The sequence below is a fragment of the Pseudoalteromonas sp. P1-13-1a genome (assembly GCF_001401875.1).
Classification (GTDB): Bacteria; Pseudomonadota; Gammaproteobacteria; order Enterobacterales; family Alteromonadaceae; genus Pseudoalteromonas.
Map to the genome: position 1 here is coordinate 1 of NZ_LKDV01000022.1, position 57671 is coordinate 57671.

Below are 57671 nucleotides of genomic sequence, written 5' to 3' on the forward strand. Positions count from 1 at the left end.
GCTAGGATTTATGGTGGTATCCAATTAAATTCATCAACTACATTTACAGCAGAAGCAAGTGACGTTTTACTAGCTCAAACAGATACTGAAGCTACAAGCCGCGCTGTAGGTGTGGATACTGTTGATATTTCTACTCAAGGTGCTTCTCAAGATGCACTAGCTATTATTGATAATGCAATTGCAAATATAGATGCTCAACGCGCCGACTTAGGTGCGATTCAAAACCGTTTTGGTCATACAATTAGCAATTTAGCTAATATTTCTGAAAACGTATCTGCATCACGTAGCCGTATTCAAGATACAGACTTTGCAACTGAAACAGCAGAGATGACTAAAAACCAAATCTTGCAACAAGCAGGTACGTCAATTTTATCGCAAGCGAATCAGTTACCACAAACAGCACTTAGCCTATTAGGTTAATAAGTTAAACGTTATAGCTTAATGAATAGCTAGCTAGTACATAAAGTCAGTATTAGTTTTAAAACAAGGAGGTGGCTTTAGCTACCTCCTTTTGTGGTTTAAGGGTATAAATTAAGCTATTGTTAGTCTGATAATTATACAAGTTCGGCAGCTCTAGGAGGCGTTATGAACACCATTACTTCAAACGCAGAAGTTACGATAGCATCAACATCTTTAACTGGTGAAGATAAACAAGTAGGGCAGAGTGGATCAACATTGACTCAGCGCGCTGTTGATGACGTAAATAAAATGGATGAACAAGGCACACAAAACCAGTTAAATAAACAATATACACAGCAAAGCTCTGAGGGCAATAGTCCGAAAAACCAACAGCTTGAACGTGAGCAGCTTGAAAAAGTGGCGCAGCAATTGCAAGAGTTCATGGGGGAAATGAACCGTACTCTGCAATTTCAAGTTGATGAAGACTCTGGGCGTGATGTAATTAAGATACTTGATAAAACAAGTGGTGATGTAATTAAGCAATACCCTTCGGAAGAAGTATTAAGCTTAGTGTCAAAGCTTTCTGAGTCTGCAGGTATTTTAATCGACCAAACGGTTTAATCGCCGTAGTGTTGATATATTATTAGTTAAGTTTTTTGGGTTTAAAGAGGTGAAGTATGTCTATTTCGTTTAATGGTTTAGGCTCGGGTTTAGCAGTATCAGACATTGTGGATGCATTGGTTAATGCTGAGCAAGCACCAGCTGAAGCTCGTTTAAATAATACCGAAAGTAATTTAACTACAGATATATCAGCTGCGGGTGCATTAAAGTCTGCTTTAGAGCAGGTACAGACTGCGATGCAAGCGTTAGGCGATAGCGATAACTATCAAAAGCGTAGCACATCTGGTAGCGATAGCTTTATATCTATCAGTGCGGATGAAGATGCGCAGCCTGGTAGCTACAACGTAAAAGTAGATGCATTAGCGCAAGCTCATAAATTATCATCTCCTGCATTTGCGGCCGATGAAGCCATAGGCGCCGGATTAATTACAATTGGCTCTGGTGAAAACAGTTTTTCTACTGTTCTGTCTGCAACTAATACTCTAGAAGATTTACGTGACCAAATTAATAACGGCCCTTTTACTGGGAATGACAGTAACGACTCGGTTGTAGCAACTATAGTAACCAGTGATGATGGTCAGCATTTAGTACTTACTAGTAAAGAAACTGGTGAAGACAATGCAATTACTATTACCGTACAAGATGACGATGGTAATAACACTGACACTGGTGGGCTCTCACGGTTAGCTTACGATGTATCTGACGCAGACCCACTAAACCATACTACAAACCTAACAGAAGTAAACGCTGCACAAAATGCACAAATAACGATTGATGGCACATTAACGGTATCAAGCAATACAAATGAATTTAGCAATGTAATTGATGGCGTGGATATTACCGTAAAAAAATTACATGATGCCGACGATGATGTTAGCGATATATCAGTCACTGAAAATAATAATAATATACAAGCAGGTTTAAATAGCTTTATCACTAGTTACAACGAACTGTTAGAGCTTAGTAATAATTTAGGTGCATCAGGTGAAAGTGGCGCTGGTGTAATGGCAGGGGATTCACTCCTTCGTGGTGTTATGTCAAAACTACGTAGTGAAATAACTGAGTCGGTTGATTTAGGTGATGGTAATTCACTGTCGCTTTCGCAGCTAGGTGTAGAAACAGACCGTTACGGTGTTTTATCACTCAATACTGAAACACTAAACGAGCAAATAGATTCAGACGTAGATTTAGTACAGCAGTTTTTTGTAGGCACTGATGAAGACGAGGGCGGCTTTGCCCAATCGTTTGATGACTTAATGAGCTTTTATACAGATTCCGATGGTATTATTCAAAACCGTATCGACAGTAAAACAAATCAATTAGAAGATATTGATGAACAGCGCGAAAGCCTGACAAGTAAAATGGAATCGTTATCTGACAGGCTATACGCTCAATACAACGCCATGGATTTATTGGTAGCGAGCTTAAACTCGACAAGTAGTTACGTGCAAGCGCAGCTTGAAAATATGCCTGGTGTGGTGAGTAATAATTCTTAATTTTCCATATTAATTATGAACATAAAAAAACCGTTTAAAAACGGTTTTTTTATGTCTAAATATTGCCTTTAAGATGCCTAGTAAGTTTTAAAACTGCTAGAAGTAGCTATACCGATTTATAAGCCGAGATTGCTTTACCTGTTTTTTTTTGCTTAATTATGGCTTTAGATGATTCATTTTTTACAGCATTTGCCTGCTTGCTAATGTTGTTGATATTGGTTTGCACAGCCACAAGTTGCTCGGCGGTAGGCGGGTTATCGCTTTCGCACCAGCGCTTAAGCTCACTATTTAAAGTATCCATAATAGGGGGAGCTTCATCAGCGTTATTGCTTTGCACTAATAATTCGATTTTGCTGAGCAATTGATTAATATGCTCAGCTTTACTTTTTTCCTCTAAAGCCATTAGCTTATACCGCAGGATTACGCTGATCGACAGGAATGCTATCCCACCCTTCTTTAATTTCTTTAATAATGCCAGCTACTTCAGAAATAATCTCAATATCATTGTCAACATTTGCTTGCACAAGGCGTCTTTGGCAGTAGTCATAAAGTGCTAATAAATTATTTGAAATACTCGGATCTTGTTCCACTTCTAAATTAAGCGCGTCTTGTAATGCACCTAAGAGTAAAATACAGGCAGAGATGTTTTCGCCTTTTTTTTCTATTTCTTTGCGCTCAATAAACCCTTTAGTAGCGGCCAAGCGGCCAATTATGTTACTAAAAATAAGGTTAATTTGCTCATAGGGCGCCATTTCTGCGATGTTGCTGGCGCGCACTTGAGAATATTTTTTTAATGAAACATGAGCCATGGAAAATCCTAAATAAATATGTAAAATCGTCTGTACGTAACAAAAGCAATATTAATGCCAAGCATATTGCATTTATTTAGTTATCGGCATTGTTGCTTTCAACTTAAGTTAATTATAGTTTATATTTTTGACCTACGTAGATTCATACACTAAGAAAAAACAAGACATGGCATTAGCTTTAAGTATTAAACAACAAAACAATACTTAAGTTTTAATTATTAAGTATTATTGTTTTATAGCGATGTCTATTTTTTGGCGTTTATGTCAAAAAACCGCCGCTATTACTTGCATCCATACAGATCTCGCTTACAATTTAGCTAATAAAATGAATTAGTGAAATTATGGCTCGCTAACTATGATCTTGATTTTAGATAATAATAATAACCGTGCAATAGGATTACATGCATCACTTACCTTTATTGGGGAAGCTGTGCAGTTGCTTGATGAAAATGACTTTGAAGAAGTATGTAGTAAGTATCAACAGCAAGAATGCATTGTTATTTTAGGCGCATTACAAAGCTTAGATCATGAAGGCTTAATTAAACGCTACCCAACCCTGCCTTTTTTACTCATTGGTGAAACACTCAAGCCATTATTAAGCATTGCTAATGTAGTGGGACTAATTTGTGAGCCGTTTAATCACGAAGTAACCACACAGTTATTACACGACTGCCAACAGTACCAACGTATGCTTCCTGGAAGTCACAAGCATCATAAGCCACATAAAACATTTGATGGTTTAGTAGGGGAAACTGACGCGGTTAAAAACGTACGCTTTTTGATAGAGCAAGTGGCTAAAACCGATGCAAACGTGCTTATTTTAGGCGAGTCGGGTACGGGTAAAGAGGTGGTTGCGCGTAATGTACATTTATTATCTAAACGCAATACGGGGCCATTTGTACCAGTAAACTGTGGTGCCATTCCAGGAGAGCTTCTTGAAAGTGAGTTATTCGGCCATGAAAAAGGGGCGTTTACCGGCGCTATTTCTGCACGTAAAGGGCGGTTTGAATTAGCGCAAGGCGGTACGCTGTTTTTAGATGAAATTGGCGACATGCCACTGCAAATGCAAGTTAAGCTACTTCGCGTATTACAAGAGCGTAGCTACGAGCGTGTAGGTGGCACAAAAGCGATTCAAGCAGATGTACGTGTTATTGCCGCTACCCACCGCAACCTTGAGGAAATGATTGAAAAGGGCAGCTTTAGGGAAGATTTATATTACCGTTTAAACGTGTTTCCTATTGAAAACCCGTCACTTAATGAGCGTGCTGACGACATACCTTTATTACTTAAAGAGCTAATGCGCCGTGTTAATGAGCAAAGTGGTACGTCGGCTAAATTTACAGAGCGCGCAGTTGAGAGTCTCAAAGAACATGCTTGGCCTGGTAATATCCGTGAGCTTGCTAATTTAGTGGAGCGCATGGTGATTATGTTCCCTGAAAAAGTAGTGGATGTACCCGATTTACCTAATAAATACCGCTACATCGAGGTAGATGCCTACGAGCCTGAATACCCTGAAGAGCTACTTGAAAAAGATGCCTTTAACGATATTTTTAGCTCAGGTTTTAGCGATTATGATAATGAACCAGAGCCTGAATTTAGCCAACAGGGATCTGGCGTATTACCCGAAGAGGGCATTGAACTTAAAGAGTATTTAGCCGAGCTTGAAATAAGCTTAATTACCCAAGCGTTAGAGCGTTTTGATTACGTTGTTGCGCGCGCTGCAGAAATACTAGGTGTAAGGCGTACAACACTTGTCGAAAAAATGAAAAAGTACAATCTGTCACGAGATTAGTAGTATGCAAATGCTGATAGGTTTTTCGTTATTTATTACTCATTTTTGAGGAATTAATTTACGGGCTTTGCCCGTCACGCAAGCAAGCTTGGCGTCTATAAGATAAACGCAAACTTAAACTTTGACGGTAGACGCTGAGCTTGCTCGCGTAAAAAGCGCAGCTTTTAATTACTTAGACCCAAAAAAACGAGGTTAAATGAGAAACCACAGTTAGCTTACACGTTACTGCTCTAAAGCGAAGCGTCTCTTATCCTCTTTGTGAACAGATCACTTTTATGGTAATAAATCACTTATTAACCAAAAGCCTTTATAATTTCTTCTTTTCTAAAACAATCATTACTATGATCGTTTACCATGCCACAGGCCTGCATATGTGCGTACACCGTTGTAGGCCCTAAAAACTTGAAGCCTCGTTTTTTTAAATCTTTTGCAAATGCTTTTGATTCTTCGCTCATTGCAGGAGCGTCTTCATCACTATTTACATTATTAATAATTGGTTTATTGCCCACAAATCGCCATTGATAATGACTAAAGCTACCAAACTCTTTTTGAATTTCGATAAACCGTTGAGCATTATTAATCGTGGCAGCTATTTTTAATCGGTTACGTACTATGTTCTTATCTTGCATTAACCGCTCTATATCACCGGCTGTAAAGTTAGCCACTTTTTGCACATCAAAGTTGGCAAATGCTTTTTTATACCCTGCACGCTTTTTTAAAATAGTGTACCAACTGAGTCCCGCTTGTGCTGATTCTAGCGTAATAAATTCAAATAATAGTGTGTCGTCATAAAGGGGCACCCCCCATTCTTCATCATGGTATTTCACATAGTCTGGTTTTGTGGTGTCGAGCCACGCACAACGGCATTTATTTTGCTCACTCATTATTATTCCTTTTTTTGTGCGTCATTTTTTTGTTACGCGTTATTGTAAGCTAACCAAATGAAAAATATATAAAATAATTTTGGTATAAATTATGCATCAAGCCCTATATCTACATCATTAAGAGATTTGATTATGGCCCTTGCGAGTGTACTTAAACCACAGTTTATTACTGCAAATCAGTATAACCCATGTTTACTTCAAGAAGAGTACATTGGTGAATTAAGTGATTTAAGACAACAAGCAAGTTGGCTGTCGCACTTAGTTGATACCATGCCAGCAGGTGTTGTTGTACTTGATGGCAAAGGGCTTATTGCAAAAGCCAATCAAATCGCAATTGATATGCTAGGCGAACCGCTAGAAGGGGAGAAGTGGTTTAACATTATTCAACGCTCTTTTCGCCCTCACCAAGATGATGGACATGAAGTGTCGCTCAAAGATGGTCGTCTTATAAAACTTGATATTACAGCACTTGCGCCAGAGCCAGGGCAGTTAATATTAATGACAGATTTAACCGAAACGCGCCGTTTACAAAAGCGCGTTGCCCACATGCAGCGCTTAAGTGCGCTTGGTAAAATGGTGGCATCGCTTGCGCACCAAGTGCGTACACCGCTTTCTGCAGCTATGTTATACGCGGCCAATTTGGGCTCTAAAAAGCTACTTGAAACATCACGCGATAACTTTCAAACCAAGCTTATGTCACGTTTAAAAGATTTAGAAACCCAAGTTAACGATATGCTGCTTTTTGCTAAAAGTGGTGAGCAGCAAGTGGTTGAGCAAGTGTCTATGCAGCAGCTTTTAAACGAAGTAAAACTAGGTGCTGATGCAATGGTGGCCTTAAATAACAGTGAACTTGCTGTTGAGTTACCAGAGCCAGATATAGAAATCACCGGTAATAAAACTGCGCTGGCCAGCGCTATTCAAAACCTTATTCACAATAGTATTCAAATTATTGGCAGCCAAGCACAGGTGACATTAAAAGCGCAGCGCGATAGTAGCGAACCTGACACCGTACGTATTAGCGTATGCGATAACGGCCCTGGGGTAGAGCTGAGCCAAATAGAGAAAATTTTTGAACCGTTTTATACCACTAAAAGCCAAGGTACAGGGCTTGGGCTTGCTGTTGTAAGTTCTGTGGCAAATGCGCATCAAGGACGTGTTGAAGTGGTTAATAATGCCAATGGTGGTGCATGTTTTAGTTTATTGCTGCCCATATGCACGGCCTCAACGCAGGAGAAAACAGCATGAGCAATACAATACTGGTAGTTGAAGATGATGCAGGCTTAAGAGAAGCACTCATAGACACGTTAGAAATGTCAGGTATTGCCTGCGTTGCAGCGCAAAGTGCTGAGCAAGCCATGATCCAATTAAAGAAATCTGAGTTTTCATTGGTTGTAAGTGATGTGCAAATGGGCGCGATGAGCGGCCTAGATTTGCTCAGGAGCATTAAGCTTAACTACCCAGAACTCCCCGTATTAATGATGACAGCTTACGCAACGATTGATGATGCCGTAGAGGCAATGCGCTTAGGTGCAATTGATTATATGGCTAAACCATTTGCCCCTGAGGTGCTTTTAAATATGGTTAGCCGCTATTTACCCGAAAAACCAAAAGACACTGATGGCCCAATTGTAGCCGACCCCAGCAGTATTCAACTATTAGAACTTGCAAGTAAAGTGGCTCGCTCAGATGCAAGTGTAATGGTGCTTGGCCCTAGTGGCTCAGGTAAAGAGGTATTAGCGCGATATATTCACGATAAATCAAACCGATGCGATGCGCCTTTTGTGGCAATTAATTGCGCGGCTATTCCCGAAAATATGCTTGAGGCCACCTTGTTTGGCTATGAAAAAGGCGCCTTTACTGGTGCAATACAAGCGTGCCCAGGTAAATTTGAGCAAGCCCAAGGTGGTACTATATTGCTTGATGAAATAACAGAAATGGACTTAGGGCTGCAAGCTAAACTATTAAGAGTATTACAAGAGCGTGAAGTTGAGCGTTTAGGTGCGCGCAAAACAATTTCACTCGATGTGAGAGTGCTCGCAACCAGTAACCGCGATCTTAAAGAAGCTGTTGCAGATAATAAGTTTAGAGAAGACTTATATTATCGCTTAAATGTATTCCCATTAATGTGGCGACCACTTAGTGAGCGCCCAGGCGATATAATTGTATTGGCTAAGCATTTAATAGAGCGCCATTTAGTTAAAAATAAAGAGCCGTTAGCAACGCTTGATAGCGATGCCGAGCAAAAACTATTGAGCCATACCTGGCCAGGTAATGTGCGCGAACTTGATAATGTAATTCAACGTGCGCTTATTTTGCGAACGGGCAGTGTAATTGGCGAGCAGGCTATTTTTATTGAAAATTTAATGCAAGCGTCGAGCACCACTGCGCCTACTCAGGTTATAGCGCCTGAGCAAGAGAGTACTCCCAGTGACGCATATTATGATGACAAAATAACGCCTGCAGAGGCGAGTAGCTCACTGCCGAGCGTAGATACTGGCAGCTATAAAGATGAGCTAAAAGATAAAGAGCATAAAATAATTTTAGAAACCCTCGCCCGTTGCCAAGGCAAACGTAAAGATGTTGCACAAACACTTGGCATCAGCCCGCGTACTTTACGTTATAAACTCGCACAAATGCGCGATTTAGGTATTTCACTACCCGCATAAACTAACTCTCCCTTCTGTACATAACCCTAAACTAACCACGCTTAGTTTAGGGTTGTCAAATCTCTGACTCTTAAAAATAATAGTTAACTGTATGTTATTAAAGGTTTATTTTTATGGCACGCTTTGTGCTTTAATCCCTTTATGAACGTTAACTGCATTTGCCAGAGAAAATTATGAAAATTCAAAACAGCGCGTTATTCCAAGAAATGCAATCAATGGCCTTAGAAGCAGGCCATACAAATCAAATTAATAAGCTACCCACGCAAGCTCAGCCAACGTCATCGGCTCAATTTGGTGACTTACTAAGCGATGCATTAAATACGGTTAATGGCCTACAACAAGATGCGAAACAAAAAGTCGTGGCTGTTGAAATGGGTGACAGAAGTGTATCGCTTGCTGAGGCAATGATTGCTTCGCAAAAATCATCAGTGGCATTTGAGGCTACAGTACAAGTAAGAAATAAACTTGTTGAGTCATACCAAGAAATTATGAACATGCCTGTTTAAGTAGGTAGTGGAGAATTATTGTGGCGCAATCTAATCAATCAACAGATCTTGCTCTTGCTGGCGGCGGTATTGACCAAAGTGAAGACAACGAGCAACAAGAACAAAAGTCGGGCTACTTAAGCGCCTTAAATGGGGTTGATGTGCTTCGCCAAGTTACCCTAATTATTGCGCTGGCTATTTGTTTAGCTATTGCCATATTTGTGATTATTTGGGCGCGCCAACCCGATATGCGTCCGCTTGGCAAAATGCCTACAGAAGAGCTGATCCAAACACTTGATTTTTTAGATGCACAAAAAATTGACTACGAGCTAGACGGCAACGTTATTTCGGTTGATGAAAGCGAGTATCAAAACATTAAATTATTGATGGCGCGTGAAGGCTTAGAGCAAGGTCCTACCTCAGGCACCGATATCATAATGCAAGATATGGGTTTTGGTGTGAGCCAACGGCTCGAGCGTGAGCGCTTAAAACATGGCCGCGAGCAACAACTTGCCCGCACTATAGAAGAACTAAACAACGTTACTCGCGCTAAAGTTTTATTAGCCATCCCAAAAGAAAACGTATTCGCACGCAGAGAGAAAAAGCCATCAGCCACAGTGGTATTGACTCTTAAACGTGGCCGTACGCTTGATGGTGAAGAGATTGATTCAGTCGTTGATATGATTGCCTCTGCAGTACAAGGTCTCGAGCCAGCACGTGTGACAGTAACAGATCAAAACGGCCGTCTACTTAATTCTGGCTCACAAGACTCATTAGCAGCACGCTCTCGTAAAGAGTACGACATTGAAAGAAAGCGTGAGCAAGAGTATTTAGAAAAAATAGACAGTATTCTTATTCCTGTAGTCGGCTTGGGTAACTACACGGCGCAAGTTGATTTAAACATGGACTTTAGCTCAGTAGAGGAAACACAAAAGCGCTACAACCCAGACTTACCAGCAGTCAGAAGCGAAACCACATTTGAAGAAAACAACATAGGTGGCTTAGCGGTAGGTATTCCTGGGGCACTTACTAATCAACCACCTATGAATTCAACTATCCCAGAAGTGGCAGGCCAGGGCAATGCTGGTACGGCAACCAATCCAAGCCGAGTGCATAAAGAGGCTACGCGTAATTTTGAGCTAGACACCACCATTTCGCATAAGCGTCAACAAACAGGGGTTATTCGCAGAATTAGCGTATCGGTAGCTGTTGATTATGTGCCCAAAGTAGGTGAAAACGGCGAAACAACCATGGCACCGCGCTCAGTAGAAGCTTTGTCAAATATACGTCGCCTATTACAAGGTGGGGTGGGTTTTGATATGCAACGTGGCGATGCATTAGAAGTGGTAACCGTACCATTTGTGCGTGAAGCAGTTGATTTAGACTTAGAAGTACCGCTGTGGGAACAAGATTGGTTTATGAAAATCATCCGCCTTGTGCTTGGCGCCTTAGTTATTATTGTATTAATTATGGCGGTTGTTAAGCCTATGCTTAAGCGCTTGATCTACCCAGATGATACGCTTGAAGAGTACGACGAAGATGCATTAAGCTCAGGGGTTGATATTGGCGATAGCACGCTAGATATGCTAAATAAAGACTTTGATTCTGCTGCTGTTGGTTTCTCAAGTGATGGTACACTGCAGCTGCCAGACTTACATGGCGACGAAGATTTGCTTAAAGCGGTAAGAGCACTTGTAGCGAACGAACCGGAACTCTCATCACAAGTAGTGAAAGCGTGGTTAACAGAAGATGACTGATCAAGAACAAAAACAACTCCCGCCAGCATTTGATGTTGACAAGTTAGATGGCGTAGATAAAGCCGCGATTCTTTTATTGAGCTTATCTGAAGAAGACGCAGCGCAAATCCTAAAGCACTTAGAGCCTAAGCAAGTGCAAAAGGTAGGTATGGCTATGGCTGCGTTAGATGACTTATCGCAATCTAAAATTAGCGCAGTTCATAATTTATTTATAGAGCAAATACAAAGCTTTAGTACTATTGGTTTCCAGTCAGAAGACTTTATTAAAAAGGCGCTCACCGCCGCATTAGGTGAAGATAAAGCAGCTAGTTTAATAGACCAAATTGTAATGGGCTCGGGCGCTAAAGGCTTAGATTCACTAAAATGGATGGACTCAAAGCAGGTTGCTAATATTATTCGTAATGAACACCCGCAAATTCAAACCATTGTTTTATCGTATTTAGAGCCAGAGCAATCGGCAGAAATCCTAGCGCAATTTCCTGAAAAAGTGCGCCTAGATTTAACCATGCGTATTGCAAACCTTGAAGAAGTGCAACCAGCAGCCTTACAAGAACTTAACGAGATTATGGAAAAACAATTTGCCGGCCAAGCAGGTGCACAAGCCGCTAAAATGGGTGGCTTAAAAGCTGCGGCAGATATCATGAACTACCTAGATACAAATGTTGAAGGGCAGTTGATGGATTCTATTCGTGAACACGATGAAGAAATGTCTCAGCAAATTCAAGATCTTATGTTTGTATTCGAAAACCTTATGGATGTGGATGACCGCGGTATTCAAGCCATACTACGTGAAGTACAGCAAGACGTACTCATGAAAGCCATTAAAGGCACTGACGAAGCGCTTAAAGATAAAATTTTGGGCAACATGTCTAAACGTGCTGCCGAAATGCTTGCCGATGACTTAGAAGCCATGGCACCAGTTAGAATAAGTGAAGTAGAAGCGGCCCAAAAAGAAGTGCTTTCAACAGCAAGGCGTTTATCTGACTCGGGTGAGATTCAATTAGGCGGCGGTGGCGGCGAGGAGTTCCTGTAAGCTATGTCTAAATTAAAAGGGCGCCCTTTGCATGCAGATGAAGCTGATGAGCTTTTAAAAAACTGGCCAATACCTGATGTTGCGCCTGATGAACGCAGTTTTGGCAATCGTTCGACGGCTTTTGGCACACCACTTTCTGATTTGTATAAAAAAGAAGTCGAAGAAGAAGCCATAGAGAACGAGCAGCCGCAAGAGCCTGAGCTGCCTTCGCTAACTATGGCGGAGCTTGAACGCATTAGGCAAGATGCTTATGAGGAAGGCTTAAAGCAAGGGCACGAACAAGGCTATATAGATGGTTTTGAAAAAGGCGTTGGTGAAGGTAAAGAAGCAGGTTACAAAGAAGGGGTAGAGCTTGGTAAAACACAAGGCCAAGAAGATGTTAAGCCCTTAATAGAAGAGCAGTTAACCAGCTTGCGTAGTATTATCGATAACCTCAGCGCTCCGCTTGATAAAGTGGACGAACTGGCAGAAAAGCACTTAGTGCAATTAGCGGTTATGTTGGCTGAAGCTATAACCTATCAAGAAATAAAAACATCGCCCGATGTTATATTACATACACTTAAAAAAAGCATAGATGCACTCAATACTGAACAAGAAAAAGTTCGCGTGCATTTAAATCCGGACGATTTAGAGCTGGTAAAGCAAAGCTACGGTGAACAAACCATAGCAGAGAATAATTGGCAGCTCATTGCAGAGCCAACCCTTGAGCGCGGCGGTTGCGAAGTTAAAACGCCACAATCATCTTTAGATATGACCCTAAAAACCCGTGTCAAAGAAACGTTGGATAGCTTTTTGCATAATAGCGGTATCTAACCTTTTTTGTGGCGTGTTATGGCAGCTCAACGTGCACCTCTAAGCGAACGCTTAAATCAATACCAACAACATATTGCAGCGTTTAAACCTGCTGTAGCGGGTATTTTAACCCGAGTAGTCGGTTTAACCCTTGAGGCGAAAGGGCTACGTGCGCCTGTAGGCAGCCAATGCAAAATAGAAACTATGTCGGGCTTTGTGGATGCCGAGGTGGTAGGCTTTAGTGAGCAAACTCTATATTTAATGCCTAATGACCACATTTCCGGTGTGTTACCTGGTGCACGTGTTATTCCACAAGTAAATGATACAGGTTTACCCGTTGGTATGAGCTTACTGGGCCGTGTAGTGGATGGCTTAGGCCGCCCGCTTGACGGCCTGGGAAAAATTAACGCAGAGCACTATTTAAAGTTTGCACAAAACCCTATAAACCCCCTCGCGAGAAGACCAATTAGCCAACCTATGGATGTAGGTGTACGGGCAATAAACTCAGTGATTACTGTAGGGCAAGGCCAGCGTATGGGATTATTTGCAGGCTCTGGTGTAGGTAAGTCAGTACTCTTAGGTATGATGACCCGTGGCAGTGAAGCCGATGTTATTGTGGTTGGCCTAGTGGGAGAGCGTGGCCGTGAGGTAAAGGAGTTTATTGAAGAAATATTAGGAATAGAAGGGCGCAAACGCTCTGTTGTGGTAGCCGCTCCTGCTGATGCATCGCCTCTTATGCGCTTAAAAGGTTGTGAAAGTGCAGTCACCATTGCTGAGTATTTTCGTGATCAAGGCTTAAATGTATTGTTACTGCTTGATTCTGTAACCCGGTACGCCATGGCGCAACGTGAAATAGCGCTTGCGGTTGGCGAGCCCCCTGCTACAAAAGGCTATCCGCCTTCTGTATTTGCCAAATTACCGGCGCTGGTGGAACGAGCGGGAAATGGCGGCGAAGGGCAAGGGTCTATCACTGCGTTTTTTACTGTGCTCAGTGAAGGCGATGATATGCAAGACCCTATAGCCGATGCAGCACGTGCTATTTTAGATGGGCATATTGTACTTTCGCGTGACTTAGCCGATAGCGGTCACTATCCTGCAATAGACATCGAAAAATCAATTTCTCGTGTTATGCCGCAAGTGGTATCTGAGCCGCACATGCAGCAGGCCCGCGTATTAAAACAAGTGTATTCAATGTATCAGCAAAATAAAGATATGATCACCTTAGGTGCGTATCAAAAAGGGGCTGATCAAATGCTTGACCAAGCTATTAATATGATGCCGCGCGTTAATGCATTTTTACAGCAAGGCATGCGTGATGTAATAAGCTATGACGATGGTTTACACGGCCTAGCTCAATTACTAGGACAAGCATAATGGCAAAAAATAAGCTCGATTTACTGCTTAAGCTCGAAAACGACAAAGAAGAAAACCTGCGCATGAGCTACTTACAAGCCAATCAAAATTTACAAGCTAACCAACAAAAGCTGCAAGGGTTAAACAACTTTAGATTAGAATACTCTCAGCAATTAAATGTGAAAGGAAAGTCAGGTTTATCAAGCGCGGGCTTTGGCCAGTACCATGCCTTTATAGCAAAAATTGAAGAAGCAATTCGCCAGCAAGCCAGTACGGTAAATACTGCTAAGCAAGTTGTATCACAGCGTAAAGCTTTGTGGTTAAAGCAGCAGGTAAAAGCAAAAGCCGTGGCAAAACTAATTGAAAAACAAAACCTAAAAGCGGCGGCGTTAATGGCAAAAAGTGAGCAAAAAATGCTGGACGAGTTTTCTGCTAATCAATTTTTTCAGCGCCGTAGAAGTTTATAACTCTGGCGCGTTTATTGCTTTATTGGTAGGTGGTAATTAATTTTGGCAAAGTGCGGTGGCAACTTGCCGCAGTGCTGTGTAGGTGAATTATGGCAATAAACGATATTTCAATGTTGGCAACAGCTGAAAAAGACTCTTTTTTAGCGTTTAAAGACAATAACTTACCTGCAGGTAACGAATCTGGTGATGCTTTTTTAAGCCAGCTACAAGATGCAGACAAACCCTTTGTGTTGCCTGCTAATTCTGAGGCTCCTAACCAAACAGGTGCTTTATTGCCATCTGATGATAAGCAGCTAGCCAATGGCAAAAAACCGACAGATTCATCGAGTGATGACACACAAGATACGCTATTATCTGGCGACAGCGTTTTAGCACAAATAAACTCCTCGCAAGTGATTGACGTAAGTGTAAAAAAACACGGCAGTAGCGATAGTGACTTTAGCGAATTAAGTGCACAAAAGAGTGATAAAAGTGTTAGCTTTTTAGCTTCGCAATTAGGTGAAACTAATGAAACCGACGCCATAACGACTAAAGCCGATGATACTCTTTTAACTGATAATAATAGCAACGGCAAAAAAGGCGCGTTTACAAACGCTGAGCTTGAACCTAAAGCGACTAAGCAAAGCGCTGTAGAAAATTTAGCCCCTTCGTTAAAAAATGAGAGCCTAGCAAGTAGTGCTGCTAAAAACCCAGTAGCAGAAGCAGTGCAAACACAAATCAATAAAACTAATAGCAACGCGGCTATTGTAAATAGTGACGGTGAAGGTGCTGAAAATACAAAAGCGCCAGGCACTGCGTCAAATGCTGAAGGTGCGCTGCCTATAAGCGATGCAGACATAGAGCAATTAGCCAAAGAACTGACTCGTACATCTACGCAGTCAGAGCTATCAACGACATCTAAAGTACTGAACTCATTAAGCGAAGCGCAACGTGCACAGTTAAACGAGCAAGTTAAAAACTCATTTACTGAAACCACGCCAAGTGAAGGTGATGATCGCGCAAGCGCCATTAAACAATTACTTACAGAGTTTGTCGTACAAAACGAAAAACAGACAAGCACGCGCAGTGAGCTAATTCAATCTCAGTTAAAAAGCTTAAATAGCGATGAAAAGCAGGCACTACTTAGTCAATTAAAAAGCTATGTGAGTAACGAGCAACCGACAGGTGATACGCTCAAAAAAGTAAATGAAACAATAAGTAACTTACAAACTATGCTTGATACGCAGCTTAGTGAGAGCAAAGCGCAAAGTGTCTCAAGCTCTGCAAATGCGGCTTTAAATGCACAGCAAGCTAGTAATGCTGCAATAAATGCGAGTACACCGCAAAATAAAGCCATGATTAATGCTGACCCCCCTTCTAGTATTGAACAAGACGCTGTAACTCCAGAAGAGTTAAACACCTTAGAAGCCGAGCTGGAAAGCTTACTTAAAGAGGCTAAAACAAGTACTGGTTTGCCCCGTGTAGCCCAGGTGTTTACGCTGATAACCGATGCAATGAATAACACGCAGGCACAAATAAATGCTCAGTACGACAGCGCTCGTTATGAGCAGTCTATTTTAGAGAGCCAAGCTATACAGTCGCAGCAATTACAAAGTAGTAACGCGCAAATTAAGCAGGTGAATATAGATGCAAGTATGATGCAGGCTATTAATATTGTTAAAAGTGATGCAGCTAAAATGCTTCAAGAGCGTGTATCTTCAATGCTAAGTATTAGCAATAAAGAAGCTGAAATTCGCTTAGATCCACCAGAAATGGGTAGTATGCAAATTCGTATCAGAAGTGATGCTGAGCAAGCACAAATAAATTTTGTGGTGCAAAATCAGCAAGCTAAAGAAGCACTCGAACAATCAATGCCGCGTTTACGTGAAATGTTAGCCGAGCAGGGCATTGATTTAGGCGAAAGCTCTATTTCTTATGGGCAATCAGGTAATGAGCAAAGCGATGAAGGCGAGGAGCGCTCGCAAGGTCAATCGGCTAATAAAAATACACAGCACGATAAAAATGATGAGCAAGATGGGGGTAACCCACAAAGTTCTCGACAACAAACTTCATCATCAATAGATTACTATGCATAAGTACTGCTATTATAATAACTAAAACAAGCAAGTACCTTTGCTAAAAAAGGAATCACAATGGCCGAAGAAACAAGTTTAGAAATAGAAGAAACCGGTAAAAGCAAAAAAAAGCTGATCATAATCATAGTGGCAGTGCTGCTTGTTGTTGGCGGTGGTGCTGGCTATTTTTTTATGGCGGGCGATGATGCACCCGTTGAAACATTAGATGAAGAGACAACCACCGCGGCGCAAAGCGACTCGGCCGCTCCTTCAGGCTCTTCAGCTGAAATGGGCAGTGCTTTGTATGTTGCTATGCCAAGACCCTTCGTATTTAATGTACCTGGGTCAAGCAGAGATAGAATTGTACAAATTAAAGTGCAGTTACTTGTGCGTGGCGATGTAAATGAAGAAACCGCTAAAAAGCACATCCCTTTAATTGAAGGCACCTTATTAAGCGTGTTTTCAACCACCACCGCTGATGAGCTCAGCACAAGTGCTGGTAAAGAAACACTGCGCTTTACAGCGCTTGAAAAAGTGCAAGCCGCACTGAATGATGTTGAAGGCACGAAAGTAATTGAGCGGGTATTATTTACCGGCTTTGTGATGCAATAAGGGGCTAGCGTGAGCGATTTATTATCCCAAGACGAAATTGATGCACTCTTACACGGCGTTGATGAAGTCGAAGAGGAAGATATACACGAAGGTGAAGACAGCGAAGGTAGTACACTACAGTACGACTTTTCTTCGCAAGATCGGATCGTGCGTGGTCGCATGCCGACCCTGGAAATTGTTAACGAGCGGTTTGCTCGTCATATGCGAATAAGCTTATTTAACATGATGCGCCGCACCGCAGAGGTGTCGATTAATGGCGTACAAATGATTAAATTTGGCGAATATATCCATACCTTATTTGTGCCAACAAGTTTAAATATGGTGCGTTTTAGACCGCTAAAAGGCACTGGCCTCATTACCATGGAAGCACGACTTGTGTTTATTTTGGTAGATAACTTTTTTGGTGGTGATGGACGTTACCATGCAAAGATTGAAGGCCGCGAATTTACCCCTACCGAACGCCGAATTGTGCAAATGCTACTAAAAATTATCTTTGAAGATTACAAAGAAGCATGGGCGCCAGTTATGGACGTATCGTTTGAATACCTCGATTCTGAAGTAAACCCAGCAATGGCTAATATTGTGAGCCCTACTGAGGTTGTGGTTATTAGCTCTTTCCATATTGAATTAGATGGCGGTGGTGGCGATTTTCACATTGCACTACCGTACTCAATGCTTGAGCCAATTAGAGAGCTGCTTGATGCGGGTGTGCAATCGGATACAGAAGATACCGACTTGCGTTGGAGCAAAGCGTTACGCGATGAAATTATGGATGTTGAAGTTGATTTATCAACACAGCTTCTTGAGGTTGACTTGTCGCTCAAGCAGATAATGGAACTTAAAGCGGGCGATATTATTCCGGTAGAAATGCCAGAGCATATTACGGTATTTGTTGAAGAGTTACCTACATTTAGAGCTAAAATGGGTCGCTCTCGCGATAACGTTGCGCTGCAAATTAGTGAAAAAATTAAACGTCCTGATTCAGTTAAATCTGAGCTGCATGTATTTACCAAAGGCGGCAAGAAAATTGATTCAGATGCAGAATTAGCAGAACTAGAAGATGATCTACACCTTTCTGACGGTGTAGACTTAGACTGGTAATTGATTAAAAGGTTAAAAGTATGAGCGATGATCAAGACACAATGGACGAATGGGCAGCAGCCCTAGCTGAAGCCGAAGGCGGTGATGATGGCGCAGAGGCGCAAGTTGCCGAGCTTGATGAGTTAAGTGATGATAAACATGAACTTAGCGGCGACGAAAAACGCAAACTCGATACAATTTTAGATATTCCTGTAACAATTTCTATGGAAGTAGGGCGTTCTAAAATAAATATCCGTAATTTATTGCAGCTAAACCAAGGCTCTGTTGTTGAGCTAGACCGCGTAGCCGGTGAACCATTAGACGTACTGGTAAATGGTACGCTCATTGCCCATGGCGAAGTGGTTGTAGTAAATGATAAATTTGGTATTCGTTTAACGGACGTTATAAGCCAGGTAGAGCGGATCAAAAAATTACGATGAGTACACTTGTAGCTCTAACCAGCTCAGTATTTACCAAAGCAGACGCCGTAACGCCTACGGCCGATATTTTGTCTATGGTGCTGTCGTTGATAATGGTGCTAGTACTGGTTGTGGTGCTGGCATTTTTTGTTAAAAAGCTTAATCCAAACTTAGCCAATAGCGACGAGTTTAAAGTAGTGCGAAGTTTACCACTTGGCTCGCGAGAGCGGTTAATGGTGGTTGAAATAGATAATGCACAGCATTTATTAGGGGTGACCCCACACAGCATTAACTACTTACATAAACTTGAAACGCCGTTAAGTGAAAAAGAGTTGCCAGAACTTGCTAAGCGATTTAGCAAACTACTTAACCCGCAAACGAATCAAAGTAAAAAGAATTAACCCTATGATAAAGTGGCTGCTGATTATTTTAGCTATGTTATTTGTACCTGCTGCAAGCAGTGCACAGGGCATAGACGCACTAACTATTACAACCAATGCCGACGGGACGCAAGATTACTCTGTAACCTTGCAAGTACTGGCAATTATGACGGCGCTGAGCTTTATTCCTGCCGCCATAATTATGATGACCTCGTTTACCCGTATTATTGTTGTACTGGCCATTTTACGCCAAGCCATTGGTTTACAATCAACACCTTCAAACCAAGTTTTATTAGGGATGTCGCTATTTTTAAGTATTTTTATTATGGCGCCTATTTATCAGCAAGTTAATGAGCGCGCCATAGAACCCTACTTAAATGAGCAAGTTACTTCGGTACAAGCATTAGAGCTTGCAAAAGAGCCAATGAAAGCCTTTATGCTCTCGCAGGTGCGATTAAAAGACTTAGAAACGTTTGCCAAAATAGCAGGTTATGAGCAGCTTGACTCGCCAGAGGCTACGCCGCTAATTGTGTTAATACCTGCGTTTGTGACCAGTGAACTGCAAACTGCGTTTATTATTGGTTTTATGTTTTTTATCCCTTTTTTAATAGTCGATTTGGTGGTTGCCTCAGTACTAATGGCCATGGGTATGATGATGCTATCGCCCATGATTGTGTCTTTGCCTTTTAAAATAATGTTATTTGTACTGGTTGACGGCTGGAGCCTTGTAATGGGCACACTTGCTAAAAGCTTTGGTTTAGGGACATAAACCATGTTTTACATTCGCACTTTTAAACACTAGGGGTACAACATGGAACCGGAAATTTTTGTTGATATTCTCAGTGATGCACTGTTTTTAGTAATTAAGCTGGTGTCTGCTATTGTGGTACCAGGTTTGCTAGTAGGGTTAGTGGTGGCGGTGTTTCAGGCGGCAACCTCCATTAACGAACAAACCTTAAGCTTTTTACCGCGTTTATTAATTACCATAGGGGCACTTATTGTTGGCGGACACTGGCTAACCCAAGAGCTAATGGACTTTTTTAACCGCCTAGTATTACTCATTCCTGAAATTGCAGGCTAACTGTGGAATTTCCTTTTTCTGTTGTTATTCAATGGTTAAGTGATTTCTTACTGCCTCTAGTTCGCATCAGCTCAATGATCATGATTATGGCGGGCTTAGGCGCACAAAACGTACCTACACGCATTAAGATGGGGTTAGCGGTAGTGGTTACGTTTTTAGTTGTGCCTGCGCTGCCCCCTGCAACATTTACTAACTTATTTTCTTTTGAAATGGTGCTGGTGGTCATTCAGCAAATGTTGATAGGTGTTGCGATAGGGTTTGCCTCTACACTTATGCTAAATACTTTTGTGCTTGCTGGACAAATACTAGCAATGCAAACCGGTTTGGGCTTTGCTTCCGTTATTGACCCCTCAAATGGTGCAAGTGTGCCCGCAGTTGGCCAGTTTTATTTAATTTTAGCGACCTTGTTATTTTTTGTTTTTAATGGTCATTTAATGATGATTCAAATGGTTGTACATAGCTTTGAAGTACTGCCAATAAACGGCGATTGGTGGGCTGTTGATCATTACTGGGACATAGTAACTTGGGGCAGCTGGATGTTTACCACAGCACTAGTATTGGCTTTAGCGCCTCTTACTGCCATGCTCATCATTAATATTTCATTCGGTATTATGACGCGTGCAGCACCACAGTTAAATATTTTCTCAATAGGTTTCCCGTTCACATTAGTTGCCGGTTTGATGATTATTTGGGCTACCTTGGGCAATTTTGTTACCCAGTTTGAATTTCAATGGTTAAAAATGATTGAGCTTATGTGCAGCCTAGTTGGCTGTACGGTGTAGGAGGGGCGATGGCTGAAGATTCAGGACAAGAAAAAACAGAAGAACCCACCTCCAAAAAGCTCGAAGACGCTAAAAAGAAAGGGCAAATAGCGCGTTCAAAAGAGCTAGGTACTATGTTTGTACTTATTTTTTCTGCCATTTCGTTATTGTTGTATGGCCCAGAGATAGGCAAAGGTTTGTACAATATAATGGGGAGAATGCTGTCTTTAAATCGCACTGAAGCTTACGACACCACTAAAATGTTTGCGGTGTGGAGTGAGGTGGCCAGTGCGCTGCTGTTTCCTATGGCGATGTTTGTTTTAATTATTGTTATTGCGGCCTTTATTGGTAATACCTTACTCGGCGGCTTTAATTTTAGCTGGGAAGCTGCAGCACCTAAGCCTAGTAAAATGTCGCCAATGAAAGGCTTTAAACGCATGTTTGGCCCTCAAGCCGCGATAGAGCTGGTAAAATCCATATTAAAGTTTTCGCTGGTGGCTATTTTTGCGGTGTTTTTAATTCAAACTTTTTTTGATGAGATTTTACATTTAAGTATTGAAAGTGCACCGAGCAATATAATTCATGCTCTTGAAATACTCTCATGGATGTTTTTAGGCTTGTCGTGCACTTTGGTGATTATTGCCGCAATAGATGCCCCTTATCAAAGTTATAACCACAACAAACAACTTAAAATGACCATGCAGGAGATCAAAGACGAGTACAAAAACTCAGAAGGTGATCCGCAAATTAAAGCGCGCATTAGACAAACACAAAGGCAAATGTCGCAGCGAAGAATGATGCAAGATGTCCCCGATGCCGACGTAATTGTAACCAACCCTACCCACTATTCTGTAGCGTTAAAATACGATACTGAGCGTGCAGGTGCGCCAATTGTACTTGCCAAAGGGATAGATGAAATGGCTATGCAGATTCGTAAAATAGCCAAAGGTAACGAAGTACCGATTGTAGAATCCCCAATGCTTACGCGGGCACTTTACCATACCGCTGAAGTGGGCCAGCAAATACCTGATCAATTATTTACGGCGGTAGCACAGGTTTTAGCTTATGTATTTCAGCTTAAACGCTTTAAAAAAGGACGTGGTAAACGACCTATTCCGCTTAAGTCTAAACTGCCTATACCCGATGACTTCAAATATGATTAGAGTGTGTTGAGCTAACTACACTTTAAGGGGGCGCCTTGGTAAACACCAACACGCCACTGCAAATTCAAACCAAAATGCCAATACGCTCTTGTCTCTAACCAGCTTTAAAATTTACATCAATAATCAATGAATCTATTGATGGCTCTATACTTGGAATAGTTATTGCAATTTCAGGCCAGTGTCAATTTATTGAATTGTAGAGTTATGGATTTTAAAGCGGTATTACAACAACTTAACAAAGACAAAAAAGAGTATGCCAAAGGCGTAGGCACACCGCTATTAGTACTTGCAGCGCTGGGTATGGTTATTTTACCGTTGCCACCATTTCTTCTTGATATCTTATTTTCATTTAATATTGCCCTTGCTTTGGTTGTTTTACTGGTGACAGTTTACACCATGAAACCGCTCGAATTTGGCATGTTTCCCGCGGTATTGTTAATCGCTACTATAATGCGTTTAGCCCTCAACGTTGCCAGTACGCGAGTTGTGCTTCTTGAGGGGCATAACGGGGGGGATGCCGCTGGTAAAGTAATTGAAGCATTTGGCTCAGTGGTAATTGGCGGGAACTACGCGGTTGGTTTAGTGGTGTTTTTAATCCTTATCATCATAAACTTTGTTGTAATAACCAAAGGTGCTGGGCGTATCTCGGAAGTATCAGCTCGTTTCACGCTAGATGCTATGCCGGGTAAACAAATGGCGATAGATGCCGACTTAAACGCTGGCTTTATTAGTGCAGAGCAAGCACGTGAGCGCCGTAGCGAAGTAACCCGAGAAGCTGACTTTTATGGCTCTATGGATGGGGCGAGCAAGTTTGTAAAAGGCGATGCCATTGCCGGTATCGTGATATTAATTATTAATATTGTTGGCGGTTTATTTGTGGGCATGATACAGCATGACTTGAGCTTTAGCCGCGCAATGGAGGTGTATACTTTACTTACCATAGGTGACGGCCTTGTTGCGCAGCTTCCTTCATTACTGCTCTCTATTGGTACTGCTATTGTTGTTACCCGCCAAAATGAATCGCATAACATGGGTGAACAATTTAAAACCCAGTTAGGTAACGAAAAATCTTTATTTATTGCCTCAGGCATTTTGATCATTATGGGTTTAGTCCCGGGTATGCCTCACATTGCCTTTTTAAGTTTAGGGGCATTACTTGGCTACTTAGCTTACTTTACGCAACAACAAAAACTAAAAGCCGCCGCGTTAGCAGAGCAAGAAGCACAAAGTGGTGCTGCACCCGGTACTGGTGTAGCGAATAAACAAGAACAAAAAGAGCTTGGCTGGGACGATGTACAACAAATAGATGTAATAGGTTTAGAAGTTGGTTACAGACTTATTCCACTGGTTGATCAATCTCAAGGTGGTGAGCTGCTTAACCGCATTAAAGGAGTGCGTAAAAAGTTATCTCAAGAGCTTGGTTTTTTGGTGCCACCTGTGCATATACGCGATAACCTAGAATTAGACCCTAATGCATACCGCATCACCATGATGGGTGTTTCAAGTGGTGAAGGCGAACTAAAACATGGCGATGAACTGGCCATCAACCCAGGGCAAGTATTTGGCCCTATTAAAGGGGTTGAAACCAAAGACCCTGCATTTGGCTTAGATGCGGTATGGATAAAGCCTGATCAAAAAGACGAAGCACAGTCACTAGGTTACACCGTGGTTGACTCAGCCACTGTGGTAGCCACCCACATTAGCCAGTTATTAACTAACAGTGCCGCATTATTACTAGGGCATGAGGAGGTTCAAAACCTGCTTGATATGTTAGCTAAAAGCCATCCACGTTTAGTAGAAGGGTTAGTGCCAGAAGTACTACCACTGACAACCGTTGTAAAAGTACTGCAAAATTTATTAAACGAAGGTGTGGCTATTCGTGATATGCGCTCTATTGTTCAAACCCTTGTAGAGTACGGCCCACGTAGCCAAGATGCCGATGTTTTAACAGCTGCAGTGCGTATTTCGCTGCGCCGTTTAATAGTTCAAGACGCTGTGGGAATGTCATCAGAAATCCCTGTCATAACCTTGGCGCCTGAGTTGGAACAGATGTTGCATCAGTCATTGCAAAATGCAGGCGACGAAGGTGCCGGAATAGAACCAAGCCTTGCTGAGCGACTTCAAACATCATTAAACGAAGCGCATCAGAATCAAGAAATGGCCGGAGAACCTTCAATATTGCTAACGTCAGGAATGTTACGCACTGTGTTATCTCGTTTTGTTAAGTACACCATACCGGGTTTAAGGGTGATGTCTTATCAAGAGGTACCAGATGAAAGACAGATTAAGATTGTCAGCTCAGTAGGCCAACAATAAAGATTTTAACAGGGGTTGAACCATGAAGATTAAACGTTTTTTTGCCAAAGATATGCGCACCGCACTGAAAGAAGTTAAAGATGAGCTAGGTGTTGATGCCGTTATTATGTCGAACAAAAAACTCGCTAATGGTGTAGAAATTGTTGCCGCAGTAGATTACGACAAAGCAGCCCCTAAAGCCGCAGCACAACCACAGGCAGCGCCTGCTCCGCAAAGAGCCGTGCAACAGCCTACTCATAACTTTGTAAAGCCAGAGCCTAAGCGTGCGCAACCTGAGCCACAAGCAAAAGTAGCTGATAGCTTACAAGCTTTATTAGAGCGTCAGTCGCCACGCCCTCGCTCTCCTGAGCTAGCCTCTATGTTTTCGCAATCAGGTATTGATACGTCTGAGCATTACCAAGAGCCAGCACAGCCACGTACGACAAATATGTTTGCTCGCGAAAATGAAGCGCCAAAACGCATGCAAACCCAAGCAGACAGCCTAGGCTTTGATGACTTAGATCAAGACTTTGACGATTTAGATGCGCCGGTTGCACCGCGTAGTCAAGCTAATAACAACGAAAGCGCCCAAATGAGCGCGATGCGTGATGAAATGAACGCAATTCGCCAGTTATTAGAACACCAAGTATCGGGTTTAATGCAGCAAGATATGGCACGTCGCGACCCTACACGTGCATGCATGATTGACCGTTTAGTTGGCATGGGAATAGATAAAGACGTTGCAGAGCAAATGGCGTGTTTTATCCCAGATGACGTATCGCGTCAGCAAGGTTGGAAAGCATTATTGCAAATGGTTGAAGATCAAATGCAAACCACCAATAACGAAATTCTTCGCCAAGGGGGTGTGTATGCCCTTGTTGGGCCTACTGGTGTAGGTAAAACAACCACAGTTGCTAAACTTGCCGCATTAGGCGCACAAAAGTATGGCGCCGACAAAGTTGCCCTAATCACCACTGATACATACAGAATTGGTGCGTATGAGCAGCTTGCAACGTATGGTCGTATTATTGGTTGTGGTGTTAAACAAGTAAAAGATGCCAATGAATTAGCCGAAGTTTTATATCATTTACGCAATAAGCGTCTAGTATTAATTGATACAGCGGGTATGAGCCAACGTGATTTACGCCTTACAGAGCAATTAAATACGTTAATGCGCAACCAGCGAGTAGATATACGTAGTTATTTAGTATTAAGTGCCACAGCACAAATAAATGTACTGCAAGAAACCGTAAGACATTTTAAAAAGGTTCAGCTAAGCGGTTGTATTTTCACTAAGTTAGATGAATCATTAAGTTTAGGTGAGATTATTAGTATAGCGATTCAAAATCGTCTTCCAATAGGGTATCTTACTAATGGTCAGCGTGTACCAGAAGATATTCGCGTTGCAAATGCTGAAAAACTAGTAAAAAAAGCTGAGCAATTGTATTTAAAAAGAGCAAAAGCACAACATTCAAGGCACCAAGCAGTGGCGCCAAGCACAGTAGGGATGTATGATTAACACAGTATTAGATCAAGCAAGCGGCCTGCGCAAAATGAGTCAAAACAACAACAACGGCGTAAAAGTTATCGCTGTCACTGGCGGTAAAGGAGGGGTGGGTAAAACCAACGTCTCTTTAAATACTGCTATTGCTTTAGGGCAGCAGGGTAATCGTGTATTAGTATTAGATGCCGATTTAGGCCTAGCTAATTGTGATGTAATGCTAGGACTACGTGTTGAAAAAAACTTATCTCATGTCCTTTCAGGCGAGTGCGAACTTGACGAGATTTTAGTTGAAGGCCCAGGCGGTATTAAAATCGTGCCTGCTACATCCGGCTCGCAAAGTATGGTGGAGCTAACCCCATCTGAGCATGCTGGGTTAATTCGTGCCTTTAGTGAGCTTAATACAGAATTTGATATTTTAATTGTAGATACCGCCGCTGGTATTTCTGACATGGTGCTGAGTTTTTCTCGTGCAGCGCAAGATGTCATGGTGGTGGTGTGTGATGAGCCGACCTCTATTACTGATGCCTACGCGCTTATTAAAGTACTTAGCCGCGAGCATGGCGTTTATAAATTTAAAATTGTTGCAAACATGGTGCGCAGTATGCGCGAGGGCCAAGAGCTTTTTGCAAAGCTCTCTAAAGTAACAGACCGCTTTTTAGATGTGTCTATGGAGCTTGTTGCGACTATTCCATATGATGAAAATATGCGTAAATCTACGCGTAAACAAAAAGTAATTGTCGATCTTTTCCCTAACTCACCAGCAGCAGTCGCGTTTAAAACATTAGCGACAAAAGCAGTAAAATGGCCTATACCTAATCAACCTTCAGGACATTTAGAGTTTTTCATTGAGAAGCTAGTAAACGGCTGATTATGACAACATCGGTGAAAAGAGCTATGGGATATCAATCAACACAAAATTTAAATGTGATTGTTGAAAAGCACGCGTCGCTTGTCAAAAAAGTGGCGTGTCATTTGATAGCTCGTCTTCCTCCTAGCGTTCAGCTCGATGATTTAATTCAATCAGGAATGATAGGCCTTATTGAGGCCTCAAAAAATTTTGATGCCAGTAAAGGGGCAAGCTTTGAAACGTTTGCTGGTATTCGCATTCGCGGCGCTATGCTTGATGAAATGCGCAGAGGGGATTGGGCACCACGTTCGGTGCACCGTAAAAGCCGATTAGTAGCCGAAACTATCACAGAATTAGAAAATAGCTTAAATAGAGAACCAAAAGATACTGAAGTAGCTGAAAAACTTGATATTTCGCTAGAAGAATACCATCATATTTTAAATGATGTTAATTCCAGTAAAGTGCTTGGTATAGAAGACCTAGGGGTAGATGAAGATGTTATTAGCCCTGCAGGTCAAGATTTAGCGCTAGACAAACCATTTAATAATGTTAAAAATGAACGGTTTAATAATTCATTGTTAGAGGCAATAAAGTCTTTACCAGAGCGAGATGCAATGGTGCTTTCTTTGTATTACAACGATGAAATGAATTTAAAAGAAATTGGGCATATACTCGATGTAAGTGAATCGCGTGTAAGTCAGATACATGGTCAGGCGATGATTAAGCTCAAAGCAAAAATCAATGACTGGATAAACTAGTAGTAAGTAAATTATAGGTTAAGACCTCACCGGAGGATGTTTTGGATAAAAACATGAAAATTCTTGTTGTTGATGATTTCTCTACAATGAGACGTATTATAAAAAATCTGTTGCGTGACCTAGGGTTCACGAATGTTCAAGAAGCTGACGATGGTTCTACAGCATTACCTATGTTGCAAAATCAGGTTTTTGACTTTGTTGTAACCGATTGGAACATGCCAGGCATGCAGGGTATTGACTTGCTAAGAGCCATTAGAGCTGACGAAAAATTAAAACATATTCCGGTTTTAATGGTGACGGCAGAAGCTAAAAAAGAACAAATAATAGCGGCAGCGCAAGCAGGTGTTAATGGCTATATTGTTAAGCCATTTACTGCTGGTACTTTGAAAACTAAATTAGAAAAAGTGTTTGAACGCTTAGGTTAATGAGAGGAGAGGCTTATGTCAGCACCAGCTGCGCCTCAAATTACTTTAGAACAAGCTCGTCAGCTCGTCGTTTTTTTAGAAAATGGTGAGCAAGATAAAGCTGACCAATTAATTTTAGATACTGCCTCTCAAGAGCAATCGCAGCTTTTTGCTGAAGTAGGTAAGTTAACACGCCAATTACACGAAGCCCTTAAAAGCTTTGAACTTGATACGCGTTTAACCGATTTAACCACTGATGCAATACCGGATGCGAAAAAGCGCTTAAACTATGTCATGGAAATGACAGAAAATGCAGCTAATAAGACAATGGATGCGGTCGAAGCAAGCCTTCCTATTGCGCAGCAGCTAGCAGATGAAATTGCACATATTAAGCCTACTTGGGATAGGCTTATGAACCGCGAAATAGAGCTGGGCGAGTTTAAAACCTTATGCCACAGCATCGACAAGTTTATGAACAGCTCTCATCATAAAACTGATGAGTTGCAAACTTTAATGACCAATGTACTAATGGCGCAGGATTTTCAAGATTTAACAGGCCAGGTTATCCGCCGTGTAATTGAATTAGTCAGAGAAGTAGAAGAAAGTTTAATCCACCTTTTAACAGCATTTGCTGCACAAGATGACAGCATTGTTGAAAGTAAAGAACAACAAGAAACAGAAGAACTGGTTGCCGCACAAACATTAGCAGGTCCTGAAGGCCCTATTATTGATAAAGAGTCGCGAAATGATGTTGTATCTGACCAAGACGAGGTCGATGACCTATTATCAAGTTTGGGCTTCTAAGAGGAGAGTAACTGCATGAGCTTTGAAGTCGATGAAGATATTTTACAAGACTTTCTTGTAGAGGCTGGAGAAATCCTAGAGCTTTTATCTGAACAGTTAGTTGAGCTAGAAAATAACCCAGAAGATACTGAGTTACTAAATGCTATTTTTAGGGGCTTTCATACCGTAAAAGGGGGGGCAGGCTTTTTAGCTATGACTGAGCTTGTTGATGCCTGTCATGGTGCTGAAAACGTATTTGATCTTTTACGCCAAGGGGTTAGAACTGTTAATTCAGAATTAATGGATGTGATTTTACAAGCACTAGATACCATTAATGAAATGTTTGCCACTATTCAAAACCGCGAACAGCCAGACCCAGCAGACCCTCAATTATTAGAAACCCTTCACAAACTTGGTCAACCGCCTACGGATGACGAGCTTACTGAAACAGCCCCCGACGTTGTTGAACAAGAACCCGCTGCTCCCGTTAGCGCAACAGATGATGAAGACCCATTTGCATTTGATGAACTATTTGATGCGGCAGGTTCAAGCCCTTCAGCAGATAGCACGCAAATTGATGAAATTACAGAAGATGAATTTGAAAGCTTACTCGATGAGTTACACGGCAAAGGCCAAAGCCCGGTGTCGCAACCAAGTGCAAGTGCAGAGCCAGATTCAAGTTCAGATATTACCGATGATGAATTTGACAGTTTATTAGATGAATTACACGGTGTAGGTAGTTTTGGTCCTGTTGCAGGAGATACCTCAAGCAGTGAGCCAGAAGTAAAACACACAGCACCACCGGCGGCTGTTGCAAATGATAGCGGTGATGATGAAATCAGCGATGATGAATTTGAAGCACTGCTTGATGAACTGCACGGTAAAGGCGCCGCACCAGAATCAAAAGAAGCTGACACACCTGCACCGCAGCCACCTAAGGCTGCACCTGTAGCACAAACGCCAGCAAAACCTACGCCAGAAAAGCCTACGCCAGCACCTGCAGCAAAACAAGCTCCGGCGGCTAAAGCCGCTGCGCCTACACCTAAAGTGGCTGAAAAACCAGCGAGTAGCGCTGCACCTAAAAAAGCTACGCCTCCACCTGCTGAAACCACAGTACGTGTTGATACAAAGCGTTTAGATCAAATAATGAATATGGTTGGCGAGTTGGTATTAGTACGAAATAGGTTGGTCAGTTTAGCGACCAATACAGACAGTGAAGCGATGGGTAAGGCGATATCAAATCTTGATGTGGTCACTGCTGATATTCAAGGTGCAGTAATGCAAACGCGAATGCAGCCTATCAAAAAAGTGTTTGGCCGATTCCCTCGCGTAGTACGTGACTTAGCCCGTAGCTTAAATAAAGAAATTGATTTACAGCTTGTAGGTGAAGAAACCGATTTAGATAAAAACTTAGTTGAGGCACTGGCCGATCCGTTGGTGCATTTAGTACGAAACTCAGTTGACCACGGTATTGAAATGCCAGCAGCGCGTGAAGCTGCGGGTAAGCCTAGAACTGGTAACGTTACATTATCGGCTTCGCAAGAAGGCGACCATATTTTGTTAACCATTAAAGATGATGGTGCAGGTATGGATGCGGAAAAACTGAAAAAAATAGCGATCAGTAAAGGCGTTATTGACCATGATCAGGCAAGTCGCTTATCAGATACAGAAGCGTATAACTTAATATTTGCACCAGGCTTTTCGACCAAAGAAGAGATATCTGATATTTCTGGCCGTGGCGTAGGCATGGATGTAGTAAAAACTAAAATTACGCAGCTTAATGGCTCTGTGAGTATACAGTCAGAGTTGGGCGTAGGGACTATTTTAGAGATAAAAGTACCATTAACACTGGCTATTTTACCTACGCTGATGGTTATTGTTGGTGAGCAAACGTTTGCGTTACCACTTGCTGGTGTGAGTGAAATATTCCACTTAGATTTAACCAAAACCAATGTGGTAGATGGTCAGCTTACAATTATTGTTCGTAAAAAAGCGATACCGCTATTTTACTTAGAGCATTGGCTAGTTAAAGGTGCTGATTGTTCTCAGCGAAAAGCGCAAGGTCATGTGGTAATTGTACAAATAGGTACTCAGCAAGTTGGCTTTGTGGTTGATTCATTAATTGGCCAAGAAGAAGTTGTTATTAAGCCTCTTGATGCGTTATTACAAGGTACGCCAGGAATGGCTGGTGCAACAATTACATCTGACGGTGGTATTGCGCTGATTCTGGATGTACCTAATATGCTTAAGCATTACGCAGGATAAAATGTAGGCATACCTGTGTATGCCTACACATAAATTTAATAAGAGAGCGCAATGGCCGTAAAAGTTTTAGTTGTTGACGATTCCAGTTTTTTTCGCCGTCGAGTAAGCGAAATTCTTGAACAAGACAGCGGTATTGAAGTAATAGGTTTTGCTGTTAACGGTAGAGAAGCCGTAGAAAAAACAGCGCAGTTACGTCCAGATATGATCACCATGGATGTAGAAATGCCTGTGCTTGATGGTATTAGCGCAGTAAAAGAAATTATGGCGAGTAACCCAACGCCAATACTTATGTTTTCTTCATTAACTCGCGACGGTGCAACCGCAACTTTAGATGCACTTGATGCCGGAGCTATGGACTTTTTACCGAAAAAGTTTGAAGACATTGCACGAAATAACGAAGATGCAATTAAGTTATTGCAAGCTAAAGTGAAGGAAATTGGTCGCAGGCGTGCACCGCGCCCTGTTAGGCCATTAACATCAAGTAAGACTACTGCTCCATCTGCAAGCAAACTTGCCACAACAAGCTCATCGCTTAAACAACCTGATAGAAGCTTTCAACGTGCTGCCCCAGTGCAGACAACAACTACATCCAGTATGCCCACGCGTGCCAGCGGTAAACACTATCAAATAGTGGCTATTGGCACTTCAACTGGCGGGCCAGTTGCTTTACAAACTATATTAACCCAATTACCTGCTAACTTTGCACACCCTATTTTGTTAATTCAGCACATGCCGGCGGCATTTACGCCTGCGTTTGCGGCACGTTTAAATAGCCTTTGCAAAATACGCGTTAAAGAAGCGCAACAAGGTGACAGGCTAGAAGCCGGCACAGCCTACTTAGCCCCAGGTGGACAGCAAATGATGGTAGAGGGGCGAAGTGGTAACAAAACGTTGCGTGTATTTGAAGATAATAGTGAACGTATAAGCTACAAACCAAGCGTTGATGTGACTTTTGCAAGTGTTGCCAAAAGCTACCAAGGAGATGTACTTGCTATTGTTTTAACCGGCATGGGCGCTGATGGACGTGATGGCGCGCGAATGCTTAAGCAATCTGGCGCAACAATTTGGGCGCAAGATGAAAAAAGCTGTGTTGTATACGGTATGCCTCAAGCTATTGCCAACGCTGGGCTTGCCTCTGAGCATTTAGCGTTAAACGACGTAGCAGCAAGAATAAAAAGAGAGACTGGTTGTGGATAAGCTCTCTGTTTTAGGGTTAATCATTGCGCTGAGCGCTATAGCGATTGGTTACTCTTTAGAGGGGGGCGTTGTCACGGCGTTATTTAATGGCCCTGCACTTATTATTGTACTTGGCGGCACCTTAGGGGCTGTTATGTTGCAAACGGCCATAAGCACCTTTAAAAAAACGCTAAGCATGAGCCATTGGGTGTTTTTTTCACCCCAGTACAATATTGAGCAAGCCATAGAGCAAATTAAAACGTGGTCGCATAAAGCTCGTCAGGAAGGGTACTTAGCGCTTGAAAAAGAGGCACTTAGTCACCCAGATCCTTATGCAGCAAAAGGGCTTAGTTTACTAGTAGATGGGTGTTCGGAGCAAAAGTTACGCGACACATTAGAAATAGATTTAATGCTTGAACGAGACCGCTTACTTGAAGCAAGTAAAGTGTACGAAGCCATGGGCGGATATAGCCCAACTATAGGTATTTTAGGGGCTGTACTTGGCCTTATTCAAGCAATGTCATTTATTACCGACCCTCAAAAGCTAGGTGCAGGGGTCGCCACCGCATTTATTGCAACAATATATGGGGTGGGTTTAGCTAACTTATTATTTTTACCTATGGCCAATAAGCTTAAGCAGCGAGTAGATCAAAAAATGCTTTACCATGAAATGATGGCCGAAGGGGTGATTGCTATAAGCCTTGGCGAAAGTCCTATAAACATAGAATTAAAGCTTGAAGCTTATCGCACAGAGCGCCCCAATGTCGTGGTAGAGTAACTTTTATGTTACGCCGGCGCTTACGTCAATCAGCTGAAAAAAATCAACATACAGAACGTTGGTTAGTCTCTTATGCTGATTATATGACCATTATGTTTGCCTTTTTTGTGGTTATGTATGCCATTGCCATAAATAAAGAAGAAAGTTTTCAAATCCTCTCAGACTCCCTAGAACAGGTTTTTGACAAATCAGCAAGGCAGCAATCGCAACAAGGTGAGGGCGTTACTGGTGAAGGGCTACTTACTGACCGTGTTACCCCAGAGCAAGAGTTATTGTACGGTGAGAGCATTCAAAAACAGGAGTCTGGCCCAGAGCTGCTAGATGGACATAGTGATACCAGCAATATAAAACAAAAACATTTAGGTAAACCACTCGATAGTCTGTTAACTAAATTACATTCAGCACTTATTGATGAAATTCGTGATGGAGAAGCAAGTTTAGAGCTCAACCAAGATTGGCTTATTATTGAGCTAAGTTCAGGAATGCTCTTCTCAAGTGGTAGCTCTGTGGCCCACGCGCGAGCAAAACAAGTCGTAAAAATTGTAAAAGATATTATTGCCCCAGTAGATAACTACATAAGGGTAAGAGGTTACACAGATAACGAAAGTATTCGCAATGAAATGTTTCGCTCTAACTGGGAGTTGTCAGTTGCACGGGCGACCTCTATTTTAGTTGAATTAGAAGCGTTAGGAATTAACCCAGCTAGAATGGCAATCGAGGGGTATGGGCAATACTCACCTTTTGCCGATAACGACACCGCAGCGGGTCGAGCAGAGAATCGTAAAGTTGTTATTGCGCTTTCTAAGTATGGCTTAGTACAACAAACCACCGAAAATGAAGCTGAGCCTGATGAGCAAGTGCAACAAGCTGCGCCTGAGCCAGAGGTCGAACTTCCCTCTGATGATAACTCTATTAAAATAATTCGTTTACCTCATGGTGGCATCAGAATCACCACGCGCAATGAACAGTAATTAGGACTTAATGTGAAGATTTGGACAGTAGCAAATCAAAAGGGCGGTGTAGGTAAAACCACAACGGCTGTCAGTCTTGCTGGTATTTTGGCCTTGCAAGGTAAACGCGTATTACTCATTGATACCGACCCTCACGCCTCACTAACGTACTATTTTGGTATTGATTCTGAAGATTTAGAAGTCAGTGTGTACGATATTTTTGCTCGCGGCACCTCAATGCAAAGTGAAGAAATACTTCAAGCATTGTGCCCCTCTACCATGGAAAACCTGGATATATTGCCCGCGACGATGGCTATAGCAACCCTCGATAGAAGCATGGGCAATAAAACGGGAATGGGCTTAATTTTAAAAAAAACACTTGCAAAAATTAGTGAACATTACGATTATGCGCTGCTTGATTGCCCGCCCGTTTTAGGTGTTTTAATGGTGAACGCATTAGCCGCCAGCGAACGTATTTTAGTGCCTGTGCAAACTGAGTTTTTGGCGCTCAAAGGGCTTGATAGAATGATGCGCACTATGGAATTAATGCAAAGCTCTCAAGCGAAACAGTACCAATATACTATAATCCCTACTATGTATGATAAGCGCACTAAAGCGTCGCTTGAAGCCTACAAAACGTTGCAAAATACATATAAAGATAAAGTATGGCCAGGGGTGATCCCCGTTGATACAAAGTTTAGAGATGCAAGCCTTGCACAAAAGGTGCCCATAGAGTTTTGCCCACGTTCACGTGGGGTTTACGCTTATAAAGCGTTATTAGATTATTTAATTGGACAAGGTTAATGAATGAGTAAGCAATTATTTGCTAATGAAAAAGTAATGACTCAATACTTAGGGGCGCTATTATGCGAAGACGAACCTGAGGAAAACCTTGAGCCTGTAGCAAAGCTACTTGAGCAAGTACCTAGTGCCTTACAAAACGACGAAGTACTTTTAAAGCCCAAAGCGCAATTAAAAGTAACCGAGCAGCTTTATTCTGAGCAAGTAAAAGAGAGTAATAGCGAGGCTGACGCCACTATTTCGCCACCTGCACCTATTGAGCCTGAGCCATTAGAGACACCTGAGGTGCAAACCCAGTTAAGTACAGAACCTGCTCCTTTATTACATAGCCAAGAAGATTACTTTGAAGGTGAATTTCAGGCTCTGTTTTTTGAAGTGGCTGGTTTAACATTGGCTGTTCCTTTGAAAGCGCTTGGAGGAATTCATCAATTAGGTGAAGTAAATCATTTATTTGGTAAGCCAAAGTGGTTTAAAGGCGTTATGCTTAATAGAGATGAAAAGCTAAACGTAGTTGATACTGCACGTTGGGTAATGCCTGAAAAGTACGATGAAAAGTTAGAGGCCTCTCTTAATTATCAGTATTTAATAACCCTAGGCGATAGCAACTGGGGTTTATTGGCTGAAAAGTTAATAAATAACATTACATTGAGTAAAGAAGATGTAAAATGGCGAAAAAACAGTGGCAAACGCCCTTGGCTTGCCGGTGTTATTAAAGAAAAAATGTGTGCTTTAATAGATGTAGATAATTTAAATGCACTATTAGAAAAAGGCTTAGATAGCCGTCAGTAGTAACGACCATTACGGGGTAACAGCATGAGCGAAGATAGACTATTATCAGCGAATAAAAACGCAGATAACAACGATGAAATTTTACAGTGGGTAACGTTTAAGCTTGAAGAAGAAACGTATGGCGTCAACGTAATGCAGGTGCAAGAAATTTTACGTTATACCGAAATTGCCCCAGTACCTGGAGCACCTTCATACGTTATTGGCATTATAAATTTACGTGGTAACGTAGTCACTGTTATTGATACTCGTGCACGCTTTGGTTTGCCTGCTGCAGATGCAACTGATAACTCTCGCATTTTAATTATTGAAGCAGAAGAGCAAGTAATTGGTATTTTAGCTGATAGTGTTTCTGAAGTTGTGTATTTACGCAGCTCTGAAATAGACAGCGCCCCAAATGTTGGTACCGAAGAAAGCGCTAAGTTTATCCAAGGTGTATGTAACCGCGATAACGAATTACTTATTTTAGTCGATTTAAATAAATTACTTAGCGATGACGAATGGGATGAGTTAAGCGATATTTAAGCTTTACCACTAAAATTATGTTGTTACTCAGTATCGCAATAGCAGCGCTAGGGATAGGTTTAATATCCCTGTCGCTAATTGTTGCATTAAAAAATAAACAGTCGGCGGAGCTTAATGCGGTATCACAGCAATTAAAAGATACCTCAGAGCAAACACATATATTACGCAGTGAAGTGTCTGAGCTCAGAACAGGGCTTTTAAGTATTGGTAAGCGCGTACTTGAAGTTGAGCAACAAAATCAAGAGTTGATGCAACAACAAGCTGCCCAAAAATATGATGACCCAGACGCAAAAATATATTCTCGTGCTGTTAAAATGGTTGAGCTTGGCGCAGATTTAGATGAGGTGATACGCGAGTGCGAGCTTCCTAGGGCTGAGGCTGAACTATTATTTTCGTTACATAAACAAAAAGACGCCTAGCGTCTTTTTTGCTTTTAACTACACAATACCAATGCGCAGTAATACTTAATAAATGGGGAGATATAATTTATCCACCTAGTTATGCCTTTACATTTAGCTTACCTTGAAAGTCTTGCCAGCCAGGTGGGAACTGCCCACGAAGCACGTACGAAAAAGCAATCAATTCAGCAATAACATAATAAAGCTCTTTAGGTATTTCCTCTCCCAATTCTAAGTGTGAGAGTGTTTTAGCAAGTGCTTCATCTTGGTGGATCATAATGCCTTTTTGTTTCGCTGCTGCGATTATTTCATCGGCCAACTCGCCAAACCCTTTTACACTTACCGCGGGGGTGCTTCCTGCTTCATACAACAGGCCAATCGCGGATTTATTATTTGCTGCTAAATTAGAGGTGTCAGTCATGTTAAACCTTAATATTTATAATGGCATGCGATTGATAAAACGCTTGATGACTAGCATCTCCGCGTTTTAAGTTTAGCTCGCCTACTTGCAAGCCATGCTGAGCTAATTTAGCCCTGAGGCTATCTAAGTGAGGGTGTGCAATTGCACTTACTTCTTGGCTAGAGGCAAGCAGCTGGCAATCGAGCGCTTTGTCCATAAGCTCAGCCACTATTTGTAATTGCCCTTGCTGTGCATAATCAAAATTTAATCTAACAAACCACACGTTTTTTTCAGTTTTATTTACACTCGCTTTTTTATATTGCCCTAAGGTTATCTCTGTTTGTCCCGCTTCAGGCGGAAGTTTCATCGGAAATAAAAACTGTGCTAGCGGATTTGTGTCGTTTTGTTGGTTTGGCGTAGTTACTTGTACTTGGCTAAGGGTATTTTTAACTTGTAGCAGCTCTGGGGCAAGCTCTTGTATTTGTGTTTGTTGAAGTTGCTCTAATAGTTTATCCGCGCCATTACCTACTTTAAAAGTAGGTAAAAGCACATTAAGTAGGGCATCCACGCCTGTGTGGTTATTAAACGTTAGCGAAGTACTTGATTGGCTTATTATTGGCGCCGCTAAAATAGTAACCGCAAGTTGCTCAAGCCCTTTTGTAAAGCTACTTTGTAGTGTGTCATTTGGCGTGGTAAGCGGTTGTAAGGTACTTAAAAGCTCTCGCTGTATGGTTGCTGGGTGAACATTATTACTAGAGACCATTCTATTAAAAGCTTGATTTACCAGACGTGTTAGATCAGGTGTATTTTGAGTCGCTTTACTTGCTATGTCAGTAATTCGGCTACTCAACAATGCTGTAGGGTTAGAAGCGCTATTTGGGCGCTCAGTCTCTGTTGGTAAATTTAAAAGCGAAGTTAAAAGCTTGGCTTCAATCGGTTGTAATTGCTGACTTGGTGCGGTTTTAAAAAGCGAGTGAGGTAAACCGGGTTGATTCGAAGTATTTACCTGTGAAGTTGTGGTATTTAATGTTTTTAAACTCAAGGGCCCAGAAGGAATGCCTTGCGTACTTATATTTGTTGGTTGAGCGCTCACTGCTTGTGGCTGAGCCATGTTGTTTGCTGATTGCCATAACGACACACTCGCCTTTAGTTGCTGGGTTATTTGCACTAAAGGAGGAAGCTGAGCAAAGTGTTTAGCTAAAGGGCTGTTAGGAGTAAAAGAATGATTAGCAACTTCAGCGGTTATATTTAGCTTACTTAAATTAGGGTTTGCTAACGTGTTTATTTGTGTAGGCGTTTTGTTTACATCAAGATTAGCTTGTTGAGCTTGCAAAGGTGACGTTTTACTCGCAAAGGGTTTGCTTTCAAAGTATTTAACGGCATCGTTAATTCGCGTTTTTAAATCACTAAAGCTGCTTTGTAACCATGATTTTATAGGGCTCTGTGCACTTAACTGCGGGCTTGTTTTATCAGCGGGGGGGCTGGCTGCATTTTGCTGCTGTGATAAAACCAAGTCGGTAAAGGGTTTACTAAATGAGTTATTAAGTGCGACCTGCATATTGGGTAAATTAGTTTTAATGAACAGCTTATCTGCTTGATGAGTAATATTTACTGCCACGGGCTTGCTGGGCAATTCACTAAGTTGTTTATTAGTGATTGGAGTGGTGAACGAGCCGCTATGCTGAGGGTGAGAAATAATAGCTAATTTAGGCGTTGCTTGTAGTTTCGCGCTGGGCAGTAAGTTAGTTAATAGCTGCGTAATTTTATGTTGGCTGAGAGTTTGAGTATGAACGGAATCAGCAAAGCGGTTAATAACATTTATTTGTGCGCCTTTATTAGTGGTATTAATAAGTACCTGTAATGGCTGCTCGGTATTTAATAGTTGTGCGGTTTCTTTGTTAATTGCAATACTGGCATTAAGACTAGGTATTATAAGCTGTGGTGACGGCGAAAGCTGAATATTAACAGGCAAGGGTTTGCTTTGTATTTCACTACCGGTACTTACATAATTTAAAAAACGCTGCAGTTGAGATGCGTTGCCAAGTGTAATATTGGTATTGTTGGGAGTTATATTTAGCTGCTTTCCATCAGCGCTGAGCTGTATGTTAGCACTTGCTATTTTGTCTGTGTTTTGAGGGGCATGGGTAATGCCTAAACGTAGTGTTTGCCAGTGTTTATCAATTAATACATCGAGTGTAATTGAGCCTTTTGAAAACTGAATATTTTTAGCCGCAAGTACCTGCTCGGGTAATTGTACTAATTCGTCTGAAGTGCTCGGGGCGCTTTGGTTATTAACCAATGAATTAGATAATGTGATTTGCGTTGGATTATTCATTATTTTAAATCAAGTTTTCGCTAATTTTCGTGAATCGATTTTAAAGCAATATTCGTATTACACTATCATTATGGTAGACTAACGCCTAATTTTTGGCATAGAGAAACGTCATCTTGTTACACATTAAGTCCGTCACCTGCATCAAGCAAGAACGTTGTTTGTTTGCGGATCTTAATTTTAGCCTAAATAGCGGTCAAATCATGCAATTAGCGGGTCCTAACGGGGCTGGCAAAACATCATTATTGCGTATTGTCGCAGGCTTTAGTGTGCCTGATGAAGGCGCTATTTTTTATAAACAGCAAGCTATTACCAAACATTATGAAGAGTACGCCAGAGACTTACTATTTATAGGCCACAAAACCGGTGTTAATGCACAGCTCAGCGCACTGGAAAACGTACGCCATTGGTTACACATTAATGGCTATACAAATGAGCCCGACCTATATCCAATGTTAGCTAAGCTTGGCTTAGTGGGCCTTGAAGATGTGCCAGTAAGAATGCTCTCTGCAGGGCAGCAGCGTCGTGTCGCTTTAGTGCGTTTGTGGTTAAGCGATGCAAAACTATGGGTGCTTGATGAACCCTTTACTGCACTTGATAAAAATGGCGTTGCATTTTTACAACAACGTTTTTCTGAGCATTTAAAAAGTGGTGGCGCTATTTTACTCACAACCCATCAAGATTTAACAACACAGTTTGAAAACCTACAAACGGTGACCTTGGAGTATCGTTACTGATGACTCGTCAACATTCATATTGGCTGCTGTTTAGTGCGGTATTTAGTAAAGATGTAAAGCTTGCGTTTCGCCAGCGTGCTGAAATTATCAATCCTATCTTGTTTTTTCTCATTGTTATTTCGTTATTTCCGTTAGCAATTGGACCAGAGCCCGGTCTATTAAACAGAATGGCTCCAGGTATTATTTGGGTAGCCGCTTTGCTCTCTACCATGCTTGGACTCGATAAATTATTTAGAGACGACTATAACGATGGCTCGTTGGAGCAGTTAATAGCTTCATCGTATCCGCTATCACTCACCGTGTTGGCCAAAGTCGCGGCGCATTGGGTTGTTACCGGTTTACCATTAGTATTAATGACACCGTTATTTGCTTTATTGCTTAATTTAGAGAGCTCAGCGCTGTTAGCCACCGTATTAACATTATTATTAGGCACGCCATTATTAAGCTTTATTGGTGCTATTGGGGCTGGCCTTACTGTGGGATTACAAAAAGGTGGTATTTTAATGAGCCTGTTAGTGTTGCCTTTGTATATTCCTGTTTTAATTTTTGCAACGTCAGCCATTGATACCAGTACTATGTCGCTGGATTATAGCGGGCAGCTTGCCATTCTTGGGGCCATGTTAGTAGTTGCTATTATGTGTGCACCCATCGCCATATCGTCAGCATTAAAAGTGAGTGTAAGTTAATATGTGGAAGTGGTTACATCCCTACGCAAAAGCAGAGCGCGCATATCAATTATGTAATACGTTACTGCCTTATTTTGCCGTTGCTACGGTTATAAGTATGCTTGTTGGTTGGATTTGGGGCTTAGGTTTTGCGCCAGCTGATTACCAACAAAAAGACAGTTACCGTATTATTTTCATTCATGTACCGTCGGCTATTTTGTCTATGGGTGCATATTCTTCTATGGCTATTGCAGCCGTGGTTGCTTTAGTGTGGCAATTACGTAACGCCGAACTTGCAGTCATTGCTATTGCCCCGGTGGGAGCATGTGTAACCGCTATTGCGTTAATTACTGGCGCAGCATGGGGTAAACCTATGTGGGGCGCTTGGTGGGTGTGGGATGCACGTTTAACCTCTGAGCTTATTTTATTATTTTTATATTTAGGTGTACTTTCGCTTTATCATGCATTTGAAGATAAAAAAGCAGCAGGGCGAGCGGCGTCTATTTTGGCCATTGTTGGGGTTATTAACCTACCTATTATTCATTATTCTGTTGAGTGGTGGAATACCCTACACCAAGGCGCAACAATCACAAAATTTGATACTAAAGCTATTGACCCTAGTATGTTTTGGCCACTAATGGTGAATATTTTAGCGTTTGGTGCTTTTGTTGGCACTGTAACGTTAATTCGTTTAAAAAATGAAATATTACAACGTGAAAAGCATCGACCGTGGGTTCGAGCCTTGTTAAGTAAGGGGTAAATTATGCAGTTTGACTCTTTTTCTGATTTTATTGCAATGGGGGGCTACGGGTTTTACGTGTGGCTTTCTTTTGGTACGTGCGCCTTAATTTTGTTGGGCATTTTATTTAGCTCTTTACGTGATACAAAACGTATTATGGCCTCAGTAGAGCAGCAAGTTGCGCGCGAAGCGCGAATTAAAAAAGCGAAGCAGGAACAAATATCATGAATCCAAGACGTAAAAAACGCCTATTGGTAATCATTGCTGTGTTGTTTGGCATTGGTGCTTCTATAGGCTTAGTACTTTATGCACTGCAAGAAAACATCAACTTGTTTTACACACCGAGCGAGCTAATAGAAGGCAAAGGCCCAGATAAAGAAAAACCGCAAATAGGGCAAAAGTTGCGTATAGGCGGTATGGTTGTGCCAGGTTCTGTTATTCGTAATGAACAAAGTTTGCAAGTCAGCTTTAAACTAATAGATACAGGGCCATTGGTTACAATTAAATACCAAGGCATTTTGCCTGACTTATTTCGCGAAGGCCAAGGTATTGTAGCGCAAGGTGTGCTTGTAGAGCCAAACGTGATTGAAGCTTTTGAAGTACTAGCTAAGCATGATGAAGAATACATGCCAGCAGAAGTAGCAGAAGCCGTAAAGGGAATTAAACACGAAAAACCAAAATACAACCTAGATAGCGGTAGCTAATATGATCCCAGAGCTTGGTTATTTTTCTTTAACGCTTGCCATGGTGTTAAGCGTTTTACTGTGTATTTTCCCGCTGTGGGGCGCACATACCGGTAATCTTCGTTTAATGCGTGCGGCCCCGTCTTTAGCCGTAGGGCAATTTGTATTTGTCCTTCTCTCGTTTGCTGCGCTTATCTATGCCAGCTTAACAGATGACTTTACGGTATCTTATGTAGCGTATCATTCAAGTAGTACCTTGCCTTGGTATTATAAAATCACCTCTACATGGGGTGGGCACGAAGGCGCTATTTTACTGTGGCTTGTAATGCAAGCAGGGTGGACCGCCGTGGTTGCTATGCGCTCTAAAGCACTGCCTTGGGTATTACGTGCACGTGTTTTAGGCGTGCTTGGCTTTTTAGGTGTGGGTTTTATGATGTACACACTACTGCTTTCGAGCCCGTTTGAGCGTTTACTGCCGTATTTCCCTGTTGAAGGACGTGATTTAAATCCACTATTACAAGACCCTGGTATGATCATTCATCCACCGTTACTTTATATGGGATATGTAGGATTATCGGTTGCGTTTTCCTTTGCTATTGCAGCACTTTTAACCGGTAAACTTGATAATACTTGGGCTAAATGGTCACGCCCATGGACGATGACCGCTTGGGGCTTTTTAAGTTTAGGAATAACGATAGGTAGCTGGTGGGCTTACTCTGAGCTTGGCTGGGGTGGCTGGTGGTTTTGGGATCCGGTAGAAAACGCATCGCTCATGCCTTGGCTTGTTGCGACGGCTTTATTGCACTCTCTGAGCGTGACAGAAAAACGCGGTGTATTTAAATCGTGGACTGTGCTGCTTGCCATCGCTGCATTCTCGCTGAGCTTATTAGGTACCTTTATTGTTCGCTCGGGCATCATTGTATCGGTGCATGCATTTGCCACAGACCCCGATAGAGGTTTATTTATTTTAGCCTTTTTAGGCATTGTGGTTGGTGGCGGTTTATCGTTGTATGCGCTGCGCGTATCACAAGTTAAGAGTGAAGGTCGTTACAAGTTTGTATCTCGCGAAGTAGCGTTGTGGTTAAACAATATATTCTTAGTCGTGGCTACATTAATAGTTCTTTTAGGTACTTTATTACCTATGGTACACAAAGAAATGGGCCTAGGCAGTATTTCTATCGGCGAACCGTTCTTTAATAAAATGTTCGCCATTTTATTAGTACCTTTTGCCATATTAATGGGAATAGGGCCTTTTCTTCGCTGGAAACAAAATAAGTGGGCTGTACTACAAAATAAATTATTCGTAGGCGTGCTAGTAAGTGTTGTTATTACCTGTGCGTGGTTGTTCTCAAGCTACGATGTAGTAAAACCGCTTACATTACTAGCCACCACCTTAGGTGTGTGGGTTGCTGTCTCTACTGCCATAGATTTATATGCTAAGGCGTCGGTTCACGGAACACTAAAAGAAGGCGTTAAGCGTTTAGGTGTCAGCTACTGGGCGATGGTGCTAGGTCATGTTGGTTTAGCATTTGTTATTGCGGGCGTTACGCTTACTTCGGCGTACTCGGTAGAGCGTGATGTGTCTATGAAGCAAGGCGATATTGTTACGCTAAACCAATACGAATACCGATTTGATGGTGTTAAATCAATACGCGGCCCTAACTACAGTGGTCATGCTGGTGTCGTGTCGGTATTTAATGACAATGAGCTAGTGACTGAGCTGCATGCAGAAAAGCGTAAATACGATATTGGTATGCAATTTATGACCGAAGCGGCAATTGATGCTGGTTTTACTCGTGACCTATATTTAGCGCTGGGTGAGCAATTAAGCAAAGGGGCATGGTCACTGCGCATTTATCACAAACCGTTTGTGCGTTGGATGTGGATAGGCGGTGTACTTATATCGCTTGCAGGGTTTATGATTTTATTTGATAAACACTACCGTACCTCAGCAAGTACACGTAAAAAAGCGTTGGAGAATGCGTAATGAACCGTAAAATTTTAGCTTTAGCGCCGTTATTAATATTCATATTTTTATGTGTATTCTTATATCAAGGTTTGTTTGCCAACCCGCGTGAAATTCAAACCGGTCGACTTGGGCAAACAATGCCTGCGTTTAACCTTCCGGATTTAATGCAAGATGATAAGCGCTGGACCGATGAAAGCCTAAAAGGCGAAGTTTATTTGCTTAATGTTTGGGGGACTTGGTGTCCTACTTGTTTGGTAGAGCTTGGCTATTTAACTAAGCTACGCGAGCAAGGCGTAAAAATAATTGGCTTGTACTATGTGCAAGGTTACGATGCCGATTTTGATGGCCCATTTGATATGCAAGCGCTGCGTACTGATGTGAGCGATATGCTTAGCCGTGCTGGCGACCCATACCAATTTAATATTTTAGACTTGCACCGCACCTTGTCATTAGATTTAGGTGTATCGGGTGCCCCTGAAACATTTTTAGTGGATAAAACGGGTAAAATTTTATTACACCATACGGGAGATTTAAACCCGCGCGTATGGCGTGCTAAATTTGCCCCGGTTATGCAGGAGCTAAATTAATGCGAGTGTTTTTATTAACCCTGAGCTTTTTTATAAGTATGGCAGTGTATGCCGAGCAAGATCGCTATCAGTTTGACAATAACCAACAAGCCGTGCGCTTTGAAGAGTTAACTAAAGAGCTTAGGTGCCCTAAATGTCAAAACCAAAATATTGCAGACTCTGATGCCATTGTTGCAAAAGATTTACGCGACAAGGTACTTGCGCTGGTAAAAGAAGGTAAAACAAAAGACGAAGTTATCGATTACATGATAGACAGATACGGTTATTTTGTTCATTACGACCCGCCTGTGACACCAGCTACATTAGTACTGTGGGTTTTACCTGTACTTATTGTAATTTTGGGGTTTGGTTTTATTGTAATTCGCCAACGTAAGGCGTCAGTTAAGCAAACCTGGAACAGCGACGATGAAGCAAGACTTGCTAAGTTAATTGCAGAAAATAAACGCCAGGAGCAAATTTAATGATTTTAATGTGGGCGTGTTTTGCCTTACTCATACTCATTGCATTGGCGTTTATTATGGTGCCTTTTTTAAAAAAAGAGCGCGTTCAAACCATTACTCACAATGCTAATGCAGAGTTGATCAGCATTTACGAGCAGCGTTTAGTTGAGCTGCAAAATGACTTAGATAATCAACGTATTGATGCACAAAGTCATAACGAATCTGTTATTGAATTAAAGCGTCGTTTATTGAACGAACTATCACCAGAAAAGTCGCTTAATAGCAAAGGTAATAATCGTATTTTTGCTTTAACTGGCGCAGCATTTTTATTAGCCCTCACCGGTGTTTTTTACACCTTTACAGGGAGCCAACAACAAATAGCCGCGTGGTATGATGCAATGGATAACCTTGCTGATTATGGCGAGCGTGCTGTAATGCAAAAAGGTGAGCCACTTACTCAAAACGAGTTACAAGCCTTTGCTTTAGCTTTGCGTACTAAACTTAGCGAATCAGGGGATGACGAAGTTGCGTGGATGTTGCTTGGACGTGTAGCTATGTCGTTAAATGAATTTGATATGGCACAGCAATCGTTTGATAAAGCCCTGCGAATGAACCCTGACAACATGCAAGTACTCATTAGCTACAGCCAAGTTTTACTGCTTGAAGGTAGTGAAGAGAATATGACGCGTGCAGCGGGTATGCTATCTAAAGTGCTAAAGGTTGAGCCGACAAATCTTGATGCTATTTCCCTATTAGCGCTCATTGCTTATGAGCGCAAGGACTGGCCGCAAGCTAAAGCGGCGTTTGAAGTACTACTTGCTAGCATGGATGAAAGCGATACGCGTTACTCAATGATAGCGCAGCGTATTTCTGATATTGAACAACAAATGCAAAATGAGGGTTCTGTAATGCCTGTCTCTGCTAACAGTGTTATTAATGTTACTGTAAGCTTAGCAGATGAGCTTTTAGATAAGCAGCCACAGCAGGGGACTTTATTTATTTTTGCAAAGGCTGCTCAAGGCTCTCCTATGCCGCTAGCGGTTGTTAAACTTAATGAATACAATTTTCCGCTCACAGTGCAACTCACTGATGCTAATGCAATGGTTGATGGGTTAAACTTATCAAGTGCAAAAGATATTGTGATTACAGCGCGGATCTCAATAGATGAGTCAGTTATGCCAAGTAGTGGTGAGTTAGAGGGTCACTCTGAGGCACTGCAACGTGAAAACGTAAGTGACTACCAACTTCAAATTAATACATTAATACCTTAAGGACAGTAGATGTTAAAGCATAGTTTTACTTTTTTATGTTTATTGGTGCTAGCCGGATGTGCACAAGTGCCAGAAAACAAAGTTGATGAGCGAGACCCGCTGCAAAGCATTAACCGTCCATTGTACGACTTTAATATGGACATTTTAGATGCTTATATTTTACGCCCTGTCGCTGTAGGGTATGTAGAAGTAACCCCTGTACCTGTACGCAATGGTATTGTTAACTTTACCGATAATATTAGTGCGCCTGTTGATATGATAAACGCGGGGCTGCAAGGTAAGGTGGGTAACGCAGGCGTGAGTTTAGCGCGTTTTTTAGTTAACTCTACGGTAGGCGTATTTGGTATTTTTGATGTTGCAAGCTCATTAGGACTTGAGCTTGTAGATGAAGATTTTGGCCAAACATTGGGCGTGTGGGGTGTTGGCGACGGCGCATATATTATGTTGCCAGCAATGGGACCGACAACGGCACGCAACTTAACAGGCGATGTAGTCGATAACTTTGTGTTACCAGAAATAGCGCTGACTACGCCGCAAACTATTTTGGTGTTTGCGCTAAAAGCGGTTGAAGCTCGTGCGGCACTTATCCCGCAAGAAGGCCTACTTAATGACTCACTTGACCCGTACTTGTTTGTTAAAGACATATACTTTCAGCGTCAGCTTTATGAGCTATACGATGGCAACCCGCCAATTAAAGAAGAGCCTGAAGACTTTGATGAAGACTTCTTAGAAAGCTTATAAATAATAGCCATAAAAAATGCCAGCAATTGTTGGCATTTTTTTTATGTGTAATTTGAGCTTAAATAAACGAGCACGTGTTTATTATTCTTTAACCATCAGCTGCATTTGCTCATTTACCCAGGTTAGGGCGTCATGGTATGCATTGGCCACTTCTTCGCCTAAATTTAACTGTTTAGCAATTTCATTAGCGGCTTCCCAGTCTGCGTGCTCATAAAACTTAACCAAGTTTAGATACTGAGCAAGCAGGCCTTCGTCGTTTAAGAGCGCAGCTTTAATCTCTGCAGAAAGCGGAAGCTTTTGCATAACGCTTTCCATGGTTTCATCTAAAATGGCATCCATAAGCGACATCATGCCGGTTAAAAAGGCCATACCGGTGTCTTTAAACTGGCCATGTGAAATAGCAAGTAGTTCGCCAAAGCGTGCACGCGTTAGCGAAAGCCTGATTAGCTCTACGGGTTTATCCGCCGATACTTGCGCTGCAAATAGCAAAGATAACAGCTTTTTAATTTCGTTAGCGCCAAGTACGATGAGTGCTTGTTTAATTGTGTTTATTTCTGCTCTGCGTGCAAACGCAGCTGAGTTTGAATAACGCAATAACTTGTATGATAGATTTACATCACGTTCAAACACATCGGTGATCTTTTTAAGATCCATTTCAACAGATGAGGTTTCGTAAAGTAGCTCTGCTAATGCCATTTCTGATGGTGGCAGTGCTTTACTTTGTACCATTTCAGGCTTTGAAAAAAAGAACCCCTGAAAATACTCAAATCCAAGCTCAAGGGCTAAGTTATAAGCCTCATAGGTTTCTACTTTTTCAGCTAAAAGCTTGATGTGTGGATAGGCTTTAATATCGTTAATTATGGTTTTTATTGCACTTTCGTCAGTGGTTAAAAAGTCTATTTTTATAATATTGATAAACGGGTAAAAATGGCGCCATACAGGTTGGTGAACATAGTCATCTAGTGCCAGTGTATAGCCTTTTTCGTTTAGGTCTTTGACTATAGCGAGTAAACGCTTACCTGGTTGCACTGTTTCAAGGATTTCTACAACAACCGTCTCTTTCCCTAACATCGTAGGGTAACCTTTTAATAAAGTTTCCAGAGTAAAGTTAATATATGCGGGTTTGTTATCAGTCAAATCCTCTAAACCAAAATTAAATTGACTCCCTTCGATTAGCTTCGTGGTTGCTTCGTCACCGTCTATGTCTGGAAATACATTATCCACGCCATCACGAAATAATAACTCGTATCCAACAAGCCCCTTTTCGCGGTCTAAAATAGGTTGACGTGCAGCATAAAAATACATAAATAGTTCCGTACAAATTAATAATAAATAGCAATGGCTATAATATATGGTAAAACGTTCAAAATAGCATTAGGTAATTATTATTGATTTAATGAATTGTTATTAAAAATTAGCTATATATGTAAATAAATTTACCATATATTGGGTGTTTGAGGGTTAAATAGTCAATAAGGCTGTTTTTTGTTCACTTCAGTGTAACAAGTTGGAGTTATCACCTTTAAGCATGATATAGTCAAGACGGATGGTTTTTACCCCAATAGTGTCTTTATTATAATATTTTAAGAGTCATTATTAGGATTAAAAGCCTGTTTTATACAACTTTGTGGAGGCGAATTTGGAAACAGGAATGATTATTTCACTGGCATTGTATTTTGTAGTCATGCTTGGCATTGGACTTTATGCATACAAACAGTCTACAAGTGATGTATCGGGTTATATGCTGGGTGGGCGTAGCTTATCTCCAAGTGTTGCAGCATTATCTGCTGGCGCATCGGATATGAGCGGTTGGATTCTAATGGGGTTACCCGGCGCAATGTTCGTTACTGGCTTTAGTAGCACATGGATAGCAATTGGTTTGGTTATTGGTGCGTGGTTAAACTACTTTTTAGTTGCGCCTCGTTTGCGTGTTTACACTGAAAAAGCAAGCGATTCAATCACCATTCCCGACTACTTCTCTAATCGTTTTAATGATAAATCAAACCTTTTACGTGTAGTTTCTGCGGTAGTAATTATTGTTTTCTTTACGCTTTATACATCATCGGGCGTTGTAGCAGGCGGTAAATTGTTTGAAAGCTCATTTGGCTTAAGTTACGAAATGGGTTTATACATCACCACTGGTGTTGTTGTTTTATATACCTTATTTGGTGGCTTTTTAGCTGTTAGCTTAACGGACTTTGTGCAAGGCTGTATTATGTTTATCGCCTTGATACTTGTACCAACTGTTGCTTACTCTTTATTAGAGCAACCGCTAGAGTCGACGCTTCATAGTGTTAATCCAGATATGCTTAATTGGATAGGCGCAGGCTCTGCACTAGGTATTATTTCGGCAATGGCATGGGGCTTAGGCTACTTTGGTCAACCTCATATTATTGTGCGTTTTATGTCTGTGCGCAGCGTAAAAGACATGCCAACGGCTCGCCGTATCGGTATGACATGGATGATAGTTGCAGCGATTGGTGCTGTGGGTACTGGTTTATTTGGTGCCGCGTATACATACGAAAACAACATTGTTGTTGACGACCCTGAAACCATTTTCTTAATTCTTTCTGAATTATTATTCCACCCATTAATTGCTGGTTTTTTATTGGCGGCTATTTTAGCTGCAATCATGAGTACTATTTCTTCTCAGTTACTTGTTAGCTCAAGCTCATTAACAGAAGATTTTTATAAAACGTTTTTACGCAAAGAAGCAAGCGACACTGAGCTTGTTACTGTAGGGCGCGTTAGTGTTGCTGCGGTTGCACTGTGTGCGATTTACTTAGCGTATGATAGAGACAGCTCAATATTAAGCTTAGTAAGTAATGCATGGGCAGGTTTTGGTGCGGCATTTGGCCCACTGGTTCTATTTAGCTTGTACTGGAAACGCATGAACTTTGAAGGCGCTCTAGCAGGTATGATTGTAGGTGCTGGTACGGTTCTGTTTTGGATTTACTCACCATTTATGATTGATGGGCAAAGCTTAAGCAGTTACATGTACGAAATTGTACCTGGCTTTATTTTGGCAAGTATTGCAATTGTAGTGGTAAGTTTAGCGACGAAAGAACCAGCGCAAAACATTACTTCGCTATTTGATGAAGTTGAAAAGGAACTTTAATTAAATAGCGTACTATAAGTATAAAAAAAGCCACCAAAATTAATTAGGTGGCTTTTTTATTGCTCGTGTTTTATTGAGACACCATAATCAATAGTTATTTAGCGGGTAATACAGTACTTTCTACGCTGCCAAAGCCAATACGTGCAAAGCCTTCTCTTTCACACCAGCCGCGCATAATTACGTTATCGCCATCTTCTAAAAAGCTGCGTTGCTCACCATTACTCAGGGTTATTTTTTCTTTTCCACCACGAGAAAGCTCTAATAAAGAACCCGCTTCTTCATGTGTAGGGCCTGACTGCGTACCTGAGCCGAGCATGTCACCGGGCATAAAGTTACAGCCATTTACTGTGTGATGAGCCACCATTTGCGCCACTGTCCAGTATGAATGTTTAAAGCTTGAGGCAGAGACCTGCGTGGGTTGGTGGTTTTCATCACGCATTTTTTGAGTCTGAATTTTAACATCCATTTGAATATCAAACGCACCTTGCTCGCGGTTAGCTGCAGATTCTAGGTACGGCATTGGTTGCGGGTCGTTTTCATCACGTGTCCACGCCGTTCTAAAAGGCGCCAGTGCTTCAGTGGTAACAATCCAAGGCGATACGGTTGAGGCAAAGTTTTTAGCTAAAAACGGACCTAATGGTTGGTATTCCCATGCTTGTAAATCTCGTGCCGACCAATCGTTAAATACACAAAAACCAAATACATGGTTTTCAGCGTTTTCAATGGCGATAGCATCACCCAGTGCATTACCTTTGCCTAAGTAAATGCCAAGCTCTAACTCATAATCTAGGCGTTTACATGGGCCAAATGCGGGGGTATCTGCATCGGGTGCTTTAGTTTGCCCTTTAGGGCGGTGAAACATTTGCCCCGATACATCAATAGATGATGAGCGACCATGATAGCCAATCGGCACCCATTTATAGTTTGGTAAAAGCGGGTTATCAGGGCGGAATAAGCTGCCAACGGCCGTTGCATGGTAAATTGAGGTATAAAAGTCAGTGTAATCACCAATACGACATGGCAGTGAAAACTCTATATCAGCTTGCGCAATAAGGGTACTTTGCATGTCTTTTTGTTGCTGTGCGCCTTCGCGTAATGCCTTTGAAAGCGCTAAACGAAGTGCTGACCAATACTGACTACCTAAACCCATAAATGTATTTAGTGTTGATTCGCTTGCTGCATCAAGGGCTGTTTTAGCATCACCTGTAAAAATGTTTAAGCGGCTCAATTTTGCTAAATCAATAACCTGATCGCCAATAGCAACCCCGCCTCTGAATTCCTCATTTGTGTTTTTAGTACGAAATTCTGCAAAAGGTAAATTTTGAATCGGGAAGTCACAGCCTTTAATATTGGCCGACTCTACCCAGCTGGTTATATTAATGTCGTGGGTTTCGTTAATTTGGCTCATTACTTATCCTTTAGGTTTGATGTGAGGTGCATGTATTTATTTAAGCATACTTGTAACTTGCACCCTACTTTTTAAATATTAAAACGACAAAAAGCAGCGAAGATCGCTGCTTTTAATTTACTCAAAAAAAGTTATAAAACGCCGCGACGCTCTTGGTCTCGCTCAATTGACTCAAACAATGCTTGGAAATTACCTTCACCAAAACCACCGTCATCTACACGCTGGATCATTTCTATGAAAATAGGTCCAAATAAGTTTTTAGAGAAAATTTGTAATAGGTAGCAATTTTCACTTTGGCTATCGACTAATATTTGATGCTCGCGAATTTTTTCTTTGTCTTCTGCAACCCAAGGCACACGGTCAAAAATAGTGTCGTAGTACTCAGGAATAATGTCTAAAGTAGCAATGGTCGACTTATCAAGCTTATCAAGCGAGCTTACTAAATCGTCAGTTAAAAACGCGAGATGTTGTACACCAGGACCATTATATTCGCCTAAGTACTCATCAATTTGGTTGTTGTTATTGCCTTTACCTTCATTAATAGGAATTGAGAAGGTGCCACAGGGTGATTTAAGTGCATACGATAGCAACGCTGTTTTTTGCCCTTTAATATCGAAGTAGCGTACTTCTGTAAAACCAAACACGTCTTTGTAAAAGTTTGCCCATGTTTCCATAGTGCCTTTATAAACGTTATTAGTTAAGTGATCTATACGAATAAAGCCTTTATCTTGAACTACATTTGGAGATGATAAATCTTCAAAGTCAGACTCATAAATAGACCCTTTATCACCAAATTGCTCAATAAAGTAAATTAGGCTGTCGCCAATACCGTAAATTGCGGGATAAGGTAAGTCTTTATGGGTAGAATCGGTTGCGGGTTTTGCACCCCTTGCCACAGCTGTTTCAAATGCATGCTGTGCATCGTTTACGCGCCAACCCATAGAGCAAATTGCTGGTCCATGACTTTTTGCAAATTCAGCAGAAAAGCCATCACGTTCGTTATTTAGTAAAAAGTGAATGTCGTTTTGGTTGTAGTAGACAATATCTTTGCCTTTAAATTTTTTTAATTTTGAAAAACCAAAATCAGTAAACACTTTATCCATGTAGTCTGCATCAGGTGTTGCGTATTCAGTAAACTCAATACCAACTAAACCTAGTGGATTATTTGCTTCACTCATTTTTATTACTCCTGCAATAAATATTGCTACTGCGATTATGTGTTGTTGTCGTGTTGAGCTAGATAATCAACTAGATTTTGGATTTGGGGAAGAGGGGGGGCAGATTTAGCATTTGAGTAAACTGTAAATTTAATAAGACGTTTAATGGGTCAGTAGGTTTATACCTTACGCTTTAGCGTAAACAAGTATAAATTAGCTTGATAATTTTAGTTTATTAAAGTTTAAGGTGCTGATTTAAATAAATAAAAAAGAGGTTTTATAAAAATAAAACCTCTTTTAAAAATGTGGTTACGTATTGTTTTTTGTACTTAATTGTTTACACTTTGTGTGCGATTGTTAAAAAACGTGTTGCGCTGCTCGAGCCAAAGGTTAGGTTTTACCGTGGGTGCTGCTTGGTAATGGCGCTCAATAGCTTGGTTTAATACCCGTGTTGTAGGGGTAAACGTAAGCTTTGATTGAGCGCTGCCCATGCTTTTAATTTCGTCTCGACTCAGGGCGCGCCCAGCATATAAAAGGGCGTTTAAATAACCAGGTACTGTTTCAAAGTTGTTATCTGTAAAGAGTAAAACAGCTGATGTTAATGCCCAGGTGTTATTTATTTCACCGTCTTCTTTAACACCAGCAAGCTCGCCGTCAATGTACACTTCAAATACCCCATTGCTGGGGGCGGTATAAAATACAAATGCTACACGGTGCCAGTTTTCAGGCTCTGTTTGCCCAAAATAACCACTATCACTGGTTGATTTACCGTAACCGCCCGTTGGGTCGATAAACATATCGGCATCATCAGTGAGGTAATCTTGTGTGTTTGCTTGCATAATAGCGCGATAAATATCTTTACCTTCTTCAGGCCAGTATAAGTCCATTACTAAGGTGTAGTCAGAGACCATGCCTTCGCTTGCATAATCACCATTGGCAGGTGTATTGAGGGTTATTAATAGCCCCTCAGTAGGCGCGTGGCGTGAAAACGCCATTACCCCGGAGCTGCCATCAGCAAAATCAGAAATACCAAGCGCTTGCGTGGTACTATATTGAGTTTCCTCAGGGCCCCAGTTTGTTTGCTCAGGGTCAAAGTAGCTTAATACCGAAGGACCATAATCTGGTGTTAAAGGGTTGTTAGCATCGTCAAAATTCCACACTGTGATGTTGTTTTGTTCATCACATGAAAAGAGTCGATTATCGGTATCTAGGTATAGGCATTGGCTGGTTCTAAAGCGCGCATATTGATCAAGTAACCACCATGCTTCGTCAATGGCTTCTACGTTTAAAAAGTTGACGCCATTAAAAAATAATTCAGGATTAAGCGCTGCGCCTTTAAATAAAGCAACTTGATAGGTGCTCGACGCTTGTATATCGTCTGGTTTGAGTAAAAACCAATCGGGTTGACTGGCAAACATGGTGTTTAAATCGCTCCCAGTAACCGTTACGCTATATAACGAATTAAAGCCGGGTGTGTTAGAGGGCTGGCGCTCAACATAGTAGGCTTTATGAAAGTCTTCTTGTGTTACAGCCCCTGGTGTCCACCTTGTTTGTACTAACTCAGGGTTGAGCAGGGCGGCCGTTATATCACTAGCATGGGCTGCAGCTAATGCCGTTATTTCTGCAAGCTCGATACTACTTGGGTAATTTTCAGAAATAGCAATTTCTGTGTTTGCATCGGGCGCATAACGCCCCATAATTTCGTCGATGGCACGTTTTGTTGCTTCATCACGTTCGCTAACGCTGTCAGTTTCAATGGTGCTGTAAGCTATCGTTGGCGATGTTTTATCTTGCAGATTAAATGTCAGGGTAACATCGGTAATGCCTTTGGCATAAAAATCTGGCTGAATAACCACAGCGCCGTTCTCGAGCGTATTATAACTTTCTCCGCCATGAGTATGGCCGCCTAATACTAAGTCTATACCGCTTACATCGGTTGCCATATCAATATCTAAGCCTTCACCTAAATGGCTTAGCATTACCATATAATCAACGTCGTCTTGATACTGGCTTACTATACTTTGCGCTATTTGTTGCCACTGCCAGCTCATTTTAAATTGTTGGATAAAATCTGGAATAGGCTCATCATCTATCGGCTCATCTAGTTCGTTCCATGGTACAGAGGTCATGCCGAATACGCCCAAGGTCACACAGCCCACTTGTACTTTAGCGAAGCCTACAGCGGCAAAATCTTGTAATTGTTCACCTTCGTAGCGCGTATTGCTGGCAAGCACAATGGCATTGTCATCTTGTGAATAGCTTAATAATTTTTCAGGTCCCCATGCATAGTCGTGATTACCTACCACACGTAAATCAAACTGCATGGCTTTAATGGCCTCTTCTGTAGCGCTACCTTGTGATAGTTGCTCAGCAACCGTGCCTTTTTCGTAGTCATCACCCCCGTTGGTAAACAGGGTATGCGGCGTTTGTGCAAGTACTTGGTTGTAGTAGGCTTTTATGCGGCTAAAGTATTGCTCTTCATAACCGAATCGAGCATGTAAGTCGGCAACGTGAATAAACCTTACTGATTGCTCTGTTGCCGTGCTGTCACACGTTGGGCCAATAGCAGCAAAGGCCTCTTTACGCTGCATCATTATAGCGAAGGTACCCAGAGCTGTTACTTGTGCACTGACAAAGCCATCTTCAACAAAAGAGTTATCAATAACCGCCCAGCCATCGCCAGATTGTTTAGCAATAAATAGCTGGCCACCTAATTGGTAATCATCAGGTATTTTTATGGCGATCGTAATTGGGTTGCTAAAGGAAAGCGTACTTGGGGTCAGTAGGTGTATATCTGAGATAATATTTAACAGTGCATTGGCATCATCTAATACTGTTTTTTCGTAGGTAAGCTCAGTACTTTGAGAAACAGCATTGGCGGGTACAGTCAGCAAAAAACTTCCTTCATCAAGGCTGACATCTAAACCGGTAGTTGTAGATACGGTTAACTCGCTTGGCTCTGGCTCGACTGGATCGTTAGGGTTAGTTGTCACTTGATCGTCTGAACCACCACAGGCAGATAATAAAAAAATACAAAAAATTAAAAATGGGGTGCGATATAAAGTTAACAAGCGCATGTACTGCGTCCCTGAGACAAGTTAAAAATTAATCAGCAGATAATAGCAGTTTACAGCGAGGTGATATAGAAGTTTGAGAAAATTTCCCCCATAGCGGCTATGGGGGAAATTATAAGTAGTATTACGCGTAATTAAACGTGCAATATTATGCGGTTTTTTCTTCCAGACCTTGTTTTTCCCATACTTTCGCTTTAAAGCTCATTAGTACTAAAACAATACCAACACCAATGCTAAATAAGGCAATTTGTAAATATAAGTTAGGGATTTCTTGAACGTTATTCGGATCAAAGTTACCCGCAAGTATACCCGAGATAACATTACCAATAGAGTAGGTTAATACAAATACACCCATTAACTGACCTGTATAACGGCGAGGTGATAATTTGCTTACTGCACTTAATGCTACAGGGCTTAAACAAAGCTCACCCACTGTATGTAAAAAGTAAGTAGTAACAAGCCAATAAGGCGCCACTTTTAAGCCTTCAGCAGCGTACTGAGCAGCCATAAACATGACTAAAAAGCCAGAAGCCATAATAATCAAGCCAAGTGCACATTTAACGCTGTAAGTAGGTGATATCATTTTTTTAGATAAATTAATCCAAAGCGCTGCAAAAAATGGTGACAGTACAATAATAAACAGTGAGTTTAAAGATTGAAACCATGTAGTTGGAATTTCAAACGTACCGATAAGGCGGTCTGTGTAATCACGAGCAAATAGGTTAAGTGATGAACCCGCTTGTTCAAAACCAGACCAAAAACACGCAGAGGCAACACACACTAAAAATAGTGCCCACATTCTTTGTTTTTCTTCACCAGTTAAATTGCCTTTAAAGTAAATAAGGCCAAAATATACAAAAAATATAACAGTAAATATAACGGCTGTGTAACCAGCTACAACCGACGGGTTTATGGTAATAACACCCGTCATAGCGGCTACTGTAACGCCAGTAACAACAGCAACAAACAATGCTATAGCGCCCCATGTACGAGATGCGCCTTTAGCGCTTAATGGGTTGGCCGGTAATGCGCTATGCTCAGGAAGGTTGCTAAGTGTGCGCTTATATTGGATTAAACCAATAGCCATACCCACAGCAGCTGCACCAAATGCCCAGTGCCAGCCTACATTTTCCATAAAGTAACCACATACGTAGTAACCTATTAGCGAGCCCAAGTTAATACCCATGTAGTATATAGCGTAACCGCCATCACGGCGCTCATCAGCATCGCTGTATAGCTGACCTACCATTGCGCTGATATTTGGTTTAAGTAAACCAGTACCAGTAGCTACAAATATTAAACCAATAAAAAATGAATACTCATGAGGCACGGCCAAAATAATATGGCCACACATGATGATGATACCGCCATACCACACGGCTTTTTGGCCACCGAATAATCTATCGGCAAGCCAACCTCCTGGCAGGCCTAAAAAGTATACTGCACCTGTGTATAAACCGTATATTGCAGCTGCTGATGCAACAGTAAAGCCTAAGCCTTCTTGTTGTAAGCTTGCTGTCATAAACAATACGAGCATTGCTCGCATGCCGTAGTAACTCATACGTTCCCACATCTCAGTGAAGAACAATGTTGAAAGTCCTTTAGGGTGGCCAAACCAACCGCTATCTGGAGCTGAACTCATATTTACTTCCTAACTTTAAGAATTGTTGTAATGGCCTTATAATTTTTTGCTTTAGCTGTTTTGTGCCATGGGGCACTAATACCAATCTGCATTAATACTTAATCATTTTCAGGGGTTAAACGTGTCGTTATCTGCGTTAAAAAATTCTCATTTAGAACAACTAAATAGCGAATTTTTTGCCTAGTTATCAACACGTTTATCCATCCTCAAAATAGATCACTTAATTATGCGGATTGGTATAAAACGCTCGACCATCTGTATATTATTTGTAGCTAAGATAATGATTTGCTAAATGGTAGTAACACCACAAGGTAAGAGACACACCCTTATCCTA

Annotated in this window: 56 protein-coding genes; 46 read left to right on the plus strand and 10 right to left on the minus strand. The window is 41.6% G+C overall.

Going from position 1 to position 57671, the window contains the following annotated elements:
* From AN391_RS13630 to fliD, 3 genes are all read left to right on the plus strand, one after another.
* Positions 1 to 420: flagellin (locus AN391_RS13630; RefSeq protein ID WP_268795577.1), on the plus strand; the 420-nt coding region annotated here is incomplete at its 5' end.
* Positions 421 to 585: 165 nt separating this feature from the next.
* Positions 586 to 1020: a flagellar protein FlaG gene (locus AN391_RS13635; RefSeq protein ID WP_055015911.1), complete on the plus strand. Its 435-nt coding sequence runs from the start codon at positions 586 to 588 to the stop codon at positions 1018 to 1020.
* 56 nt (positions 1021 to 1076) lie between these two features.
* Positions 1077 to 2516 carry a flagellar filament capping protein FliD gene (gene fliD / locus AN391_RS13640; protein WP_055015912.1) on the plus strand — a complete coding sequence of 480 codons (1440 nt, stop codon included), beginning with the start codon at positions 1077 to 1079 and terminating at the stop codon, positions 2514 to 2516.
* A 106-nt stretch (positions 2517 to 2622) separates the two neighbouring features.
* Here fliD and AN391_RS13645 read toward each other — a convergent pair whose 3' ends face one another.
* Positions 2623 to 2919 carry a hypothetical protein gene (locus tag AN391_RS13645; protein WP_055015913.1) on the minus strand — a complete coding sequence of 99 codons (297 nt, stop codon included), beginning with the start codon at positions 2917 to 2919 and terminating at the stop codon, positions 2623 to 2625.
* A gap of 4 nt (positions 2920 to 2923) precedes the next feature.
* Entirely contained in the window at positions 2924 to 3325 is a 402-nt protein-coding gene (gene fliS / locus AN391_RS13650) for a flagellar export chaperone FliS (protein WP_055015914.1), read from the minus strand.
* Between the two features lie 355 nt (positions 3326 to 3680).
* Here fliS and AN391_RS13655 point away from each other — a divergent pair, with 355 nt between their 5' ends.
* Positions 3681 to 5117 (plus strand): sigma-54-dependent Fis family transcriptional regulator, encoded by a 1437-nt coding sequence (locus AN391_RS13655; protein WP_055015915.1) that lies wholly within the window; start codon positions 3681 to 3683, stop codon positions 5115 to 5117.
* A 293-nt stretch (positions 5118 to 5410) separates the two neighbouring features.
* Here the strand turns inward: AN391_RS13655 and AN391_RS13660 are convergent, their stop codons facing one another.
* Entirely contained in the window at positions 5411 to 6001 is a 591-nt protein-coding gene (locus AN391_RS13660) for a DNA-3-methyladenine glycosylase I (RefSeq protein WP_055015916.1), read from the minus strand.
* A 132-nt stretch (positions 6002 to 6133) separates the two neighbouring features.
* Between AN391_RS13660 and AN391_RS13665 the strand changes: the two genes are divergently transcribed.
* From AN391_RS13665 to AN391_RS13815, 31 genes are all read left to right on the plus strand, one after another.
* Positions 6134 to 7246, plus strand: coding sequence for a PAS domain-containing sensor histidine kinase (locus AN391_RS13665; RefSeq protein ID WP_055015917.1), 1113 nt, complete (start codon positions 6134 to 6136; stop codon positions 7244 to 7246).
* Positions 7243 to 8667 carry a sigma-54 dependent transcriptional regulator gene (locus tag AN391_RS13670; protein WP_055015918.1) on the plus strand — a complete coding sequence of 475 codons (1425 nt, stop codon included), beginning with the start codon at positions 7243 to 7245 and terminating at the stop codon, positions 8665 to 8667. Before AN391_RS13665 ends, AN391_RS13670 begins: the two co-directional genes overlap by 4 nt.
* Before the next feature lie 173 nt (positions 8668 to 8840).
* Positions 8841 to 9173: a flagellar hook-basal body complex protein FliE gene (fliE, locus tag AN391_RS13675; protein WP_004588289.1), complete on the plus strand. Its 333-nt coding sequence runs from the start codon at positions 8841 to 8843 to the stop codon at positions 9171 to 9173.
* 20 nt (positions 9174 to 9193) lie between these two features.
* Positions 9194 to 10909, plus strand: a complete 1716-nt coding sequence (fliF, locus tag AN391_RS13680; RefSeq protein ID WP_055015919.1) for a flagellar basal-body MS-ring/collar protein FliF — start codon at positions 9194 to 9196, stop codon at positions 10907 to 10909.
* The gene (fliG, locus tag AN391_RS13685) at positions 10902 to 11942 is read left to right on the plus strand and encodes a flagellar motor switch protein FliG (protein WP_004588291.1); all 1041 of its coding nucleotides are present in this window, start codon (positions 10902 to 10904) and stop codon (positions 11940 to 11942) included. Before fliF ends, fliG begins: the two co-directional genes overlap by 8 nt.
* Before the next feature lie 3 nt (positions 11943 to 11945).
* Positions 11946 to 12755, plus strand: a complete 810-nt coding sequence (fliH, locus tag AN391_RS13690) for a flagellar assembly protein FliH (protein ID WP_055015920.1) — start codon at positions 11946 to 11948, stop codon at positions 12753 to 12755.
* Positions 12756 to 12773: 18 nt separating this feature from the next.
* A complete protein-coding gene (fliI, locus tag AN391_RS13695; protein ID WP_055015921.1) occupies positions 12774 to 14108 on the plus strand; it encodes a flagellar protein export ATPase FliI in 1335 nt (444 codons plus the stop codon).
* Positions 14108 to 14554: a flagellar export protein FliJ gene (gene fliJ, locus AN391_RS13700; protein WP_055015922.1), complete on the plus strand. Its 447-nt coding sequence runs from the start codon at positions 14108 to 14110 to the stop codon at positions 14552 to 14554. Before fliI ends, fliJ begins: the two co-directional genes overlap by 1 nt.
* A gap of 89 nt (positions 14555 to 14643) precedes the next feature.
* Positions 14644 to 16629, plus strand: a complete 1986-nt coding sequence (locus AN391_RS13705; protein ID WP_055015923.1) for a flagellar hook-length control protein FliK — start codon at positions 14644 to 14646, stop codon at positions 16627 to 16629.
* Positions 16630 to 16686: 57 nt separating this feature from the next.
* Positions 16687 to 17220, plus strand: coding sequence for a flagellar basal body-associated protein FliL (fliL, locus tag AN391_RS13710; RefSeq protein ID WP_055015924.1), 534 nt, complete (start codon positions 16687 to 16689; stop codon positions 17218 to 17220).
* Positions 17221 to 17229: 9 nt separating this feature from the next.
* On the plus strand, positions 17230 to 18321 hold the full coding sequence (gene fliM, locus AN391_RS13715) for a flagellar motor switch protein FliM (protein ID WP_055015925.1): 1092 nt from the start codon (positions 17230 to 17232) through the stop codon (positions 18319 to 18321).
* A gap of 20 nt (positions 18322 to 18341) precedes the next feature.
* Positions 18342 to 18740, plus strand: coding sequence for a flagellar motor switch protein FliN (gene fliN, locus AN391_RS13720; RefSeq protein WP_055015926.1), 399 nt, complete (start codon positions 18342 to 18344; stop codon positions 18738 to 18740).
* Positions 18737 to 19120: a flagellar biosynthetic protein FliO gene (gene fliO, locus AN391_RS13725; protein WP_055015927.1), complete on the plus strand. Its 384-nt coding sequence runs from the start codon at positions 18737 to 18739 to the stop codon at positions 19118 to 19120. Before fliN ends, fliO begins: the two co-directional genes overlap by 4 nt.
* A 4-nt stretch (positions 19121 to 19124) precedes the next feature.
* On the plus strand, positions 19125 to 19868 hold the full coding sequence (fliP, locus tag AN391_RS13730) for a flagellar type III secretion system pore protein FliP (protein WP_055015928.1): 744 nt from the start codon (positions 19125 to 19127) through the stop codon (positions 19866 to 19868).
* Between the two features lie 42 nt (positions 19869 to 19910).
* A complete protein-coding gene (fliQ, locus tag AN391_RS13735) occupies positions 19911 to 20180 on the plus strand; it encodes a flagellar biosynthesis protein FliQ (RefSeq protein WP_055015929.1) in 270 nt (89 codons plus the stop codon).
* 2 nt (positions 20181 to 20182) lie between these two features.
* The gene (fliR, locus tag AN391_RS13740; RefSeq protein WP_055015930.1) at positions 20183 to 20962 is read left to right on the plus strand and encodes a flagellar biosynthetic protein FliR; all 780 of its coding nucleotides are present in this window, start codon (positions 20183 to 20185) and stop codon (positions 20960 to 20962) included.
* Between the two features lie 8 nt (positions 20963 to 20970).
* Positions 20971 to 22104 (plus strand): flagellar biosynthesis protein FlhB, encoded by a 1134-nt coding sequence (gene flhB, locus AN391_RS13745; RefSeq protein ID WP_055015931.1) that lies wholly within the window; start codon positions 20971 to 20973, stop codon positions 22102 to 22104.
* A 204-nt stretch (positions 22105 to 22308) separates the two neighbouring features.
* Complete coding sequence (flhA, locus tag AN391_RS13750; protein WP_055015932.1) at positions 22309 to 24420, plus strand: flagellar biosynthesis protein FlhA; 2112 nt, start codon at positions 22309 to 22311, stop codon at positions 24418 to 24420.
* A gap of 22 nt (positions 24421 to 24442) precedes the next feature.
* On the plus strand, positions 24443 to 25918 hold the full coding sequence (gene flhF, locus AN391_RS13755) for a flagellar biosynthesis protein FlhF (protein ID WP_055015933.1): 1476 nt from the start codon (positions 24443 to 24445) through the stop codon (positions 25916 to 25918).
* The gene (locus AN391_RS13760) at positions 25911 to 26771 is read left to right on the plus strand and encodes a MinD/ParA family protein (protein WP_054983003.1); all 861 of its coding nucleotides are present in this window, start codon (positions 25911 to 25913) and stop codon (positions 26769 to 26771) included. Before flhF ends, AN391_RS13760 begins: the two co-directional genes overlap by 8 nt.
* A gap of 26 nt (positions 26772 to 26797) precedes the next feature.
* Positions 26798 to 27508 carry an RNA polymerase sigma factor FliA gene (locus AN391_RS13765; protein ID WP_024032309.1) on the plus strand — a complete coding sequence of 237 codons (711 nt, stop codon included), beginning with the start codon at positions 26798 to 26800 and terminating at the stop codon, positions 27506 to 27508.
* 41 nt (positions 27509 to 27549) lie between these two features.
* Positions 27550 to 27933 carry a chemotaxis response regulator CheY gene (cheY, locus tag AN391_RS13770; RefSeq protein WP_004588308.1) on the plus strand — a complete coding sequence of 128 codons (384 nt, stop codon included), beginning with the start codon at positions 27550 to 27552 and terminating at the stop codon, positions 27931 to 27933.
* Positions 27934 to 27948: 15 nt separating this feature from the next.
* Complete coding sequence (locus tag AN391_RS13775; protein ID WP_055015934.1) at positions 27949 to 28716, plus strand: protein phosphatase CheZ; 768 nt, start codon at positions 27949 to 27951, stop codon at positions 28714 to 28716.
* 15 nt (positions 28717 to 28731) lie between these two features.
* Positions 28732 to 30960 carry a chemotaxis protein CheA gene (locus AN391_RS13780; RefSeq protein WP_055015935.1) on the plus strand — a complete coding sequence of 743 codons (2229 nt, stop codon included), beginning with the start codon at positions 28732 to 28734 and terminating at the stop codon, positions 30958 to 30960.
* Between the two features lie 51 nt (positions 30961 to 31011).
* On the plus strand, positions 31012 to 32157 hold the full coding sequence (locus tag AN391_RS13785) for a chemotaxis response regulator protein-glutamate methylesterase (RefSeq protein ID WP_055015936.1): 1146 nt from the start codon (positions 31012 to 31014) through the stop codon (positions 32155 to 32157).
* Positions 32150 to 32914, plus strand: a complete 765-nt coding sequence (locus AN391_RS13790; protein ID WP_055015937.1) for a flagellar motor protein — start codon at positions 32150 to 32152, stop codon at positions 32912 to 32914. Before AN391_RS13785 ends, AN391_RS13790 begins: the two co-directional genes overlap by 8 nt.
* A 5-nt stretch (positions 32915 to 32919) precedes the next feature.
* On the plus strand, positions 32920 to 33885 hold the full coding sequence (locus AN391_RS13795; RefSeq protein ID WP_055015938.1) for a flagellar motor protein MotB: 966 nt from the start codon (positions 32920 to 32922) through the stop codon (positions 33883 to 33885).
* A 12-nt stretch (positions 33886 to 33897) separates the two neighbouring features.
* The gene (locus AN391_RS13800; RefSeq protein ID WP_004588314.1) at positions 33898 to 34668 is read left to right on the plus strand and encodes a ParA family protein; all 771 of its coding nucleotides are present in this window, start codon (positions 33898 to 33900) and stop codon (positions 34666 to 34668) included.
* 3 nt (positions 34669 to 34671) lie between these two features.
* Positions 34672 to 35454 carry a chemotaxis protein CheW gene (locus tag AN391_RS13805; RefSeq protein ID WP_055015939.1) on the plus strand — a complete coding sequence of 261 codons (783 nt, stop codon included), beginning with the start codon at positions 34672 to 34674 and terminating at the stop codon, positions 35452 to 35454.
* 24 nt (positions 35455 to 35478) lie between these two features.
* The gene (locus tag AN391_RS13810; protein WP_004588316.1) at positions 35479 to 35976 is read left to right on the plus strand and encodes a chemotaxis protein CheW; all 498 of its coding nucleotides are present in this window, start codon (positions 35479 to 35481) and stop codon (positions 35974 to 35976) included.
* A 17-nt stretch (positions 35977 to 35993) separates the two neighbouring features.
* Positions 35994 to 36395, plus strand: coding sequence for a DUF2802 domain-containing protein (locus AN391_RS13815; RefSeq protein ID WP_055015940.1), 402 nt, complete (start codon positions 35994 to 35996; stop codon positions 36393 to 36395).
* A 79-nt stretch (positions 36396 to 36474) separates the two neighbouring features.
* Here AN391_RS13815 and AN391_RS13820 read toward each other — a convergent pair whose 3' ends face one another.
* Positions 36475 to 36795, minus strand: a complete 321-nt coding sequence (locus AN391_RS13820; protein ID WP_004588318.1) for an EscU/YscU/HrcU family type III secretion system export apparatus switch protein — start codon at positions 36793 to 36795, stop codon at positions 36475 to 36477.
* Between the two features lies 1 nt (position 36796).
* Positions 36797 to 39109: a flagellar hook-length control protein FliK gene (locus AN391_RS13825; RefSeq protein WP_055015941.1), complete on the minus strand. Its 2313-nt coding sequence runs from the start codon at positions 39107 to 39109 to the stop codon at positions 36797 to 36799.
* Between the two features lie 113 nt (positions 39110 to 39222).
* Between AN391_RS13825 and ccmA the strand changes: the two genes are divergently transcribed.
* From ccmA to AN391_RS13875, 10 genes are read left to right on the plus strand one after another with little or no spacing between them, the layout of a single operon-like run.
* On the plus strand, positions 39223 to 39843 hold the full coding sequence (gene ccmA, locus AN391_RS13830; RefSeq protein WP_146258074.1) for a cytochrome c biogenesis heme-transporting ATPase CcmA: 621 nt from the start codon (positions 39223 to 39225) through the stop codon (positions 39841 to 39843).
* Positions 39843 to 40529: a heme exporter protein CcmB gene (gene ccmB, locus AN391_RS13835; RefSeq protein WP_004588321.1), complete on the plus strand. Its 687-nt coding sequence runs from the start codon at positions 39843 to 39845 to the stop codon at positions 40527 to 40529. The genes ccmA and ccmB overlap by 1 nt, the downstream gene beginning before the upstream one ends.
* Position 40530: 1 nt before the next feature.
* Positions 40531 to 41268 (plus strand): heme ABC transporter permease, encoded by a 738-nt coding sequence (locus AN391_RS13840; protein ID WP_055015943.1) that lies wholly within the window; start codon positions 40531 to 40533, stop codon positions 41266 to 41268.
* 3 nt (positions 41269 to 41271) lie between these two features.
* Positions 41272 to 41475, plus strand: coding sequence for a heme exporter protein CcmD (ccmD, locus tag AN391_RS13845; RefSeq protein ID WP_004588323.1), 204 nt, complete (start codon positions 41272 to 41274; stop codon positions 41473 to 41475).
* On the plus strand, positions 41472 to 41951 hold the full coding sequence (gene ccmE / locus AN391_RS13850; protein ID WP_055015944.1) for a cytochrome c maturation protein CcmE: 480 nt from the start codon (positions 41472 to 41474) through the stop codon (positions 41949 to 41951). The genes ccmD and ccmE overlap by 4 nt, the downstream gene beginning before the upstream one ends.
* A gap of 1 nt (position 41952) precedes the next feature.
* Positions 41953 to 43917 (plus strand): heme lyase CcmF/NrfE family subunit, encoded by a 1965-nt coding sequence (locus AN391_RS13855; RefSeq protein WP_055015945.1) that lies wholly within the window; start codon positions 41953 to 41955, stop codon positions 43915 to 43917.
* Positions 43917 to 44486, plus strand: coding sequence for a redoxin family protein (locus tag AN391_RS13860; RefSeq protein WP_029773820.1), 570 nt, complete (start codon positions 43917 to 43919; stop codon positions 44484 to 44486). The genes AN391_RS13855 and AN391_RS13860 overlap by 1 nt, the downstream gene beginning before the upstream one ends.
* The gene (locus AN391_RS13865) at positions 44486 to 44947 is read left to right on the plus strand and encodes a cytochrome c-type biogenesis protein (RefSeq protein ID WP_055015946.1); all 462 of its coding nucleotides are present in this window, start codon (positions 44486 to 44488) and stop codon (positions 44945 to 44947) included. Before AN391_RS13860 ends, AN391_RS13865 begins: the two co-directional genes overlap by 1 nt.
* Positions 44947 to 46197, plus strand: coding sequence for a c-type cytochrome biogenesis protein CcmI (gene ccmI, locus AN391_RS13870; RefSeq protein WP_055015947.1), 1251 nt, complete (start codon positions 44947 to 44949; stop codon positions 46195 to 46197). Before AN391_RS13865 ends, ccmI begins: the two co-directional genes overlap by 1 nt.
* A gap of 9 nt (positions 46198 to 46206) precedes the next feature.
* Positions 46207 to 46938, plus strand: a complete 732-nt coding sequence (locus AN391_RS13875) for a VacJ family lipoprotein (RefSeq protein ID WP_055015948.1) — start codon at positions 46207 to 46209, stop codon at positions 46936 to 46938.
* 81 nt (positions 46939 to 47019) lie between these two features.
* Here AN391_RS13875 and AN391_RS13880 read toward each other — a convergent pair whose 3' ends face one another.
* A complete protein-coding gene (locus AN391_RS13880; RefSeq protein WP_055015949.1) occupies positions 47020 to 48243 on the minus strand; it encodes an EAL and HDOD domain-containing protein in 1224 nt (407 codons plus the stop codon).
* 334 nt (positions 48244 to 48577) lie between these two features.
* On the opposite strand from AN391_RS13880, the gene putP reads away from it, so the two are divergent.
* Positions 48578 to 50056 carry a sodium/proline symporter PutP gene (putP, locus tag AN391_RS13885; RefSeq protein ID WP_055015950.1) on the plus strand — a complete coding sequence of 493 codons (1479 nt, stop codon included), beginning with the start codon at positions 48578 to 48580 and terminating at the stop codon, positions 50054 to 50056.
* Between the two features lie 94 nt (positions 50057 to 50150).
* Here the strand turns inward: putP and fahA are convergent, their stop codons facing one another.
* The 4 genes from fahA to AN391_RS13905 form a co-directional block, all read right to left on the minus strand.
* Positions 50151 to 51464 (minus strand): fumarylacetoacetase, encoded by a 1314-nt coding sequence (fahA, locus tag AN391_RS13890; RefSeq protein ID WP_055015951.1) that lies wholly within the window; start codon positions 51462 to 51464, stop codon positions 50151 to 50153.
* Between the two features lie 131 nt (positions 51465 to 51595).
* Positions 51596 to 52642, minus strand: a complete 1047-nt coding sequence (gene hppD / locus AN391_RS13895) for a 4-hydroxyphenylpyruvate dioxygenase (protein WP_055015952.1) — start codon at positions 52640 to 52642, stop codon at positions 51596 to 51598.
* Positions 52643 to 52950: 308 nt separating this feature from the next.
* On the minus strand, positions 52951 to 55698 hold the full coding sequence (locus tag AN391_RS13900; RefSeq protein ID WP_055015953.1) for a metallophosphoesterase: 2748 nt from the start codon (positions 55696 to 55698) through the stop codon (positions 52951 to 52953).
* Positions 55699 to 55843: 145 nt separating this feature from the next.
* Positions 55844 to 57337 (minus strand): peptide MFS transporter, encoded by a 1494-nt coding sequence (locus AN391_RS13905; RefSeq protein ID WP_055015954.1) that lies wholly within the window; start codon positions 57335 to 57337, stop codon positions 55844 to 55846.
* Positions 57338 to 57671: the final 334 nt, after the last annotated feature.

What these genes read in the sequence shown, in the direction of transcription:
- AN391_RS13635 (WP_055015911.1), top strand. Translation starts at nt 586, where the DNA reads ATGAACACCATTACTTCAAACGCAGAAGTTACGATAGCATCAACATCT.
- fliD (WP_055015912.1), top strand. Translation starts at nt 1,077, where the DNA reads ATGTCTATTTCGTTTAATGGTTTAGGCTCGGGTTTAGCAGTATCAGAC.
- AN391_RS13645 (WP_055015913.1), bottom strand. Translation starts at nt 2,919, where the DNA reads ATGGCTTTAGAGGAAAAAAGTAAAGCTGAGCATATTAATCAATTGCTC.
- fliS (WP_055015914.1), bottom strand. Translation starts at nt 3,325, where the DNA reads ATGGCTCATGTTTCATTAAAAAAATATTCTCAAGTGCGCGCCAGCAAC.
- AN391_RS13655 (WP_055015915.1), top strand. Translation starts at nt 3,681, where the DNA reads ATGATCTTGATTTTAGATAATAATAATAACCGTGCAATAGGATTACAT.
- AN391_RS13660 (WP_055015916.1), bottom strand. Translation starts at nt 6,001, where the DNA reads ATGAGTGAGCAAAATAAATGCCGTTGTGCGTGGCTCGACACCACAAAA.
- AN391_RS13665 (WP_055015917.1), top strand. Translation starts at nt 6,134, where the DNA reads ATGGCCCTTGCGAGTGTACTTAAACCACAGTTTATTACTGCAAATCAG.
- AN391_RS13670 (WP_055015918.1), top strand. Translation starts at nt 7,243, where the DNA reads ATGAGCAATACAATACTGGTAGTTGAAGATGATGCAGGCTTAAGAGAA.
- fliE (WP_004588289.1), top strand. Translation starts at nt 8,841, where the DNA reads ATGAAAATTCAAAACAGCGCGTTATTCCAAGAAATGCAATCAATGGCC.
- fliG (WP_004588291.1), top strand. Translation starts at nt 10,902, where the DNA reads ATGACTGATCAAGAACAAAAACAACTCCCGCCAGCATTTGATGTTGAC.
- fliH (WP_055015920.1), top strand. Translation starts at nt 11,946, where the DNA reads ATGTCTAAATTAAAAGGGCGCCCTTTGCATGCAGATGAAGCTGATGAG.
- fliI (WP_055015921.1), top strand. Translation starts at nt 12,774, where the DNA reads ATGGCAGCTCAACGTGCACCTCTAAGCGAACGCTTAAATCAATACCAA.
- fliJ (WP_055015922.1), top strand. Translation starts at nt 14,108, where the DNA reads ATGGCAAAAAATAAGCTCGATTTACTGCTTAAGCTCGAAAACGACAAA.
- AN391_RS13705 (WP_055015923.1), top strand. Translation starts at nt 14,644, where the DNA reads ATGGCAATAAACGATATTTCAATGTTGGCAACAGCTGAAAAAGACTCT.
- fliL (WP_055015924.1), top strand. Translation starts at nt 16,687, where the DNA reads ATGGCCGAAGAAACAAGTTTAGAAATAGAAGAAACCGGTAAAAGCAAA.
- fliN (WP_055015926.1), top strand. Translation starts at nt 18,342, where the DNA reads ATGAGCGATGATCAAGACACAATGGACGAATGGGCAGCAGCCCTAGCT.
- fliO (WP_055015927.1), top strand. Translation starts at nt 18,737, where the DNA reads ATGAGTACACTTGTAGCTCTAACCAGCTCAGTATTTACCAAAGCAGAC.
- fliP (WP_055015928.1), top strand. Translation starts at nt 19,125, where the DNA reads ATGATAAAGTGGCTGCTGATTATTTTAGCTATGTTATTTGTACCTGCT.
- fliQ (WP_055015929.1), top strand. Translation starts at nt 19,911, where the DNA reads ATGGAACCGGAAATTTTTGTTGATATTCTCAGTGATGCACTGTTTTTA.
- flhB (WP_055015931.1), top strand. Translation starts at nt 20,971, where the DNA reads ATGGCTGAAGATTCAGGACAAGAAAAAACAGAAGAACCCACCTCCAAA.
- flhA (WP_055015932.1), top strand. Translation starts at nt 22,309, where the DNA reads ATGGATTTTAAAGCGGTATTACAACAACTTAACAAAGACAAAAAAGAG.
- flhF (WP_055015933.1), top strand. Translation starts at nt 24,443, where the DNA reads ATGAAGATTAAACGTTTTTTTGCCAAAGATATGCGCACCGCACTGAAA.
- AN391_RS13760 (WP_054983003.1), top strand. Translation starts at nt 25,911, where the DNA reads ATGATTAACACAGTATTAGATCAAGCAAGCGGCCTGCGCAAAATGAGT.
- AN391_RS13765 (WP_024032309.1), top strand. Translation starts at nt 26,798, where the DNA reads ATGGGATATCAATCAACACAAAATTTAAATGTGATTGTTGAAAAGCAC.
- AN391_RS13775 (WP_055015934.1), top strand. Translation starts at nt 27,949, where the DNA reads ATGTCAGCACCAGCTGCGCCTCAAATTACTTTAGAACAAGCTCGTCAG.
- AN391_RS13780 (WP_055015935.1), top strand. Translation starts at nt 28,732, where the DNA reads ATGAGCTTTGAAGTCGATGAAGATATTTTACAAGACTTTCTTGTAGAG.
- AN391_RS13785 (WP_055015936.1), top strand. Translation starts at nt 31,012, where the DNA reads ATGGCCGTAAAAGTTTTAGTTGTTGACGATTCCAGTTTTTTTCGCCGT.
- AN391_RS13795 (WP_055015938.1), top strand. Translation starts at nt 32,920, where the DNA reads ATGTTACGCCGGCGCTTACGTCAATCAGCTGAAAAAAATCAACATACA.
- AN391_RS13805 (WP_055015939.1), top strand. Translation starts at nt 34,672, where the DNA reads ATGAGTAAGCAATTATTTGCTAATGAAAAAGTAATGACTCAATACTTA.
- AN391_RS13810 (WP_004588316.1), top strand. Translation starts at nt 35,479, where the DNA reads ATGAGCGAAGATAGACTATTATCAGCGAATAAAAACGCAGATAACAAC.
- AN391_RS13815 (WP_055015940.1), top strand. Translation starts at nt 35,994, where the DNA reads ATGTTGTTACTCAGTATCGCAATAGCAGCGCTAGGGATAGGTTTAATA.
- AN391_RS13820 (WP_004588318.1), bottom strand. Translation starts at nt 36,795, where the DNA reads ATGACTGACACCTCTAATTTAGCAGCAAATAATAAATCCGCGATTGGC.
- AN391_RS13825 (WP_055015941.1), bottom strand. Translation starts at nt 39,109, where the DNA reads ATGAATAATCCAACGCAAATCACATTATCTAATTCATTGGTTAATAAC.
- ccmB (WP_004588321.1), top strand. Translation starts at nt 39,843, where the DNA reads ATGACTCGTCAACATTCATATTGGCTGCTGTTTAGTGCGGTATTTAGT.
- AN391_RS13840 (WP_055015943.1), top strand. Translation starts at nt 40,531, where the DNA reads ATGTGGAAGTGGTTACATCCCTACGCAAAAGCAGAGCGCGCATATCAA.
- ccmD (WP_004588323.1), top strand. Translation starts at nt 41,272, where the DNA reads ATGCAGTTTGACTCTTTTTCTGATTTTATTGCAATGGGGGGCTACGGG.
- ccmE (WP_055015944.1), top strand. Translation starts at nt 41,472, where the DNA reads ATGAATCCAAGACGTAAAAAACGCCTATTGGTAATCATTGCTGTGTTG.
- AN391_RS13855 (WP_055015945.1), top strand. Translation starts at nt 41,953, where the DNA reads ATGATCCCAGAGCTTGGTTATTTTTCTTTAACGCTTGCCATGGTGTTA.
- AN391_RS13860 (WP_029773820.1), top strand. Translation starts at nt 43,917, where the DNA reads ATGAACCGTAAAATTTTAGCTTTAGCGCCGTTATTAATATTCATATTT.
- AN391_RS13865 (WP_055015946.1), top strand. Translation starts at nt 44,486, where the DNA reads ATGCGAGTGTTTTTATTAACCCTGAGCTTTTTTATAAGTATGGCAGTG.
- ccmI (WP_055015947.1), top strand. Translation starts at nt 44,947, where the DNA reads ATGATTTTAATGTGGGCGTGTTTTGCCTTACTCATACTCATTGCATTG.
- AN391_RS13875 (WP_055015948.1), top strand. Translation starts at nt 46,207, where the DNA reads ATGTTAAAGCATAGTTTTACTTTTTTATGTTTATTGGTGCTAGCCGGA.
- AN391_RS13880 (WP_055015949.1), bottom strand. Translation starts at nt 48,243, where the DNA reads ATGTATTTTTATGCTGCACGTCAACCTATTTTAGACCGCGAAAAGGGG.
- fahA (WP_055015951.1), bottom strand. Translation starts at nt 51,464, where the DNA reads ATGAGCCAAATTAACGAAACCCACGACATTAATATAACCAGCTGGGTA.
- hppD (WP_055015952.1), bottom strand. Translation starts at nt 52,642, where the DNA reads ATGAGTGAAGCAAATAATCCACTAGGTTTAGTTGGTATTGAGTTTACT.
- AN391_RS13900 (WP_055015953.1), bottom strand. Translation starts at nt 55,698, where the DNA reads ATGCGCTTGTTAACTTTATATCGCACCCCATTTTTAATTTTTTGTATT.
- AN391_RS13905 (WP_055015954.1), bottom strand. Translation starts at nt 57,337, where the DNA reads ATGAGTTCAGCTCCAGATAGCGGTTGGTTTGGCCACCCTAAAGGACTT.